General features: G+C 33.0%; 42 protein-coding genes and 1 pseudogene (1 of these 43 only partly in view). 11 read left to right on the top strand and 32 right to left on the bottom strand.

Annotated features, from left to right (window positions below):
* Positions 1-172 precede the first annotated feature (172 nt).
* A complete protein-coding gene (locus ACHRVZ_RS20455; RefSeq protein WP_395424854.1) occupies positions 173-556 on the top strand; it encodes a DUF1508 domain-containing protein in 384 nt (127 codons plus the stop codon).
* A gap of 119 nt (positions 557-675) precedes the next feature.
* Here the strand turns inward: ACHRVZ_RS20455 and ACHRVZ_RS20450 are convergent, their stop codons facing one another.
* A complete protein-coding gene (locus ACHRVZ_RS20450) occupies positions 676-888 on the bottom strand; it encodes a hypothetical protein (RefSeq protein WP_041517585.1) in 213 nt (70 codons plus the stop codon).
* Between the two features lie 348 nt (positions 889-1236).
* Positions 1237-2466, bottom strand: coding sequence for a 3-deoxy-D-manno-octulosonic acid transferase (locus ACHRVZ_RS20445; RefSeq protein WP_395424853.1), 1230 nt, complete (start codon positions 2464-2466; stop codon positions 1237-1239).
* Between the two features lie 135 nt (positions 2467-2601).
* Here ACHRVZ_RS20445 and ACHRVZ_RS20440 point away from each other — a divergent pair, with 135 nt between their 5' ends.
* From ACHRVZ_RS20440 to galE, 3 genes are read left to right on the top strand one after another with little or no spacing between them, the layout of a single operon-like run.
* Positions 2602-3735 (top strand): DegT/DnrJ/EryC1/StrS family aminotransferase, encoded by a 1134-nt coding sequence (locus ACHRVZ_RS20440; RefSeq protein WP_395424852.1) that lies wholly within the window; start codon positions 2602-2604, stop codon positions 3733-3735.
* A gap of 3 nt (positions 3736-3738) precedes the next feature.
* Positions 3739-4179, top strand: coding sequence for a nuclear transport factor 2 family protein (locus ACHRVZ_RS20435; RefSeq protein WP_395424851.1), 441 nt, complete (start codon positions 3739-3741; stop codon positions 4177-4179).
* Between the two features lie 11 nt (positions 4180-4190).
* Positions 4191-5204, top strand: a complete 1014-nt coding sequence (galE, locus tag ACHRVZ_RS20430; RefSeq protein ID WP_395424850.1) for a UDP-glucose 4-epimerase GalE — start codon at positions 4191-4193, stop codon at positions 5202-5204.
* A gap of 230 nt (positions 5205-5434) precedes the next feature.
* Here galE and fabD read toward each other — a convergent pair whose 3' ends face one another.
* Together fabD and ACHRVZ_RS20420 are read right to left on the bottom strand one after the other, a co-directional pair.
* On the bottom strand, positions 5435-6310 hold the full coding sequence (gene fabD, locus ACHRVZ_RS20425; RefSeq protein WP_395424849.1) for an ACP S-malonyltransferase: 876 nt from the start codon (positions 6308-6310) through the stop codon (positions 5435-5437).
* Positions 6311-6382: 72 nt separating this feature from the next.
* Positions 6383-6745, bottom strand: coding sequence for a DUF983 domain-containing protein (locus ACHRVZ_RS20420; protein WP_395424848.1), 363 nt, complete (start codon positions 6743-6745; stop codon positions 6383-6385).
* A gap of 184 nt (positions 6746-6929) precedes the next feature.
* Between ACHRVZ_RS20420 and ACHRVZ_RS20415 the strand changes: the two genes are divergently transcribed.
* A complete protein-coding gene (locus ACHRVZ_RS20415; RefSeq protein ID WP_395424847.1) occupies positions 6930-7790 on the top strand; it encodes a helix-turn-helix domain-containing protein in 861 nt (286 codons plus the stop codon).
* Positions 7791-7881: 91 nt separating this feature from the next.
* On the opposite strand, the gene ACHRVZ_RS20410 is transcribed toward ACHRVZ_RS20415, so the two are convergent.
* From ACHRVZ_RS20410 to ACHRVZ_RS20390, 5 genes are all read right to left on the bottom strand, one after another.
* Positions 7882-8415: a YceI family protein gene (locus tag ACHRVZ_RS20410; protein WP_395424846.1), complete on the bottom strand. Its 534-nt coding sequence runs from the start codon at positions 8413-8415 to the stop codon at positions 7882-7884.
* Positions 8416-8576: 161 nt separating this feature from the next.
* The gene (locus ACHRVZ_RS20405) at positions 8577-8813 is read right to left on the bottom strand and encodes a (4Fe-4S)-binding protein (protein WP_395424844.1); all 237 of its coding nucleotides are present in this window, start codon (positions 8811-8813) and stop codon (positions 8577-8579) included.
* A gap of 174 nt (positions 8814-8987) precedes the next feature.
* Complete coding sequence (locus ACHRVZ_RS20400) at positions 8988-9704, bottom strand: pirin family protein (protein WP_395424842.1); 717 nt, start codon at positions 9702-9704, stop codon at positions 8988-8990.
* Positions 9705-9974: 270 nt separating this feature from the next.
* Entirely contained in the window at positions 9975-10334 is a 360-nt protein-coding gene (locus ACHRVZ_RS20395; RefSeq protein WP_395424840.1) for a hypothetical protein, read from the bottom strand.
* Positions 10335-10340: 6 nt separating this feature from the next.
* On the bottom strand, positions 10341-11822 hold the full coding sequence (locus tag ACHRVZ_RS20390; RefSeq protein WP_395424838.1) for a helix-turn-helix domain-containing protein: 1482 nt from the start codon (positions 11820-11822) through the stop codon (positions 10341-10343).
* Positions 11823-12029: 207 nt separating this feature from the next.
* Here ACHRVZ_RS20390 and aceB point away from each other — a divergent pair, with 207 nt between their 5' ends.
* Entirely contained in the window at positions 12030-13631 is a 1602-nt protein-coding gene (gene aceB / locus ACHRVZ_RS20385; protein WP_395424836.1) for a malate synthase A, read from the top strand.
* Between the two features lie 264 nt (positions 13632-13895).
* On the top strand, positions 13896-15176 hold the full coding sequence (gene aceA / locus ACHRVZ_RS20380; RefSeq protein WP_395424834.1) for an isocitrate lyase: 1281 nt from the start codon (positions 13896-13898) through the stop codon (positions 15174-15176).
* Between the two features lie 223 nt (positions 15177-15399).
* Here the strand turns inward: aceA and ACHRVZ_RS20375 are convergent, their stop codons facing one another.
* From ACHRVZ_RS20375 to purT, 3 genes and pseudogenes are all read right to left on the bottom strand, one after another.
* Positions 15400-15975 carry a Crp/Fnr family transcriptional regulator gene (locus ACHRVZ_RS20375; protein ID WP_395424832.1) on the bottom strand — a complete coding sequence of 192 codons (576 nt, stop codon included), beginning with the start codon at positions 15973-15975 and terminating at the stop codon, positions 15400-15402.
* Positions 15975-16292, bottom strand: a complete 318-nt coding sequence (locus tag ACHRVZ_RS20370) for a DUF6370 family protein (RefSeq protein WP_395424830.1) — start codon at positions 16290-16292, stop codon at positions 15975-15977. Before ACHRVZ_RS20370 ends, ACHRVZ_RS20375 begins: the two co-directional genes overlap by 1 nt.
* A gap of 2 nt (positions 16293-16294) precedes the next feature.
* Positions 16295-17458: pseudogene (gene purT / locus ACHRVZ_RS20365) on the bottom strand (formate-dependent phosphoribosylglycinamide formyltransferase); the annotation flags it as partial.
* A gap of 594 nt (positions 17459-18052) precedes the next feature.
* On the opposite strand from purT, the gene ACHRVZ_RS20360 reads away from it, so the two are divergent.
* Positions 18053-18847, top strand: coding sequence for a hypothetical protein (locus ACHRVZ_RS20360; RefSeq protein ID WP_395424828.1), 795 nt, complete (start codon positions 18053-18055; stop codon positions 18845-18847).
* Positions 18848-18891: 44 nt separating this feature from the next.
* On the opposite strand, the gene ACHRVZ_RS20355 is transcribed toward ACHRVZ_RS20360, so the two are convergent.
* From ACHRVZ_RS20355 to ACHRVZ_RS20335, 5 genes are all read right to left on the bottom strand, one after another.
* Positions 18892-20763, bottom strand: coding sequence for a U32 family peptidase (locus ACHRVZ_RS20355; protein ID WP_395424826.1), 1872 nt, complete (start codon positions 20761-20763; stop codon positions 18892-18894).
* A gap of 295 nt (positions 20764-21058) precedes the next feature.
* Positions 21059-22096, bottom strand: coding sequence for an RHS repeat domain-containing protein (locus ACHRVZ_RS20350; protein WP_395424824.1), 1038 nt, complete (start codon positions 22094-22096; stop codon positions 21059-21061).
* 44 nt (positions 22097-22140) lie between these two features.
* Positions 22141-22719, bottom strand: a complete 579-nt coding sequence (locus tag ACHRVZ_RS20345) for a hypothetical protein (RefSeq protein WP_395424822.1) — start codon at positions 22717-22719, stop codon at positions 22141-22143.
* 322 nt (positions 22720-23041) lie between these two features.
* On the bottom strand, positions 23042-24232 hold the full coding sequence (locus tag ACHRVZ_RS20340) for a pyridoxal phosphate-dependent aminotransferase (protein ID WP_395424820.1): 1191 nt from the start codon (positions 24230-24232) through the stop codon (positions 23042-23044).
* Between the two features lie 67 nt (positions 24233-24299).
* Positions 24300-25394 (bottom strand): fatty acid desaturase family protein, encoded by a 1095-nt coding sequence (locus ACHRVZ_RS20335; protein WP_395424818.1) that lies wholly within the window; start codon positions 25392-25394, stop codon positions 24300-24302.
* Positions 25395-25501: 107 nt separating this feature from the next.
* Here ACHRVZ_RS20335 and rsmG point away from each other — a divergent pair, with 107 nt between their 5' ends.
* Positions 25502-26131 (top strand): 16S rRNA (guanine(527)-N(7))-methyltransferase RsmG, encoded by a 630-nt coding sequence (gene rsmG / locus ACHRVZ_RS20330; protein ID WP_395424816.1) that lies wholly within the window; start codon positions 25502-25504, stop codon positions 26129-26131.
* A 70-nt stretch (positions 26132-26201) separates the two neighbouring features.
* On the opposite strand, the gene ACHRVZ_RS20325 is transcribed toward rsmG, so the two are convergent.
* Complete coding sequence (locus ACHRVZ_RS20325; protein WP_395424814.1) at positions 26202-26921, bottom strand: LytR/AlgR family response regulator transcription factor; 720 nt, start codon at positions 26919-26921, stop codon at positions 26202-26204.
* Positions 26922-26948: 27 nt separating this feature from the next.
* Positions 26949-28001, bottom strand: coding sequence for a sensor histidine kinase (locus ACHRVZ_RS20320; protein ID WP_395424812.1), 1053 nt, complete (start codon positions 27999-28001; stop codon positions 26949-26951).
* Positions 28002-28295: 294 nt separating this feature from the next.
* Between ACHRVZ_RS20320 and ACHRVZ_RS20315 the strand changes: the two genes are divergently transcribed.
* Positions 28296-29474 carry a hypothetical protein gene (locus ACHRVZ_RS20315; RefSeq protein ID WP_395424810.1) on the top strand — a complete coding sequence of 393 codons (1179 nt, stop codon included), beginning with the start codon at positions 28296-28298 and terminating at the stop codon, positions 29472-29474.
* 64 nt (positions 29475-29538) lie between these two features.
* Here the strand turns inward: ACHRVZ_RS20315 and ACHRVZ_RS20310 are convergent, their stop codons facing one another.
* The 7 genes from ACHRVZ_RS20310 to map all read right to left on the bottom strand — a co-directional run bounded on the left by ACHRVZ_RS20310 (position 29539) and on the right by map (position 38898).
* Complete coding sequence (locus tag ACHRVZ_RS20310) at positions 29539-30270, bottom strand: hypothetical protein (protein WP_395424808.1); 732 nt, start codon at positions 30268-30270, stop codon at positions 29539-29541.
* Between the two features lie 391 nt (positions 30271-30661).
* Positions 30662-32287, bottom strand: coding sequence for an L-glutamate gamma-semialdehyde dehydrogenase (gene pruA / locus ACHRVZ_RS20305; protein ID WP_395424806.1), 1626 nt, complete (start codon positions 32285-32287; stop codon positions 30662-30664).
* Between the two features lie 154 nt (positions 32288-32441).
* A complete protein-coding gene (gene apaG, locus ACHRVZ_RS20300) occupies positions 32442-32828 on the bottom strand; it encodes a Co2+/Mg2+ efflux protein ApaG (RefSeq protein WP_041517556.1) in 387 nt (128 codons plus the stop codon).
* A 79-nt stretch (positions 32829-32907) separates the two neighbouring features.
* Complete coding sequence (locus tag ACHRVZ_RS20295; protein WP_395424805.1) at positions 32908-34170, bottom strand: DUF5103 domain-containing protein; 1263 nt, start codon at positions 34168-34170, stop codon at positions 32908-32910.
* An 81-nt stretch (positions 34171-34251) separates the two neighbouring features.
* Positions 34252-37155, bottom strand: a complete 2904-nt coding sequence (locus ACHRVZ_RS20290) for a DEAD/DEAH box helicase (protein WP_395424803.1) — start codon at positions 37153-37155, stop codon at positions 34252-34254.
* Between the two features lie 124 nt (positions 37156-37279).
* The gene (locus ACHRVZ_RS20285) at positions 37280-38053 is read right to left on the bottom strand and encodes a class I SAM-dependent methyltransferase (protein ID WP_065452128.1); all 774 of its coding nucleotides are present in this window, start codon (positions 38051-38053) and stop codon (positions 37280-37282) included.
* 26 nt (positions 38054-38079) lie between these two features.
* Positions 38080-38898, bottom strand: coding sequence for a type I methionyl aminopeptidase (gene map / locus ACHRVZ_RS20280; RefSeq protein ID WP_395424800.1), 819 nt, complete (start codon positions 38896-38898; stop codon positions 38080-38082).
* Positions 38899-39156: 258 nt separating this feature from the next.
* On the opposite strand from map, the gene ACHRVZ_RS20275 reads away from it, so the two are divergent.
* Positions 39157-40413 (top strand): DUF445 domain-containing protein, encoded by a 1257-nt coding sequence (locus tag ACHRVZ_RS20275; protein ID WP_395424799.1) that lies wholly within the window; start codon positions 39157-39159, stop codon positions 40411-40413.
* A 203-nt stretch (positions 40414-40616) separates the two neighbouring features.
* Here ACHRVZ_RS20275 and ACHRVZ_RS20270 read toward each other — a convergent pair whose 3' ends face one another.
* The 6 genes from ACHRVZ_RS20270 to ACHRVZ_RS20245 all read right to left on the bottom strand — a co-directional run.
* Positions 40617-42005: a TolC family protein gene (locus ACHRVZ_RS20270; protein ID WP_395424798.1), complete on the bottom strand. Its 1389-nt coding sequence runs from the start codon at positions 42003-42005 to the stop codon at positions 40617-40619.
* Entirely contained in the window at positions 42005-43351 is a 1347-nt protein-coding gene (locus tag ACHRVZ_RS20265) for an HlyD family secretion protein (protein WP_395424796.1), read from the bottom strand. The genes ACHRVZ_RS20270 and ACHRVZ_RS20265 overlap by 1 nt, the downstream gene beginning before the upstream one ends.
* Entirely contained in the window at positions 43345-45015 is a 1671-nt protein-coding gene (locus ACHRVZ_RS20260; protein ID WP_395424794.1) for a peptidase domain-containing ABC transporter, read from the bottom strand. Before ACHRVZ_RS20260 ends, ACHRVZ_RS20265 begins: the two co-directional genes overlap by 7 nt.
* Positions 45016-45029: 14 nt before the next feature.
* The gene (locus ACHRVZ_RS20255; protein WP_395424792.1) at positions 45030-45701 is read right to left on the bottom strand and encodes a TetR/AcrR family transcriptional regulator; all 672 of its coding nucleotides are present in this window, start codon (positions 45699-45701) and stop codon (positions 45030-45032) included.
* Positions 45702-45929: 228 nt separating this feature from the next.
* Positions 45930-47447 carry a 2,3-bisphosphoglycerate-independent phosphoglycerate mutase gene (gene gpmI / locus ACHRVZ_RS20250; protein WP_395424865.1) on the bottom strand — a complete coding sequence of 506 codons (1518 nt, stop codon included), beginning with the start codon at positions 47445-47447 and terminating at the stop codon, positions 45930-45932.
* A 139-nt stretch (positions 47448-47586) separates the two neighbouring features.
* Positions 47587-49300: the 3' portion of a DUF5916 domain-containing protein gene (locus ACHRVZ_RS20245; RefSeq protein ID WP_395424791.1), read on the bottom strand. Its footprint extends 716 nt past the window's final position; 1714 of the gene's 2430 nt are visible here — the last part of the coding sequence; the start codon falls outside the window, past its right edge — the gene reads right to left on this strand; its stop codon occupies positions 47587-47589.

Below are 49300 nucleotides of genomic sequence, written 5' to 3'. Positions count from 1 at the left end.
TAAGAATCTAAGAATCTAAGAATCTAAGAATCTAAGAATCTAAGAATCTAAGAATCTAAGAATCTAAGAATCTAAGAATCTAAGAATCTAAGAATCTAAGAATCTAAGAATCTAAGAATCTAAGAATCTAAGAATTCGGAAATCAACAATCTAAAATAATAAATAATAATAAATGGGTGCTTTTGTAATAAGTAAGCGATTTAATGATGAGTATAAGTTTGTGTTTACTTCCAGGAAAGGTAAAGTGATATTTACGAGTTTGAGTTACGAATTGAAGTTTGAAGGTGAGGAGGATATTGAGAGGTTTAAAGCAAATATTGATCAGGCTAGGTTTTTGAAGTTTAAAGGTTCTGGAGGGAAGTATTTTTTTAAATTGATGTTGGGTGAGGTTCATTTTGCAACTAGCCGTAAATACACTACGGAGTTGCTTTTGCAAAAGGGAATAAAGGAGATTGTGACATATGGTTCAAGGTCGGAGATTTTGGACTTCTCGTCGAGTGAGTCGATTTTTGAAGATGAGTTAGTCGAGGAAGAGGTTGGAGAAGAAATAGAGTAATAAAAAAAGCGATCACCGTGGTGATCGCTTTTTTTATGCGCATGATTAACCTCTAGAATTAATCACAAAAAAAAACCATCTCAAGGATGGTTTTAAAATTTTTAGAAACTAGGTTCTAATTATTTTTTTACTTCTTCTACTTTAGCAGCAGCAGAGTCAACTTTAGCAGCAGCAGAATCAACAGTTGCAGCAGCAGAATCAACTACAGCAGCAGCAGAATCAACAGCAACAGCAGTAGAATCTACAGCTTCAGTAGCTGCAGCGTCAGCTTTTTTACAAGATACAACAGTTAAAACAGCAACAACAGCTAAACTTAAAAATACTTTTTTCATCTTACTTTATTATAAAAGGTTAATTATTAATTCGTGGCAAAGATATAAATTTTTTAATATGTAAAATATTTTTTTATTTTTTTTTTAAAATATTTTCATTGCTCACGATTATCTTAATTATCAAAGAATATGCCAAAACGAAAAATATATGTGCTATTATCGTATTTTTTGAATAAATTATTTTTTATTGAATATTCAATAAGAGAATTGGCTGTTTCTATTCTCTTCATTGTGGTTTGTGTTGTTTTTAATTGATTATTTGGTAAAGTAAGAAAAGTAAAAAGAGCTCGTTTGAGCTCTTTTATGAATGATAATAGTAATGTATAAGTTGTTAATTGAATAAAATGCTTACGGAACAATGCTCATAATGCAGTTTGTTGCTCCTTTATTCTCTTGAATATACGATTTGCAGATGTTGCTTTTTTCTTCAAGAAAGCTTTTATCGGTAAGTAAGCGGTTTAAATTCTGTTTTAAATCACTGCTGTTCGAGATTACGATGCATCCGCCAAGCGATACCAATTGCACAGCTTCGGCAAAATTAGAGTAATTGGGGCCAATTAAAATCGGAATTCCGAATGTTGCAGGTTCTAGAATATTGTGAATTCCGGGGTTTCCAAAGCCGCCGCCTACGTAAGCAATTGTTCCGTAGCTATAGATTTTAGTTAATAATCCAACAGTATCTATAATGAAAACATTGTAATTTGATAAGTCAAGGTTGTCTTTTTCTGAGAATAACACTGTTGATTTTGTAATTTGCGATTTGAGACTCGCAATTTGATCTGCTTTGATATTGTGTGGCGCTATAATGAATTTTACATTTTCTGGTGCTTCGTTAATATACTCGGCTAATAAAGCTTCGTCTTTTGGCCATGAACTGCCTATAACTATAGTAGGGGAATCGTTTTTGAAATTTTCAATAAAATCAAGAGTATTGTCTCTCTCTAAAATTGCATTTACACGATCAAAGCGAGTGTCTCCGGAAACGATTACATTGTGAAATCCGATTGCTTCTATTTTTTCTTTAGAGCTTTCATTCTGGACAAAAAAGTAAGTGAAAGCCTTTAGCGCTTTTCTGTAAAAACCGCCATACCATTTAAAAAACATTTGACTGTCTCTGAAGATTCCTGAAATTAAATAAGTGGGTGTTTTACTCGTTTCGAGTTCTCTTAAATAATTCAGCCAAAATTCGTATTTGATGAAAAAAACCAATTCAGGATGTGTTAGTTTTAAAAACTTTTTGGCATTGCTTTTAGTGTCTAAAGGGAGATATATAGTTACATCAGCGACATTGTTGTTTTTGCGTACTTCATAACCGGAAGGAGAGAAGAAAGTAACGATGATTTTGTGTGAAGGATATCTTTCTTTGATTTTTTCAATTACCGGTAAGCCTTGCTCGTACTCGCCAAGTGAAGCAGAATGAAACCAAATAGTTTTATCAGTTGGCTTTATTTTTTCTTCTAAAATCGTAAAAACATTTTTTCGGCCTTCTGTAAAAAGCTTAATTTTCGGACTAAAAAGTGCTACAATTTTCAGAAAAAACCCTGCAATAGAAATAACTAAATTATATAGAAAAAGCATCTGTTTATTTTTGTGGCTAAATTACGTTTCTTTCGATTATTTTCATTGGTTTGAAGGTATTAATAACTATTTTTGTTCCTCCTTTTAGAGATTCTCGTTTCAAAACAGGTCTTTAATTTTAAAAATATATTGAAAATGAAAAAAATTCAAATGGTTGACTTAAAGAGTCAATATGAAAAAATAAAAACTACAGTTGATGCTTCAATTCAAGAGGTTTTAGATACAAATACTTATATAAATGGACCTTTAGTTCATCAATTTCAAAAAAAGCTTGAGGATTATTTGGGAGCAAAACATGTGATTCCTTGTGCAAACGGAACAGATGCTTTGCAGATTGCCATGATGGGACTGGATTTAAAGCCGGGTGATGAGGTAATTACTGCCGATTTTACTTTTGCAGCAACTGTTGAGGTTATTGCTTTATTGCAGTTGACACCGGTTTTGGTTGATGTTGATATGGTAAATATGAATATTGATATTGAGGCGATAAAAAAAGCAATTACACCAAAAACAAAAGCAATTGTTCCGGTACATTTATTTGGCCGTGCTGCTAATATGGATGCAATTATGGAAATTGCGGCTGAGCATAATTTGTATGTAATTGAAGATAATGCACAAGCAATTGGAGCTGATTATATTTCTAAATCAGGAACAAAAAGTAAAGTTGGAGTTATTGGTCACGTTGCGGCAACTTCATTTTTTCCGTCTAAAAATTTAGGATGTTATGGAGATGGAGGAGCAATTTTTACAAACGATGATAAATTAGCACATATTATTCGCGGAATCGTAAATCACGGAATGTATGAGCGTTATCATCATGATGTTGTTGGGGTTAATTCACGTTTAGATAGTATTCAGGCTGGGGTTTTAAATGCAAAATTACCACTTTTAGATGAATATAATGCAGCACGTCGTTTGGCAGCTACAAAATACAATGCAGCTTTTGCTGGAAATCCTCATATTGTTACTCCGGAATTTGATGCAAACGAAAATGATCACGTTTTTCATCAATATGTATTACGAATTATAGATGCCGACAGAGATGCTTTAATGCAGCATTTATTAGATAAAGCCATTCCATGTGCCATTTATTATCCAATTCCATTGCACTCACAAAAAGCATATGTTGATACTCGTTATAAAGAAGAGCAGTTTCCAGTTACAAATCAATTGGTAAAAGAAGTTATTGCTTTGCCAATGCATACTGAGCTTGACGATGAACAAATCAAATTTATTACCGATTCTGTTTTAGAATTTTTAAACAAATAAATGATGAAGAAGTTTTGTGTTTTAATTTTGTTGGTTCTGACTCAAATTTCGGTTTTTGCCCAAAAATCAAATTCTAAAGAAGAAACAGCTGTTGCCAACCGTATTGAAGTTTTGCGTAAAGCAATGATTGATGCTGATGGAGAAAAATTAAAAGCGCTAACATCTGCAAAATTGAACTATGTTCATTCAAATGGTAATTTTCAAAATCAAGCTGAATTTATTGACGGAATTGTTAGTGGAAAATCTGATTTTGTAACAATTGAGTTTCAAAATCAAAGCATAACGATTCAGGATAATGTGGCAATAGTTCGCCATGTTTTGTCGGCTCATACCAAAGATGACGGAATAGATCGAGATATTAAAATAGGAATCATGCTAGTTTGGCAAAAACAAAAGAATAACTGGATTCTGATTGCCAGACAAGCTTACAAATTAACTACATAAACAACCACAAAATGAAAGTATTAGTAACGGGAGGATTAGGATTTATTGGTTCTCACACCGTAGTCGAATTGCAAAATGAAGGCTACGAAGTTGTGATAATTGATAATCTTTCAAATTCTTCAGAAGATGTTTTAAACGGAATTACGGCAATTACAGGAAAAGCGCCTTTATTCGAAAAGTTAGATTTAAGAGAAAAAGCATTAGTTCAGGATTTCTTTAAAAAACACAACGATGTTACTGGGGTAATTCATTTTGCAGCTTCAAAAGCAGTTGGAGAAAGTGTTGAAAATCCATTATTGTACTACGAAAACAATATTAATACCTTAGTGTATCTTTTACAAGAGTTACAACAAAAACCGGAAGCGAGTTTTATTTTTAGTTCTTCTTGTACAGTTTACGGTCAAGCCGAAAAAATGCCAATTACTGAAGATGCTCCCGTTCAGCAGCCAATTTCGCCATACGGAAATACAAAGAAAATTGGAGAAGAAATTATTACTGATACAGCTAAAGTAACAAATATCAGTGCGATTTTGTTGCGTTATTTCAATCCCGTTGGAGCGCATCCTACGAATGAAATAGGCGAATTACCAATCGGAGTTCCGCAGAACTTAGTTCCTTTTATTACACAAACCGGAGTAGGGTTACGTAAAGAATTGTCAGTTTTTGGAGATGATTATCCAACTCCAGATGGTACAGCTGTTCGTGATTATATTCATGTTGTTGACTTAGCAAAAGCACACGTTATTGCATTGCAGCGTTTGTTTAACAAACAGAATTTAGCGAAAGTTGAAACCTTTAATTTAGGAACTGGAAAAGGAAGTTCAGTTCTTGAAGTGATTAATAGTTTCGAAAAAGTAAGTGATAAAAAATTACCATATGTAATTAAACCACGCCGCGAGGGTGATATCACAGAAGCTTATGCTAATACAGATAAAGCAAATAATGTTTTAGGCTGGAAAGCACAATTAAGCTTAGATGAAGCGATGGCAAGTGCCTGGAAATGGGAACAGAAGATTCGTTCTTAATAGTTTTTAGTCACAGTCGCTGTAGAGGCGCACAGCAGTGCGTCTTACGTCTTGTAAATCTATAATTATAAACGTTGTGTAGACGCACAGCAGTGCGTCTCTACGATATATATTATCTATAAAAAACACAACTACAAACAAAAAAATCCTCATAAACATTTCGTTATGAGGATTTTTTATAGTTATAGTTTTTTAAGCTGAAAACTGCGACCGAAACTGAATACTAAGAATTAAGCATTAGCAGTAACCGCTTCTTTGTCAATTTTATTAATTAAACCAGCTAATACTTTTCCTGGACCAACTTCAGTAAACAAAGTAGCGCCGTCGGCAATCATTTGTTGTACAGATTGTGTCCATTTTACTGGAGCAGTCAATTGAATGATTAAGTTCTTTTTGATTTCGTTTGCATCAGAAACAGCATTTGCTGTAACGTTTTGGTAAACTGGGCAAATCGGAGTAGCGAATGTAGTTGCTTCAATTGCAGCAGCCAATTCTTCTCTTGCCGGTTCCATCATTGGTGAGTGAAAAGCTCCTCCAACAGGTAAAATTAAAGCACGTTTTGCTCCTGCAGCTTTCATAGCTTCACAAGCTTTTTCAACAGCCGTAGTTTCTCCTGAAATTACTAATTGTCCAGGACAGTTGTAATTTGCAGCAACCACAATTCCGTCGATAGAAGCACAAACCTCTTCAACAATATTGTCTGCTAAACCTAAAACTGCAGCCATTGTTGATGGAGTAATTTCACAGGCTTTTTGCATGGCTAAAGCACGTTGAGAAACTAATTTAAGACCATCTTCAAAAGATAAAGTTCCGTTGGCAACCAATGCAGAGAATTCTCCTAAAGAATGTCCTGCAACCATTTCTGGTTTAAAATCTTCGCCTAAAGTTTTAGCTAAAATAACTGAGTGTAAAAATACAGCAGGTTGAGTAACTTTAGTCTCTTTTAGTTCTTCGGCAGTACCTTCAAACATAATATCTGTAATTCTAAAACCTAAAATTTCATTAGCTTTTTCGAATAATTCTTTGGCTAAAGCCGAGTTTTCATATAAGTCTTTGCCCATTCCTGTAAATTGTGCGCCTTGACCTGGAAATACGTATGCTTTCATTTGTCTAATTTAATTTTTATTTTTTTTGAAATTGAAAATTAGCTTCAATTGGAAAGCAAAAATAGCATTTTTTTATTTCGTATAATCCTTAAACATGTAAATCCATGCTAATCTTGAAAATCGAAGATTAAAAGAAGTGAGTAAAGTAATGACAACAGCAATAATTGGAATGATTCTTAAATCGAAGTTTTTCTCAAAGAAAAATTGTGCAATACAATAGGTTGCAATTCCCTGAGCAACTGTTAGTCCGTAATTTACGTACATGGCGCCAAAGAAATAACCGGGTTCTTTTTGAAATTTATAATTACAATGACTGCAATATTCATTCATTTTTGGAAAGCCGAAATTCAGGAAAATATTTTTGTCTTTAAAGACTTTTCCTTTATGACAAATAGGACATTCGTTTTTAAAAATATGAGTTAATGCATTTGACATGATCTTGTTGTTTTTTATTTATACAAAGGTAATTCAGAGCAGGATAAAAGTCTTTTTTATATCTTCGCTACTTATAGCACAATAAAGACATTTATTATGATATCGCCACCTTAAACGACTTTGTAGATAAAAAACGTGATAGGACGATCGCTTATATGACCAACAAAAAATAAATGCTACATATATGAAAAAGTATCCAGTTTATAGTGTTCAGAATTTTAGCTGTAATGATATTCACCGTGATTTTTATGTAAATACGTTCAAGGAGCATCTAAAAAGCCATAGTTTTGTTGAGGAACCACATCGTCATGATTCTTATTTAATGGTATTTTTCACGAAAGGTTCGGGGCAGCATGAGGTAGATTTTGATCAATTCGAAATAAAAAGAGGAAGTCTGTTTGTGTTGCAGCCCGGACAAATGCATCATTGGAGTTTATCTGAAAACATTGAAGGTTTTGTGATTATTTTTTCGCAGGAATTGTACAATCTGTATTTTGGGCAAAAAAAAATCAACGAGTATAATTTTTATCATTCCATTCATAATCGGCCGGAAATGGTTTTTGAAGAAAAGGAAATCCCGAAAATTCTACCCTATTTTGATTTACTGATTCAGGAAAACAGTGAAGGAAATAAATATCAGCTTGATAAAATGTTGAATTTGTTAGATTGTATTCATATTGAGATTGCACGTAAGTATAGTGAAACATATTCACATCAAACACATTCGTACAACATTAAAATAAATAAGTTTGAATCAATTTTAGAGGAATATTTTAGAACTGAAAAACTGCCTTCTTTCTATGCAGAAAAGCTAAATATAACGTTGAAACATTTAAATAGAATTTGCAACGAAATTCTACAAAAAACAGCTACAGAAGTGATTACAGACCGAGTAGTTTTAGAGATAAAAAGAATGCTGATCGATAAACAATTAGCTGTAAATGAAGTGGCATTTAAAGTGGGTTACGAGGATTATTCGTATTTCTCCAGATTCTTTAAAAAGCAAACCGGAATGTCGCCAACTGAATTTCGAAATATAAAATAAAGGGCTTCGACTCCGCTCCTAAAAGCAAAAATCCCGTACTTGAAAAGTACAGGATTTTATAACCAACCAAATTAAATCTATTCTTAATGAATTAAGCTTGTTTTGCAAATTGTAATTCGATGTTCAAACGAACTTCTTCGCCAACTAAAACACCACCAGTTTCAAGAGCAGAGTTCCAGTTTAAACCCCAGTCTTTACGATTAATTTTACCTTCAATACTTAAACCTACTTTTGTATTTCCCCAAGGGTCAGTCATGATTCCGCTAAATTCTACAGGAAATTTTACAGGTTTTGAAACGTCTTTTATTTTTAAATCTCCAGTTAATTCAAATTCTCCATCATTTACTTTTTTGAATGAAGAACCTTTAAAGATTAATTTTGGATGATTTTCAGCATCGAAGAAATCTCCACTTCTTAGGTGACCATCTCTGTCTGCATTTGCAGTGTCGATTGAAGCGATATCTCCGGAAAACTGAATATCTGCATTTTCGAAGTTGTCTCCGTCTGTAGTAATTGTTGCGTCGTAAGTTCCAAATTTACCTGAAACATTTGTAAACATCATGTGCTTAACTTTAAAACCAATTTCTGAATGTGTTGGGTCAATTGACCATTTTGTAGTTGCCATAGTTTTTATTTTTTAAATATTAATTTCATTTTGATAAGACAAAGTTACGTTGGTAGTGAGCTTAACGCACTTAACCTAGATTAAGAAATAAAAAAGACCTAAAAGTCCCGAAGCTTCGGGATAAAACTTTTTAGGTCTCTCTTGAGATTATAAAAATATATTTAGTCTTGATCTTTATTGTTTAAATAATAAGTCAAAGCTCCCGAAGGACATTTTTTTACGGTTTCAATAATTTTTTCAGAAGTCGAAGCTTCAGGTAAAATCCAGGGTTTTTCTTTTGGATGAAAGACATCGGGATTGTTTTTGACGCAATTTGTAGAATGAATGCATTTTCCGGATTGCCATACAATTGTAACTTTTCCGTTTGTATATTCTTTGCTTAGGTTGTTTGGATTCATGGTTGAAAAATTTTAAGTTTAGTTTTTGTTTGAAAGTCAGACCAATTTCCTTCTATAAAATTAATGTTTCTTTTTTTTATTTTTGGAAAATGTGGGCAAAAAATAAACGATAACAATCTGAAATTCAGATTCGTTATCGTTTATCGGAAAAAAATATTAGTTGTGTTTTATGAATTAATAGTTCATAGGAATATCCATTAAAAGAAATTCAGCATCTGTGTTTGCTTTTATGCTTAAAGTGTCAGTTCCTGAAATTCCAACAGCATCACGAGTATTTAGTTCCTGACCGTTGATAGTAACGTTTCCTTTTAAGATGAAAGCGTAAACGCCATTTCCTTCTTTTTTTATTTTATATTCTGTAGAAGTTCCGGCATCAAAATTACCCATATTGAACCAGGCATCTTGATGTATCCAAACCCCTTCATCATCAGCATTAGGCGATAAAATTTGTGCCAATTTATTGTGTCTGTCAGCAACGTTCAAAGTAATTTGTTGGTAACGTGGTTCAACGTTTCTTTTATTTGGAAACAACCAGATTTGCAATAATTTAGTTTGCTGATCTGCATTCGGGTTAAACTCACTATGCTGCACTCCAGTTCCGGCACTCATCACCTGAATATCTCCATTTTTGATAATCTCAGTATTTCCCATACTGTCTTTGTGAGCTAAATCACCTTCTAGTGGAATCGTAATGATTTCCATATTATCGTGCGGATGAGTGCCAAAACCCATTCCACCTGCAATCGTGTCGTCGTTCAATACTCTAAGTGCTCCAAACTGAATTCTTTCTGGGTTGTACCAGCTAGCAAAACTAAAACTATGATATGCGTTAAGCCATCCGTGATTTGCGTTTCCTCTTGTTTCTGCTTTGTGTAATACTATATTTTCCATGATCTATGTATTTTGTTATTTTTATAGTACAAAGATACCATCAAGGCCAATGAAACGCACTTAACCTAGATTAAGAAGTTCTTTTGAGGTACCAAGGTTTAGAGGTTTTTTTTGCTATTCAGTTTGTCATCTCGACGAAGGAGAGATCACACTAGAAGCTCGACAAAGATTGGCGATTATAATATCGGAATTTCTGGTGTGATCTCTCCTTCGTCGAGATGACAAGATTGTGATGAGTGGTTATGTTAAAAACTTGTATGAAAAACTAGATTACTTAATTTTAATCAATTTCCCTTTTCCTGATGAAATATCAAGATAATTCACAGAAGAACTTTTCTTATCATGCATGTAAAAATCAATAGTATCTTTTTTAATTTGATCTTTTGAAATACTTATAATTAAATCAGTATTTATGAAATTATCAAGTATTATTACATCGCCATAAGAAACTTTTCCTTTAGGCATATATTTGTTGTCAAAAGCAAAAATGCTATCGTTAAAAGTGATTTTATCTTTTAGAATATAGGTATTGTTATCTTCTATTAAATAATTGTAACGGCCAGTAATTTTGTCTGTTTTCGGGTTTAAGTTAATAAAAAGGAAAGTGATTATTAAGGCAAAATATTTCATAACGTTTTAACTATATTGATTTATAAACTGCTGTACAACCGCATCTGTATTCTCATGGCGTTTTTTCTTTTCTAACGCAATTGGCGGCGCAACTCTTTCGAGACAATCTTTTACATCGCAAGTTTCGCAGGTAACACCAACAATTCTTTTAACTAATGGTTTTCCTTCAATGAATTTAAATTTCTTTTTCATTGTTGGATTAATTAAAATTCCAACAGAAATACTGCGAATGTTATCTTTTACAAATGGATCTTTTGTGGCCGATGAAAAAACCAGATATTCATTTCCGCTATGAACATAACTTGAGATTTGGGCATCAAAAAAATGAGGTTTGTTTTGTTTGATTGCTTCGTCAATGGTTTTTACAGAAACCCATCTTCTGCAATAATGTTCGTTTGTTTCGTTCGCGTGCGGTTCTTGTTGATTTGTAATGTGTAATTCTTTTTTAATCTGATAAAAATCAGAACCGATTTTATGAGACATTCTTAAAAAGAATAAGTTTTTTAGATGAAAATCTTTCGGTAGTAAATTGGTTAATCTCTGGTAGAACGATTCCGGCGAAACCTCGAAACTTTCTATTAAAGCGACAAATTCTTCCGGATTTGGTTTTTCATTGTTCAGGAAGTTATTGATTTTGTCTACAATCAATTGTCTTGGCAGAAGTAGTGCTCCGGCAAAATAAGATGCATAGAAATTATGTAAAACCTGATCGAAGTTTTCAAATTTAATCCAACTAAACGTCAATAAACGGTCAGATAAATTCATGTAGTTGTAAGCAATTTCTTTTGCTAATATAAAGGCTCTTTGAGGATTGTCTATTTCTGTTGAAAGCAATAATGTTTTGCTTTTTGGAACATAAATAGAACGCAAATCTTCTAAAGCTTCCTGATCTGTAAAAGCAATTTCTTTTATAGTGTATTCGTATTCTTCTTTTAGAATAGCTTCCAGTTCTTCAATACTGATTTTAGAATCTAAGTTGATTTGGAAGGATTTTGAAAACGCAATTACTTTCTCTTCCAGATCTTCAAAATAATTACTGTGTGCTTCCTGATAGGAACGTAAAGCGGCTAAAAAGAAACTTTCTCTACTTAAATTATAATGTTGAGCAATTTCGATAATCGTACTAATAAATGCATTGACTTTGGCAGGAGCATTTGCAATAATATCGATTAAATCGGCCTCTTGAATGCCAAAAAGCTCCAGCGGAATTTCTTTTAAAATACCCGATTTTAGGATTTCGCCAATCGGAGCAAGGTTGTTATCGAGTTTTAATGATACCATTTGGTCGTAAGTAATGTCCAAATGTTCGCATAGAAGTAAAATTTTATCTGTTTTTGGATATTTTTTTCCCTTTTCAATCTCGTTTAAGTACGATTTTGAAAGATTTGTCAGTTTAGCTAAGCCAAAAAGTGAAAGATTTTTTTGGGTTCTAACTTGCTTCAATTTTAGCCCAAATATCAGCTTTATATAGTCTTTTTCGATATCCATATATCAAATATAGTGATTTGAAAAATAATCGCCAAAAAATAATTTTAAACATTTAGCGAACGTTCGCTTGTTTTGTGTAAAACTTTTTTCTAATATTGTGGTGTAGAAATTATTAGATGTGAAATTGTTATTAATAAAAAATATTAAAATGGATAATGTTTGATAATAGCAATAACATTATTACTAATGAAAATAAAATACGCAGCTATGAAAAACCAATTAGAAATTACCGAAACGGCAATGGAATTTTTAGCCGAAAAGAACCATTCTTATCCACAGATCTGGACTGAAGAAGCGATTGTTTTTATAATCGATTTGCATCGAAAATTCGATTCGCAACGAAAATTATTGTTACTGCAACGCGAGCAAAAACAAGTCACTTTTGATCAGGGAGTAATGCCCACTTTTCCAGCAGAAACTAAAACTGTCAGAGAAAGTAATTGGGTAGCTGGAGAAATCCCTAAAGATTTGTTAGATAGAAGAGTAGAAATTACCGGACCCGTTGATCGTAAAATGATTATCAATGCATTGAATTCTGGTGCCAAAACATTTATGGCTGATTTTGAAGACAGTACTTCTCCTACCTGGCAGAATTTAATGGATGGACAAGTGAATTTAATTGATGCTGTAAACCAAACGATATCTTTTACAGACTCAGCTAAAAACAAATCGTATCAATTAAATGAAAAAATCGCAACACTAATTGTGCGTCCACGTGGTTTGCATTTGCCTGAAAAGCATCTTTTAATTGAAGGGAAAGAAGTTTCAGGTTCGTTGGTAGATTTTGGATTGTATGTTTTTCATAATCACAAAAGGCTTTTAGAAAATAATTCCGGGCCATACTTCTACATTCCAAAGTTAGAGCATTATTTAGAAGCACGCTGGTGGAACAATGTAATTGATTTTACCGAAGATTATTTAAAATTAGAACGAGGAACCATAAAAGTGACGGTTTTAATTGAAACGATAACAGCGAGTTTTCAGTTAGATGAAATTATTTATGAATTGAAAGAACATATTGTAGGATTGAATTGCGGTCGTTGGGATTATATTTTCTCTTACATCAAAAAATTTCGCAAGAATCCAAAGTTTATTGTTCCCGACCGCGATCAGGTAAATATGACTTCACCTTTTATGAATGCTTATTCGAATTTAGTAATTCAAAGATGTCATAAAAGAGGAATTCATGCGATTGGCGGAATGGCAGCACAAATTCCGATTAAAAATAATGAAGAAGCCAATGCTGTCGCTTTTGCAAAAGTAAAAACAGATAAAGAACGTGAAGTTAGAAATGGTCATGACGGAACTTGGGTGGCGCATCCTGATTTGGTTGCAATAGCAAAAGAAATTTTTGATAAAGGAATGCCAACTCCTAATCAGATTCATATAAAAAGAGAACATCGAAAAATTACAGAAGCTGATTTGATTGAACCACCAATCGGAATCATAACGGAAAATGGCGTTCGTAAAAATATCAATGTTGGAGTTTTGTATTTGGCTTCATGGCTAAATGGACAAGGAGCGGCAGCGTTACACAATTTAATGGAAGATGCGGCAACGGCCGAAATTTCGAGATCGCAATTGTGGCAATGGCTTCAGAATAAAGTGACTTTAGATAATGGTAAAACATTGAATTTGGCTTACTATCATGAATTGGCTTTAGATGAATTTAAAAAAATCAAAGACGAATTAGGAGAAGAAATTTACGAAAAACGACAATTTCCTTTAGCCGAAAAAGTTTTAGACCGATTAGTAGTTAATGCTGATTTCGTTGATTTCCTGACCATTCCTTGCTACAAATATTTATAATAAAACGTTGATTTTTTTTTAAAAACACATAGAAACATAGGTTTTAATGTGATAAAAAAGAGTTTTAAAAAAAATCTAGATTTTCACACATAGCTATGTTTGTTTAAACAAATGAAATGCCTTTACCATAAAGAAAGGCTATGTTGCTATGTGTTTAAAAACTCAACATAACAATTAATATTCTTTTTTGAGACTAAGTAGAAACTGAAAACTTAAAACTGCGACTGAAAACTTTACTCACTAACCACTTTAACTATACTATTTATGAAAACAACAGAAGACAGAATTCAGGAATTGATTAACGATTGGATTACGAACCCAAGATGGAAAGGTGTTGAACGTCCTTACACAGCAACAGAAGTAGTTACGCTTCAAGGGTCGTATCAAATTGAGCACTCTATTGCCAAAATGGGAGCGCAAAAATTATGGAGAAAGTTAAAAAGTCAGGATTATGTTGCTGGGTTGGGCGCGTTAACTGGAAATCAGGCGATTCAGGAAGTCGACGCTGGTCTTGAAGCGATTTACTTAAGTGGCTGGCAAGTTGCTGCCGATGCAAATTTGGCTGGCGAAATGTACCCGGATCAATCGCTTTATCCGGTAAATAGTGTACCAATGGTGGTAAAAAAAATAAACAATGCTTTGTTGCGTGCTGATCAAATTCAGACCGTAAACAATGTTGAAGATAAAAAAGATTACTTAGTTCCGATTGTGGCTGATGCCGAAGCTGGTTTTGGCGGAAATCTAAATGCTTTTGAACTTATGAAATCAATGATTGAAGCGGGGGCTTCAGGAGTTCATTTTGAAGATCAATTGAGTTCTGCTAAAAAATGCGGACATTTGGGAGGGAAAGTTTTAGTGCCAACTCAGGAAGCGATTAATAAATTGATTGCAGCACGTTTGGCTTCAGATGTTATGGGAGTTTCGACTTTGATTGTTGCAAGAACAGATGCTGATGCAGCTAATTTATTAACAAGTGACGCTGACCCAAGAGATGCTAAATTTATTACAGGAGAAAAAACTAACGAAGGTTTCTTCTATGTAAATAGCGGAATCGATCAGGGAATTGCAAGAGGATTGAGTTATGCGCCGTATGCAGATTTGATTTGGATGGAAACCAGTAATCCGGATTTGATTTATGCTAAAAAGTTTGCGGATGCCATGAAAAAAGAATTTCCGGATAAAATGTTAGCATACAATTGCTCTCCATCTTTCAACTGGGCTGCAAAATTATCAGTGGCAGAAATGGAAACATTTAGAGAAGATTTGGCTGCAATGGGATATAAATTCCAGTTCATTACTTTGGCGGGATTCCATGCTTTAAATACAAGTATGTTCGAATTGTCTAAAGCATACAAAGAACGCGGAATGGCAGGATATTCTGAATTACAGGAACGCGAATTTGCTTTACAGAAAAGCGGATTCAGAGCTGTAAAACATCAGGCTTTTGTTGGGACTTCTTATTTTGATGCGGTGCAAAATACTGTAACAATAGGGAAATCAACAACAACAGCAATGAAACATTCTACTGAGGTTGAGCAATTTTAATTCAAAATAAAAACCAGTTCATTGAACTGGTTTTTTGTTTTTTATAGACACTCCCGATAGCTATCGAGATTCACAGATTAAAAGTTTTTTTTCGCCACGAATTTCACGAATTCAAACAAATTAAATTGATACAAAAATTGCATTAAAATTCGCGTGAATTCGAGAAATTCGTGGCAACATTTTTTTTTAATCATTTTAATCTGTGAAATCTGTGGCAATAAAATCACTTCTTCAAAAGTCGAGCTTTCATTTTACTGAAAAATTCTGGAGTAACGCCAATGAAAGAAGCGATTTGTTTTTGAGGAACTTTGTGAACTAATGTTCCGTATTTTTTACAGAATTTTTCAAAACGTTCTTCAGCAGGTAAACTCAAATTATCCATTAATCGCTGTTGATTCGCAACTAATGAGTTTTCGATTAAAATTCTAAAAAAACGCTCTAATTTTGGAATGTCAAGATACAATTGTTCCTGATTTTCTTTAGAAAGTGAAACTACTTCTGCATCTTCTAAAACTTCTATAAAAAGCTGCCCTGGTTTTTGCGAAAAAAAGCTGTACATATCACTCATCCACCAACCTGCGCAAGCAAATGATAAAACATGTTCGACGATATTGTCGTTAATGTTGAAACTTCTTAAAATTCCAGAGTTTACAAAATAAGAATGTTTGCATACTTCGCCGGCATTTAATAAAATAGTTTTGGCTTTGTACGTTTTGGTTTCTATTTTAGATAAAAAGTGAGCTTGTTCTTCAGGAGTTAACGAAACGTGTTTGGCAATATTTTCAAGAATTAACTCCATTATTTTTCTTTTAACAAAGTGAATGAAGTAGCTTTAAAACGACCATTCTCTACTTTTCCGGTAACAGATGCTTTTCTAATTTTATTGCAAAAACCATCTTCAGCATGTGCGTCGCCGTGTTCATCGATTGTTGTTCCGTCTACAAAATAAGGTTTACCGTCAATACGAACGGCTAAATCACAACTTTTGCCTTTCATACCAAATTGACATTCGCCGCAAGCTGTTTCTACAATTTGAGGTTTTTCGGTTGTTTTTTTGCTTTGAGCTTGTGTTGCGATTCCAACAAATAGGAATAATATAAGTAGTGCTTTTTTCATTTTTAAGAGTTTACAGTTATTAGTTTTGAAGTTGTTTTGGCGCGTTCTACAATTTCTTCGATTGGAGTTGCCAATGAATCGTAACTTAAAATAACGCCCATTCGGCGATAAGGTCTTGATGTTGGTTTTCCAAAGATACGGAAGTCGGTTTTAGGTAAAGCAGCTACTTTTTCGATTCCGGTAAAAGTTGGATTTGCAGAATCTTCAGAGGCCAGAATTACAGCACTTGCTCCAGCTTTTTCTAAAGTAATTTCGAAAATAGGAAGACTTAAAATGGCACGCAAATGCAATTCGAATTCATTAAAATTCTGTGTTCCTGCCAAAGTTACCATTCCGGTATCGTGCGGGCGAGGAGAAAGTTCAGAGAAATAAACGCCGTCATTGGTCAGGAAAAATTCAACGCCAAAAAGTCCTGCACCACCGAGTGCTTCCGTAATTTTTTCGGCCATATCTTGTGCTTCATATAGATCTTTTTCTGAAATTAAAGCAGGTTGCCAGCTTTCCTGATAATCGCCACGTTCTTGTCTGTGACCAATTGGAGCGCAAAATAGTGTTGGATTATTATTTTGCGTAATCGTTAAAAGTGTAATCTCCGAATTGAAATCAATAAAAGCTTCTACAATAACTTCGATAACATCGCCACGAGAACCCGCAACGGCATATTGCCATGCTTTTTCGATATCACTCTCGGCTTTTATAGTCGATTGTCCTTTCCCGGAAGAAGACATTAAAGGTTTTACTACGCACGGAATTCCAATTTCCTGAACGGCTTTTTGCAGTTCTTCGGCTGAGGTTGCGTATTGATATTCGGCTGTTTTTAAACCTAATTCTTTTGACGCTAAATCACGAATGGCTTTGCGATTCATGGTAAAGTTTGCCGCTTTCGCTGATGGAACAACGGTGATACCTTGTTTTTCGTAATCGTAAAAACGTTCGGTACGAATGGCTTCTATTTCAGGAACGATGAAATCTGGTTGGTGTTTGGCTACGATTCGGTCAAGAGCATTGCCATCGAGCATGTTGATTACTTCGAATCCGTGAGCTACTTGCATTGCCGGAGCATTTTCGTAACTATCAACAGCAATTATGGTTTGTCCGATTCGTTGTGCGGCGATGACAAATTCTTTGCCTAATTCGCCTGAACCGAGGAGTAGTATTTTCATTTTGGAGTGTTCTAAATAATGGAGTAGTAAAAGTAGCGAAAAATGTTTTTAACCGCAAAGTTCGTAAAGATTTACGCGAAGAACGCTAAGTTTTTGTTTTTAAGTTAAAAAATAGCTTGCAGGGAATTTCTCTTGCAGATTTTGCAGATCGAGCAGATTTAATTTAAGTGGGATTTAATTTTTAAATTAAATAACCAAAAAGTTTGTCATTTCGACCGAAGGGAGAAATCACACTAGAAACTCTGTTCTTAAAAGCGCCAATCTTTGTCGAATCCCGAGTTTGATTTGCTTCGCCTGTTCGCTATCGCTCGGGTCTCCTTCGGTTGAAATGACAAGATTATGAAAAATTATAAACGTAAAAGTTCTTGTTTTACGTTTTGCGTGAGGGATAGAAGTGGAAAGCCCACAGCCTGACGAAGGAAGTGCGAGGATTTGCAGCGGATAGCCCGACCCGGAGGGACACGCCCAAATTATTTTTAGGTATAATTTTTTGTTAATAATTATAAAATAACTTCGTGATTGACTGATGTGAAACTCTCTTTTAAGCGATTCTATATTTCTATATTTGCGGGCTTATAAATAAAACCCCAAAAAATCATGAGAGTAAATTTTTTTTTAATAATGAGTGTTTTATGTATTACCTCGTTGTCGCAAGCACAATCAGCAGGAATTACGTTTAAATTTGGAATGGGAGAACAAAAGGCTGATGCAATTGTTTTTAAAAAAGACAAACAAAAAATAAGTGGATTGGTTAAGTTTCCGGGTTCTGCTGATAAAAAAGTAAAAATTAAAGTTGGCGAGGAAAATGAAAAATATGCAAGTAAAGATTTAGATTCAATTCAGATTTTTGATGGTAATAAAAAACTGAGCTATACTTTTTTATGGACAAAAACAAAAGTGTATAAAAAGAAGGGTACGGAATTTAAAATTATTAACGAAAGCTGGATCTGTAAAACCATTGAGGGTAAAGCTTCTTTGTTTTTAGGTGGTGAGGAATATGGAATTAAGGAAGTTAAGGTGAAGGATGAGGGGACTAATGAAAAGATAAAGGAGCCTAAAATGGAAGTGGTTAGTAAGGATGTTAATCATTATTTGAAAAGAAGTAATGAGGATTATCCGGTTTTGGTTTCAGTAAGTTCAAATGGTTTTTCTGCCGGATTTAATGTTTTTTTTAAGGAGTATGGTGCTTATTATTTTAGTGACAATGCTGAAATTGCGAAAAAAATTCAGGATAAAGAATACAAATACGATGATATTGAAAAAGTTGTGAATTTGTATAATGTGAGACCGTTAAAAAAAGTGGTTCAAAAAGAAGAAGAGAAGGCTGCAAAAGTAAAAACGGCTACTAAGACGCCGATAAAGACTACAACAAAAACGGCAAAAAAGAAATAAATAAAAAAAAGCGATACCTTAAAAAAGTATCGCTTTTGCGTTTTTTAATGAAAATGATCTTCTTCGATTTCGAATTCGGCATCTTTTTCCCAAATTTCCATTTCGCAAGGTTTACAGTTGAATTTTAGTTTGTACTCTAATTCACCTTGTTTTAAAACCAACGGTTCTTTTACTTTAACACCCATTATGTCTTTTTGGTGTATTGGGCATTTTTTTAATTCGTATTTAATACAATATTTGGTTGTCATTACACGTGATTTTCCTGGATCCCATTGTAATTCGAATGCTTTTTCGATTTCGGTTACACCATGACGTTCGTAAAATTTACGAGCCGTTTTGTTTGAAACATTGTACATGAAATCAAGTTTGGTTTCAGGATACGGATGTGACGTTTTTACCAATTGATGTTCTTCGCGTTTGTAATTTTTCAAACGAATTTCGGTTAACTGATCGTAAACGGTTCTTCTCATTTCGTTGATTTTTGAAATAGGAAGGAACCAGTTTTGAGAAAACATTACATTAATTTCATCAGCATTGTAAGGTGTGAAACCTGTTTTTGCCAATTGTGTTTTGATGTTTTCTTCTATTGATTCACCAGTTTTAGTCTGTTCTTTTGAATGTTCTAATTTTGCGATACTTATATTTCCGTCTTCATCAGTTGCGATTAATTCAAAACCAGTTTCTGTTTCTGTAAGTAATAAAGTTGTACTTAGTTTACGAACGGCACTGTCTTCTCTCTCTACAATTTTGATAAAAGCGGCGTCGTTGTTACGGTAAATAAAAGTTCCTTCTTTTACTTCTTTTAAAACGTTCGGGTAAATTTTACCGTTTTCAGCTTTGTTTACGTAGATTCCGTCGGCTTCATTGTTTTCGTTGATGAAACAAAGTCCGTCGCCGTTGTTTAATAATTCGCCATTTTCGATTTCGTAAGCGTTTCCAACAGTTCTAATTAATTTTCCAATATATTGTCCTTTTGATTTTGGACTTTCCCAAGAACCAATGCTATTATGTCTGTCGTTTACAAAATAATCAGTATATCCACGGTTGAAAGTTCTGTTTAAAGAAGAATCAAAAGTATAAGTGCATGTTCCGGAAGAAGCTTTTGTATATCTACCGCTTCCTTCGCCTTCTAAGAAACTGTCTAATTTTTGACGTAAAAACGAAACATTGTTTTTTACGTATACAACATCTTTCAATCTTCCTTCGATTTTAAAAGAAACGATTCCAGCTTCAATCAAATTCGGAATTTGATCTGAAATATCTAAATCTTTAATAGAAAGTAAGTGACTGTTTTTGATTAAAGTCTCTCCGTTTCCGTCAATTAAGTTATAAGGTAAGCGACAGTTTTGCGCGCAAGAACCACGATTGGCACTGCGCTCTCCGTTTGCCACACTCATATAACAGTTTCCGCTGAAGGATACACATAATGCACCGGTTACGAAAAACTCTAATTCAACATCAGCTTCGTCGTAAATCGTTTTTATTTGATGTAAGTTCAATTCGCGGGCTAAAACCACACGTTTGATTCCGGCATCTTTAAGGAATTTAATTTTATCTGCATCACGATTATTGGCTTGTGTGCTGGCGTGAAGTACGATAGGAGGTAAGTCCATTTCCATAATTGCCATATCCTGAATAATCAGAGCATCGACACCAATATCATATAATTCCCAGATCATTGAACGGCAAGTTTCTAGTTCGTTGTCGTACAAAATGGTATTCATTACCACAAAAACCTGAGCATTAAATAAATGCGCATATTGTACCAATGCAGCAACATCTTCAATTGAATTGTTGGCATTTGAGCGTGCTCCAAATTGTGGTGCACCAATATAAACGGCATCGGCACCACTATTTATGGCTGCCATTCCTCCAATTAAATCTTTAGCCGGAGCTAATATTTCGATCTTCTTCATTTTTAAGACTTTAACCTTCTGTGGTATTCACGGAAAAAAGTTTGCAAAGTTCTTATAAATATTTCGAGTTTGCTAATGCTGAAGTGACTTTTTTTGAAATAGTTGGGTTATATGGAATGATGATGCTTAAAGCTGACTTTTGGTGTTTGTTTTAGGAAATCATTTTATAATTTCGATGATTAGTCTAATAAACAATCATTTTGCACTTACGAAGGAAATGATTGTCTATTAGTTCTTTTGTAAATTACTATAACTGCAAGATGAATAGAATCTTTTGTATTTCTAATTGTGGGGACTAATATTCAAATAAAGTTATAGATGACGCTATTCCATTTGTATAATTAGTTGTGGTAATTTTTTTAATGAGATAGCCTTCTTTATCATAAATGTAATATTCTGTTATTGGTCTACTAGCATACCAAAGCCAATCTGTAATATGAGTGGTGGGTGTGCAAGAATAGGTATTATAGTCGCCACCTTGAGTTTGCATATAATATAGAATTGGATAACTTGTTACTTTATACCAAGCTTCGTTTGCGTAGATTCCGGGTTTAGAAGTATCAATATTATAAACATCTTCGTTAAGGCTGTAATGTTCTTGACCGGGTACGATGTGACCGGTTTTATCATAAGTTTGCATCCAGTAGTAGGCAAGTACTTTTATTTTGTTATCACCCAGATCGACATATACAAAGTCAATTATATATCGATATCCGGAGATATTTGGGAAGTTAATATTATCGTATGATACATATCTTTTAGCCTGCGTGATTCTGTTTAAATCATCGTATGAATATTGAACAGTTACACCGCTATTGGTTTTTAATTCGCTAATATTACCTTTCGCATCATACAAGTATCTATTTTCTGTAGTAGTACTTACTGTCGCATTAGAATACGTAAAAGTATCCATGAAATCTATATTTGTACTAGCTTGATTACCATTGTAACCCGCGGCATATTTTTTTGTAGATTTTAATTGTTTTATTTCGTCATATTCATAATCGGTTCTGCTTCCCCACCAGCGTTTTATTGTATCTCTAAACGTATTAAGTGAATCTTTAATAGCTGCTTCCTGAGTAAAGTTCATTACATCTTTATAGTAATACACTTTCTTTACTAATTTTAATGAATTGTTTTCGAGTTTCTTTCCGGTTGCTAATTTAACAATGTTGTTAGTAATTGCTGGTTTAAGTACTAATTTAACAATAGGTGGTACTGTCGGTTTAATTGGTTCAGTTGGAATGTTGCTTTCAGGTATTGTTGTTGTGTTATCACTTGTACAGCTAAAAACACTAAATGTTATTAAAATTACGAATAGGATTTTTTTCATTCTTTTAAATTTGTTTTTGATTATGGGATTTTTAGGATGTTTTTTTAATCTATAGGAAAAGAATATCCTGCTGTAAAAGCTCCAAAAGATTGTTCACCGGATAGATTTCCGTAGAAAGTAACTCCAATTTCTATATTGTTTTTTCGGCCCAATGCAAGTCCTATACCGATTGGAATGTGTGCGGTTATTCCACTTTCTTTGACATTTAAATCTGGTATGTAGGTTCTAAAAGTACCTATTGAAGCACCAATTCCAGTTTCTATAAATGGAGCGACCCAAGGTATTGGAGCGCAAAGACGAACTTTTGTTCCTAGTATAAATGCATTTGTTTCGACTTTGTAACCTTGTGGATTTTTAACGAGATCTTCATTGGTTGAGGTGAAAATAAAGCCGGCATACGGTCTTACGCTAAACCATTTTTTTATACCTATTATATATTCTCCTTGCGCATAAAAACCGGAACCATCTATGATTTCGGGATTTTCTTCCTCATAATTTGAAGTGCTTGAACCAAGACCTATTGATACTTTGATGAAATTACCTTCTGTTTGTGCTTTTGTTTTGTTGGGAAATAGAATTATTAGAAGAGTACAAATAAAAATACTGCGTAGAGTTAATGTCATAAAGTTTATTTTTGGTTAAGGAATTGGTTATGACGAAAGTAAGATTTATTTTGAGTTTTGACAAAAAGAAAAACGGATCATTTTTTAATCAGGTAGTTTTTCTAAAATATTTTTTTGAGAAGTTTAATTCTTGTTTATTATTTTGCGTGAGAGATAGCATCAAAAAGCCCACAGCCTGACGAAGGAAGTGCGAGGACTTGAAGCTGATAGCCCGATTCGCCGCGGCGAACACGCCCAAAATAATGACATAAAAAAACAGCTTAAAGTATAAAGTGATGAAACTTTGAACCCTAAGCCGTTTTAGTAAAATGATTGATATTTGTTATGCAGTCAAAGCTTCTTTGATTCTGCGTAGTGCTTCTTTTAAGATATCATCGCTTGTTGCGTAAGAAAAACGAATACAATTTGGATTTCCAAAAGCGTCTCCTGTTACTGTTGCTACGTTTGCTTCGCCTAAAAGATACATTGAAAGATCGTTTGCATCTTTAATTTCTGTTCCTTTTAAAGTTTTTCCGAAGAAAGAAGAAACGTCTGGAAAAACATAAAAAGCTCCTTCTGGAACGTTGATTTTTACACCAGGAATTTCTTTTAATAATCCAACCACTAAATCTCTACGGCTATGGAAAGCCTGAACCATGTGGTTTAATACGCTTGGGTCAGCATCTACAGCAGTAATTGTAGCACGTTGTGCCACAGAATTTGCTCCTGAAGTTACTTGTCCTTGAATTTTTGTACATGCTTTTGCAATAAATTCCGGAGCTCCAATATAACCAATTCTGTATCCTGTCATTGCAAATGCTTTTGCAACTCCGTTTACAGTAATTGTTTTTTCTAACATTCCAGGGATTGATGCAATACTGCAAAAAGTTCCTGAGAAATTAATGTGCTCGTAAATTTCGTCAGCAACTACGTATATGTTTGGGTGTTTTTCTAAAACTTTTGCAAGAGCAGTCAATTCTTCTCTGCTGTAAACAGATCCAGATGGATTACAAGGAGAACTGAACCACATCATTTTTGTTTTTGGTGTAATTGCAGCTTCTAATTGTGCCGGTGTAATTTTAAAATCTGTATCTACAGATGTTGGAACTTCTACAGGAACTCCTCCAGAAAGTTTTACAATTTCGAAATATGAAACCCAGTAAGGTGCTGGTAAAATGACCTCGTCACCATCGTTTAACATTACTTGTGCAATGTTGTATAAAGATTGTTTTGCTCCTGTTGAAACGACAATTTGTGATGGTTTGTATTCTAGATTATTGTCTCTTTTGAATTTTCTGCAAATTGCTTCTCTCAATTCTAAATAACCCTCAACTGGAGAATAAGTGCTGTAATTTTCATCTACTGCTTTTTTAACAGCTTCTTTGATGAAGTCAGGAGTATTAAAATCTGGCTCGCCTAAACTTAAACTGATAATGTCTTTTCCTTGTGCTTTTAATTCGCGTGCTAAAGCAGCCATTGCTAAAGTTTGTGATGTCGCTAAATTGTTGATTCTGTCTGAAAGAATATGATTCATTATGAAATTTTTGAAGATCCTTAATTTCAACTTTAATTAAGGAAGGTTAATTATTAATAGATTCTTTTTATGCTAGTTCAGGTTTCATTCCAAGATCTTTTAGATGCTTGTAATGTGCAATAACAGCTCCTCTCATGGTTCTGAATTCATGATAAGGTAAGTTGCATTCTATTGCAGTTTGTTTTACAATTTCGGCAATTTTCCCGTAGTGAATATGACTGATATTTGGAAAAATATGGTGTTCAATCTGGTGATTTAATCCTCCGGTAAACCAGTTAATTATCTTGTTTTTTGGAGCAAAATTAGCCGTAGTGTACAATTGGTGGATTGCCCAGGTATTTTCGATTTCGCCATTTTCATTCGGAACAGGATTTGAAGTTTCTTCTACAACGTGTGCCAATTGAAAAACAATACTTAAAATTAATCCGGCAGTATAATGCATTACGAAAAATCCAATTACAACTTTCCACCATACAACGCCTAAAATCATTGGTAAAACCATCCAGATTAAAACGTAGATTATTTTGGTAATCACTAAAACAGTCCATAATTTGGTTGGACTTTGTGGTGCTCCGTAGGATAATTTTCTTTTTAAGTAATTTTTCATTTGCTTAAAATCGGTTGTTAAAGCCCAATTGAAAGTCAATAATCCGTAAAGGAAAAAAGAATAGTAATGTTGAAATTTATGAAAACGGTGCCATTCAGCATTTTGTGTAAAACGAATAATTCTTCCGGCATCAAGATCTTCATCATGACCGTGAATATTAGTATAGGTATGGTGAAGTACATTATGCTGTACTTGCCAGTTGTGTACATTTCCGGCCAAAACATAAATACTTCCTCCCATAATTTTGTTAATCCAGGATTTAGAAGAGTAAGATCCATGATTTCCGTCATGCATTACATTCATTCCAATTCCGGCCATTCCAACTCCCATAAGAATATTGAGTAACAATTGTGCCCAAAAAGGCATATTAAGAGTCAATATCAAAAAGTAAGGCGTTAGAAAAACAGCAAAAAGAATAACGGCTTTTAAGTGCAGCTTCCAGTTTCCTGTTTTCTGAATGTTATTCTCCTTAAAGTAATTGTTTACTCGAGAGTTAAGTGTTCTGAAGAACTTCAGATTGTCTTGCTTAGCAAATGTAGGCGCAGTGTTATTCATAATTAATTTAAATAGTTTTCAAAGGTAATTATTATAAATTTTCAATTTGCAAAATTGAGTTAAATATTTCGATCGTAAAGTAGTACTTTTGTTAAAAATTTAGAGCAATGGATGAGATATTGAAATATTTTCCTGATTTGACCGATCTTCAAATCGAACAATTTCAAAAATTAGACTTTTTATACCACGATTGGAATGAAAAAATCAATGTTATTTCAAGAAAAGATATTGATGCATTATATACAAAACACATTTTGCATTCACTTGGAATTGCAAAAATTATGAAATTTGAACCTGGAGCAACAGTTTTAGATGTTGGAACCGGTGGTGGATTTCCCGGAATTCCGCTAGCGATTCTTTTTCCTGAAACGCGTTTCTATTTGATTGATGTTATCGCAAAAAAAATAAAAGTGGTTCAAGGTGTTGTTGATGCATTAGAACTAAAAAATGTAAAAGCTGAACAAAAACGTGCTGAATTGGTTAAAGGTGATTTTGATTTTATTGTAAGTCGTGCCGTAACCAATATGCCGGATTTTGTTTCATGGATAAAAGACAAGATCAAAAAGCAACACAAACACACTTTAAAAAATGGAATTCTATATCTAAAAGGTGGCGATTTGACGGAAGAATTGAAAGATTTTCCAAAAGCGACTTTATTTGATTTAGCTGAGATTTTTGAAGATGAATTTTTTGAAACCAAAAAAGTAGTGCATTTACCTTTGAAATTTCAGGCTTAATTATAGTTTCAAGTTGAAACTTCTTTGATTAAAAAACAAAATCCGAATCTTATAACGATTCGGATTTTTTTTATTGTAGAATATTATTTTCTAAATGACGTAACCAGTTTTCTTTATAGCTATTTCCAATTGGAATTTCGGCAAAATTTATTTCAACTTCATTTTTAGAATAAGCAGTTAGTTTTTTGGTTTGAATGATGAAAGAACGATGAATTCGAACAAAATTAAAATCTAATAGTTTTTCAAAAACTGAAATATTTTGTTTGATATGATGTGATTTTCCGCTTTCGAGATGAATTGTGATGTAATCTTTAAGACTCTCAACATATAAAATTTCGTCAAATACAATTTTGATGTTTTTACTTCCGCTGGTTACAAAAATATGATTGTCATTAATTGGTTTTATTTCCTTTTGAGGAGTTTGTATTTGAGGAGTTCGTAATTGTTTGAATTTTTCTATCGAAACAAAAAACCGATCGAAAGTAATTGGTTTTAAAAGGTAATCAATAACGTTGAGTTCGTAACTTTCTATTGCATATTCTCTATAGGCAGTTGTAAAAATAACTTTAGGCGGATTTTTTAATTTCTTCAAAAAGTCGTTTCCTTTTAATAAGGGCATTTCAATATCTAAAAAAATCAAATCGACCGTATTTGTTTCCAAAAAAGTATATGCTTTTAGTGCGTTTTCGAAAGAATCGATTAACTCGAAATTTTCAAAATTTACTAAATGAGAAGCAATTAATTCTCTTGCCAAAGGTTCGTCGTCAACGATAATGCATTTGTATTTCATTCAGGAAAAGAATTTGTTTTTGAAAATCTAAAGATAAAGACAAAGTTTGACTTTGAAGTTTGTTTGTGTTTCTTCAATTTGTAATTGATGCTTTTTAGGATACAATAAATCCAATTGCTTTTGAACATTTTCTAAACCAATTTTGGATTTCTCTGAAATTCCGGCAAAATCATTTTGAGGTTTTGTATTCTCAATGCTAAAAATAATTTGCCCTTTTTTACTTTCTAAATTCAGTAGAATTGCTGCTTTTTCAGTTTCATTAATTACGCCATGCTTAAAGGCATTTTCTATAAAAGTCAATATAATCAAAGGCGAAATTTTGTTGCTTTCCTGAATGTTTTTGGTAAACAAAATATCTAATCTGTTTTCGTTGTAACGAAGTTTTTCTAAAGCAATATAATTCTCGATAAGTGTAATTTCTTTTTCAATAGAAACATAATCGTCATTGCAACGGTATAAAACGAAATCTAAAATTTCAGATAATTTAGCAATAACTTCAGGTGCTTTATCATCTTTTTTTAAAGTTAAAGTGTATAAATTATTTAAAGTATTAAAGAGAAAATGAGGATTCAGCTGATTTTTCAAAACCTTTAACTCCATAGATTTTTTTTCTTCTTCCAGTTTTAAAAGACGTTGTTGCTTACGATTAAAGCTTATAAAACCTAAAATAATAACCGGATAAGTAATAAAAGAAAACTCTCTTAAAATCAATTTAACAGAAGTTAGTCTTTCAGGCACGGTCATTTTATGTCCAAGCCAGTCAGCAAAGAAACTCGGGAATTTGGGTTCAAGGTAATAGTATTTTAAAATCATTAATAGGGCGAAAATAAAATAGAGCCAGCCAAAAGCAGAAATGATGAAAAGCAAATACCTTTTTTTGTTTAGTGTTTGAGGGATAATCCAATAAATCAGGCCATAACCAACAGATGCCTGAGCTAAAATTTTCCATGTGTAGATAAAAATAAAGTCATGATAATTTTCATTATCAGGTTTATTTGAAACATAAAAGAATAAAAAGAAAATCCAGTAGAGACAGTGAAGCGCCGTTCTTTTTAAATCAATTTTTTGGATGAAATTCATAAGTGTTTTAAATGTTTGCAAGGTAATAAAATATAGAAACGGGCTTAGTTTTTAGGATGAATAATAGCATTTAGCTCCTAAAAATTGCCTTTTAGCATACGAATGAAAAGCGAGGTTAATTGTATTATTTGAATGCTAAACCTGTGTTTTTATTTGCGCATAAAATATCAGAATTGTTCTGAGATTATATTCGCTAAAAAAAGCACAATGATAAAAGTTATTCTTCTAATAGTCTTGTTTCTGGAAAGGAACTTAAATAAAAATTGAATTTAAAAACCGAAAAACATTAAAGCAATGAAACAAATTATTAAAGCCACAGTTATTATTTTACTTATAATTAATACCGCAAAATTATTTGCACAGAAGGCTAAACAGGATATTGTTTACAGAGAAGATTCAAAATTTACAAATTCAATTTCATCTCAAAACGCAGTAAAAGTCGGTTTAACTGAAAAGAATAATGCGCAGGAAATCACGTATCTCGAAATTTCAAAACGAATAAAACCAACTTTGTTTGCAGATTTGGGAGAAACCTGTCAAACGCCAGACGGAATGGCTTTGGACAAGAAAGGAAATTTATACCTTTCGATTACAAATCCAATTTCATTTGAAAAACATGGAAGTAAAATCATCACTTTTGATAAAAATAATAAACCGATAACCTGGTTCGATCAATTGCCCTTACATCCCGTAACAAAAAGAGTGCATCCGATGGGAATGGAATTTGGACCTGACGGAAATTTGTACATAATGGATAATCAGTTTTTTGCGAGAAAAAAAGATTTCTCGAGATTAATTAGAATTATAGTAAAAAATGGGAAACCGTTAAAAGCTGAGGTTTTAGTTGAAGGTTTTAATTTTGGAGAAGCGGTAAGATGGTATAAAAACCGAGTTTACATCACAGACGCATTATTTGAAAATAGAAGAGAAAGCGGGATTTACAGTTTTTCGTTGGAGGAATTAAATAAGAAGAGTATAGTTTTGGATGTTTCAAACAAGAAAAATTATTTGATAAGCACTTTTACTCTGAAATCAGAAGTTGCAAATTCGATAGGAATAGATGGAATTGCATTTGATGCTAAAGGAAATTTATATGCAGGTAATTTTGGTGATGGTGTAATTTCTAAAATTGAATTTTTTAATGACGGAAAAGTTAAATCTGAAAAAGTTGTTTTTGATTCGGATAAACTAAAATGTTGTGATGGTTTTTTTTACGACAAAAAAAGAAACTCAATTTTTATAGCCAATTACAATAACAATAGTGTTCATCAATTGAATTTAAATACCAATACGCTTTCGTTAATTTGGGAAAACGGTGACGCAAACGGTTCTGACGGACAATTAGATAATCCCTGTGAAACCATTATTTATAAAGGAAAATTGTTAGTAGTGAATTATGATACTTTTGAGGGAGAAAAAAATAAAGAGATAGATGCTTTTCATACCATTTCCAGCTTTGATTTAGGAAATTGAAGAAGGTGCTTAAAATGAAAATAACCCTGTGAAATTTTATATTTCACAGGGTTATTTATTTAATTTAAGATGCCTTTCTGGAAAAGTTTAAAAAGGGATTTGCTTTAGAATCTAAATTTGCGATAAAATTGTTTATTGCATTTTTTGATGCTTCAGTTGTATATTGAAATTCAGGATCAAAGAAAAAGTCGCGACAAATTAAAGGTTCATTTGATGAATCAAAGATAGCTTCGTCGGTTTCGTCCAAATTGTTGTAATCGTATTGGCAAGGATAAAGACGATTTAATTCTGTTATGATAGTATTGAACCATTTGTCAAAGGATTTTCTTTTAGGTGTAACATGACGCGCTAATAAAACCAATCCAACAATTTCATTTTGTAAAAAATAGGAGCCTTTTCGATATCTTACATCAATCATTCTAACATTCATAAGCGCAACCCATAATGGTCCGTTTATATAACCTGAGGCAGGAAGATCAAAATTAATATCAAATACCAAAGGAATTGTATTTTCTGGATTTTCGATAGAACACCAAAGTGCTTCAATGCGTTTTTCTGTATCGTTAATACTTGTTGAATATCCTGTAAAACGCCAGTATATCCATTCTAATAAAGCCGCACTAAGTCCAACAGCCGCTTTATGGTTTATTTGCGCTAATACAGCTTCCAGATCTTCATTTCCTTCCAGAGGATCTAAGAATTGGTCCATTTTTCTTTTATTCCATTTAAAATTAATTGGATGTCCAATGTTTTTTGAATTTAAAATAATTTGCGGTACATTTTTTAAACTTTTCATAAGCACTTATTTTTTGCAGTTTTTCGTAAGGCAAATTTATACAGAGACTTATTGCTTTTGTGTCACAATAAGTTTTATAAATAATAGAATAAGTTTTTTTTTACACGTATAGTTCTGATAACCATTGAAATAAGAAAAGTACTACAAAGATAAAATAATGAAAAGCAGTGCTTTTTTTTTATTGTGTAATGTTTTGATTTTGAATGTGTTGATTATTTTTGATTACGTTGTGGAAAGCGAATTGGTAAAAATCATTTTGCTATTTACGACTGCAGGTTTACATACATAATTGATACAATTAATGCTTTTTAAATTATGAAAAGCAAAAAGCCGAATCTTATTAAGATTCGGCTTTTTTATATAGACACAGTTTCTAATTCGAAACAATAAATTATCCTAAGAATGGGTATCTGTAATCTTCTGGAGTTACAAAAGTTTCTTTGATAGTTCTTGGAGAAGCCCAACGCAATAAATTCAATGCTGAACCCGCTTTATCGTTAGTTCCTGAAGCTCTGGCTCCACCAAAAGGCTGCATTCCTACAACAGCTCCGGTTGGTTTGTCATTGATATAGAAGTTACCTGCAGCATTTTGCAATTTCGTAGTTGCTACTTCAATAGCATAACGATCCTGGCTAAATACAGCTCCGGTTAAAGCGTACTCAGAAGTAGTGTCTACTAATTCTAAAGTTTCTTCCCATTTTGCATCTTCGTATACATATATAGTAATTACTGGTCCGAATAATTCGGTTTCCATTGTAGTATATTTTGGGTTTGTAGTTACAATAACCGTTGGCTCAATAAAGTATCCAACTGATTTATCGTAATTTCCTCCAACGATGATTTCTGCGTCAGCATCTTTTTTAGCCTGGTCAATAAAACTAGCTAATTTGTCAAAAGAACCTTCGTGGATCACTGCTGTAATAAAGTTTCCAAAATCTTCTGGAGAACCCATTTTCATTGATTTTACATCAGCAATTAATTGTTCTTTTACAGCTGGCCATAAACTTTGAGGAATATAAGCTCTTGAAGCTGCAGAACATTTTTGTCCTTGAAATTCAAATGCACCACGAGTAATACCTGTAGTAACTTGTTTTACGTTTGCGCTTGGATGTGCAATGATAAAATCTTTACCACCAGTTTCACCAACGATTCTTGGGTAAGTTTTGTAATTGTGAATGTTAGCTCCAATTTTTGCCCAGATATCTTTAAATACGTGAGTTGATCCTGTAAAGTGAACTCCAGCAAAATCACGACTTGCCAATACAGTATCAGTAATCATTAATGCATCTCCAAAAACTACGTTGATAACGCCATCAGGAACTCCAGCTTCTTTAAAAACTTCAAGGATAATTTTAGTAGAGAATACTTGACTATCACTTGGTTTCCAAACAACAACATTACCCATCATTGCAGCACTTGCAGGAAGATTTGCAGCAATAGCAGTAAAGTTAAAAGGAGTAATTGCGTAAACAAAACCTTCAAGAGGTCTGTATTCTAAACGATTCCAAGTTGTAGAATCTGATTTTGGCTGATCTCCGTAAATTTGAGTCATGAATTCTACGTTGTAACGTAAAAAGTCGATCAATTCGCAAGAAGCATCAATTTCAGCCTGGTGAATATTTTTAGATTGTCCAATCATAGTTGCAGCGTTAATACGAGCTCTATATGGACCTGCAATAAGTTCAGCAGCTTTTAAGAAAATAGCAGCACGTTGTTCCCATGCCATATTTGCCCATGCTTTTCTTGATTCAAGAGCATTAGCAATTGCTTTTTCAATATGTTGTTTTTCAGCTAAATGATACTTTCCAACAACGTGTTTGTGATCATGTGGTGCTGTAATGTTTCTAGTGTTTCCAGTTTTGATTTCTTCACTTCCAATATATAAAGGAACATCAATTTGAGAGTTCCACATTGTAGTGTAAGCTGCTTGAACTGCTGCTTTTTCTGGTGAGTTAGGTGCGTAACCTTTTACTGGCTCGTTTACCGCTTTTGGTACATGAAAGAATCCTTTTAGCATGTTATTTAAATTAGATAATTAGACAATTTAAAGGTTAGATGATTTGATTTGTTACGAATAATCTAACGTTGCACAAAAGTACAAAGGATAAATTAATAATTTGACAATTTTATGATTTAGATAACGATAAAAAATGCAGTTTTTAAACTATGATTTAGTTTAAAGCAAATGGAGCACACATTCTAAAAGTTGGAACAATTACCTTGAATGTTTTTGTAGTAGTAAAATTGATCATATTAAAATGACCTTTCATCGCGCCATATGGCGATGATAGTAAACAGCCTGAGCTATAAGTGTGATTTTCACCAGGTTTTAAAACTGGTTTTTTCCCAATAACGCCTTCGCCATCAACAATTTCCAGATCATTTAAAGAATCAAATATTTCCCAGTGACGAGATGTTAACTGAACTGAATCTTTACTGTGATTTTCGATTGTAACTACATAACTAAAGGCAAAGTGAATCTTGTAGTTCTTGAAGTAAGTACCTTCAAAACTAGTCAAAACAGATATTTTTATGCCTCTTGTAATCTGAGAAACCATACTAAAGTAGTATATATGTGTGCGTTATATATGCAAATCTACAAAAAAAAATCTTTCGATTTAAAACCTTAACAATGTTTTAATTTATGATGTTTATTGAGTTTGCATTTCCTTTTCCGATAACTCTTTGATATCGATCTGTGCTTTCTTTGTAATAAACCAATATGGTGTATTCATTTTCAGTTTGATAGAAGTTTCCATCTATAGAATTTTCATAGTCAATAACTCCTTTTTTATCGGCAATTGTGTATTGAAAACTGGTAAAACCTTGCTTGAGCATTACTGCTTTTTCAAAAATACCTTTTTCGCTATTGTAATCCATTTTGTATTCTGGAGATAAACTGTAATTGTTGAACATTCCGGTAATATAAATGTCTTTCGTTGATGATCTGAAAGTAGGAGCTGACAGACTGAAATAAACCCAGGCATAATCAGCTTCGATTTCATTGTTTGACGCGTTTATATTTTTAACGACAAAGTATCCGTTTACATCCTGATTTGTAGTGTAAATTTGATTTGCTCTTGCTTGATTGGTGAATAAATACGAATTGTAAATGTCGTTGTTAGCACCAACTTTTGCTACATTGGTACTGGCAGCACGAATGTCTTTATTCTCAAAATATAAAAATTCATTTCCGCCCCAGAATTGAGTTTCTTTATCGTATTTATAAATCAACTGATTTCCGATTGTGTATTGAGGAGGGATGTTTTTAATCGCCGTATTAAAATTGCCATTTTGTAATAAAAGAACTTTTACATTTTGTAACGGAGTTTGAAAAACAATGTCGTTTGATAGAATGGCAAAATCTAAATTTTGCTTGTAATCAATATTCATTACGTTTCGACTTCGTTTTACCTGAGCTGTAACTGTAGAATGATTTTCATATAAAATGAATTTTCTGGAGAAAACAACCTCTCTTTCCTCATTCAGAATCTTTAGCATATAATTTCCTGAAATTCGCAATTGAGTTGTAAACTGATTTGGAAAAGCAAGTCTGTAATGAGAATAAATCTGAAGCGTATTGAATGAATTGGAATAATCTGTTATTCTCTGATTATCAAATCCGGATATATAATCTGTTTTAGGAATGTCAGTTGGTTTCCAATTATAGTCGCAGTGCGTAATTTCAAAATAATAATTCGCTTCATTACCGAATAAATCGTCAAATTGAAATGAAAAAGTATCACCTAACTCAAATATCGGAACTACGTTGCTGCCGTTTTGAACGAACGAAACTGTCTTAATATTGTATGGCGGATTTATTTCAGTTTGTACTTCCTGAGCTTTCGCCGAAGTGAAAATAAATAACAGAACTAAGCTTGTATATAAAAATTTTGGCATTGTATCACTTTGTAAGATTGTAAATATAACAATTTTTTACAACGAAAAATGAGCCGATTTATTGGTCCGGAAAACAATTTGTTACGAACCTAAAATGAATTCCAGATTGCCTTCGATTTCGTCATTGATATAACTTTCCTCTAAAAGTGAGTCCGACAATAGTTTTTTATTTTCCTGCAGTTTGATTATTTTCTCTTCTACAGTATTTTTAGAAATAAATCGGATAACATTTACTTTATTCAATTGTCCAATCCTGTGCGCTCTTCCAACACCTTGTTTTTCAGCAAAAGGATTCCACCACGGATCTAAAAATAAAACATAAGAAGCTTTTGTAATATTTAAACCAACGCCACCCGCTTTAAGCGAAATAAAAAATAACAATGGATTTTCTTTTTCCTGAAATTGCTTAACCTGATGCTCTCTTTTTGTGGCAGGAGTTTCGCCGGTAATCTCACAAAATTCTATTTTATTTTCTTTACACCAAGAAGTATAAAAACTCAAATTAGTAACAAACGAACTAAAAATGATCACTTTTTGTTTCGCTTTCACTAAGTTTTCCAGATAATGGGTAACAGCAATATATTTTCCGGAATCAATTTCTGATTCCTGATCGACCATTTTTGGATGATTGCTCAGTTGCCTCAACTTCATCAAAGTATTGATAATACTGATTTTATCAGGACTTGTTCCGTCTGTTTTTAGTAAAAAATTACGAGCTTTAGATTTTTCTTTCTCGTATAGTTTTTCCTGTTCAGGATCCATATCGCAATAGTAAATCTGCTCTGTTAATTCAGGTAAATCTTTTAAAACCTGTTCTTTGGTTCGTCTTAAAATATAAGGCTGAATAAGATTTTTTAGTTCAGATAAACTATTTTCGTCTTGTTTTTTCTCAATCGGAATTTTAAAATTTGCCGCAAAAAAATCGTAACTGCCCAAAATATCCGGATTTATAAATTGCATTTGTGACCATAAATCGTCTAACGAGTTTTCGATAGGAGTACCGCTAAGTGCAATTTTATGCGCCGTATTTATTTTATTAATGGCTTTGAAAATTTTAGAATTTTTATTTTTAATGTATTGACTTTCGTCTAAGATTAAATAGCGGAAATCATATTTTTCTAAAATTGAAATATCACGATGAATAATACTATAGCTGGTGAAAATCAAATCGGTCGATTTTAATCTGCTTGCTAACAATTTCCTGTCGTTGCCCACATATTGCATTTTAGAAAAGTGAGGCGTAAATTTTCCAGCTTCATTGTACCAGTTAAAAACCAATGATGAAGGTAGAACAATCAAAGCTTTTAATGGTTCTCGCTCAATAGTTGTTTCGTTTGCAAACAAATCAAAATTCGTAGTTTTAGTGGTAAATCCTAATTGTTCTTGTACGGCAACCAGAACAGCTAAGGTTTGTAATGTTTTACCAAGTCCCATATCATCGGCCAAACAAGCGCCTAAGTTCGAGTTAAAATGACCTAAAAGCCATTTTGCACCTTCAACTTGATAAGGTCTAAGAGTTGCTTTTAATAACTCGGAGGCTGTATATTCAGCTTTCTGAATGATATCGTTTTTAATTTCCGGAATAGCATCCAAAGCCGTAAAATTACTTTTGCGTAAAAGAAGATTTCCATCATCTGTTTTGGCTAATTTTGCCAACGAACCATATTTACTGAGCCATTCTAAAGGAATTAAAAAATAGTTTCCGTCAGGCAATAAAAAGAGTCTTTCTTTACTTTTTATATTCGGAATCATTTCACTGAAATTGATGTTGAAAACTCCAATCGAAATGATTATTCTAATGTCAAACCAATCTTCTTTTGTTTCATCTTTTGAAGCTGTGATAGTATGGTTTTCGGTAATGATTGCTTTGCTTTCCAGTTTTAAATTTTGGATCGCAAATCCTAAACTTTCGAGTTCTTCTTTATGATCAATAACAAATTGAATATTGACATATGGGTCATTGATTTCTGCGTCAGAATTACAGCTAAATAATTCGTTTTTGATTTTAGTAAAACCAAGTTCAAGTAACTTATTTGTATATAAAGTTTCATCTGAACTTCGTTTAAACTGAATTATTTTTGGTTCAGTTGGAATACTGAAATCAACAAACGAATGTGTTTTTTTAGTTTTACTGGCGTCAAATACATAGCCGTCATAATCAAAATAAAGATTGATATAGTAACAGTTTTTAAAGAAATCATATACAGGCTGAATTGTGCAAGAAATGATTTGATCGCGATGCTCAATTTCAAAACCGGTTGCACTAATATCAATTTTTTTGGCTATTTCAGGAATAAAACTCTTGAAAAAATTGTCAACTAATTTTGAAGGTATTTCGATTGTCTTTTTCGTTATAAAGGGCTGCAGCTTTTTAGAATTAAGATTTTTTAATTGTCCTAATTTTTTATCGGTAATTACCCAGCTTGGCTCATCTAGTAGAATTTCGATACCAACATTCATGGGAAAAAATGTAGTTTCGTTTTCTTTTAGAGATAGCGTATACGTAATTCCGTCGGCGTGTTTGTCAAATTGAATTTGAGGTTCTAAAAGTAATGGATTGGTACTTACTCTGGATCGGTAAAAATCTTTTTCAGATCCCATATTAAGTGATAACGGAAACTGCTCTCTTACAATTAGAGTATAAAAGATGTCCAGATTTAGTTGTAAATGCTGGCGAATTGCAAACTCAATTTTGGAATCTTTTTGCAAATCAGCGATTGTTTTGGCGGATTTAATTTTTGAACTAAACTTTTTGAAAATAAAGTCTGGCTTTAAAGATTCGCAAACCGTCAGTATTTTTTTGGTATTCGAATCTAAATTTTCAAAAATAATTCCAAAACTTTCGAGCACATCCGAAGTGGCTTTTTTATTCAAATATTTGATTTCATCGCTATTCTCAACGATATAAGAAGTTGGGATATAGGTTTTCAGATTTTTTTCAAAACTGATGTCAAAACAAAATTGGAATGATTTTGTAGTTTCCAAGGTTTAGAGATTTGGTTGGCTTATAATTGAGGAATTGGGCTAAAAGAAAAAAGAGTTTTCAAAATATTAATAATTTGAAAACTCTTTTTAAATGAACTTATATCACTTACACGGTGAAAAAAAATTAGTTTTCCGGCTTAAAGCAAAGCGGAATAATTTCTCCTTTTGCTAAACAATATTTTTCAACTAATTCTGGTGTAATTTTATTAGTGTAATCTTCTTCGATTACAATAAAACCGATGCTTCTTAATTTATCGAAGTAATCGCGTCCATAAATACGAACGTGATCGTATTGTCCGAAAATTTTAGCACGTTCTTTTTGATCTGTGATAGTATCATCAGCAAAAGTTACGGCTCTCGATAAATCTTGTGGAATTTGCAGAATCGCCATTCCTCCAGGTTTTAACACCCGAAACAATTCCTGCATCGCTTTTGTGTCATCCGGAATATGTTCTAAAACGTGATTACACAAAATCACATCGTATTCATTGTCTTTAAAAGGTAAATTACAAATGTCTGCTTTTACATCTGCCAGAGGCGAAAATAAATCAGTTGTAGTGTAATCCAGATTTTTTTGTTTGCGAAATCTTTTATAAAAAGCTTGTTCCGGAGCAAAATGAAGCACTTTTTTTGGTGCTGTAAAAAAATCAGTCTGATCGTTTAAATACAACCAAAGTAAACGGTGTCTTTCTAACGAAAGTGTACTTGGCGAAAGTACATTATTACGTTGTTTTCCATATCCATAAGGCAAAAACGATTTAAAACTTCTTCCATCAATCGGATCAGTATATTTGGTTCCTTTTAATGAAAATGCCAAAACCGGACGAGCCACATAGCTCAAACGAATTAATAATGGACGAGGAATTGTATTAAGGACTAATTTGAATAATTTTTTCACAGGGTTTTATTCGGGGTTGATTTTAATTATAGTACTAACGGCACTTTTCTGAATTCATCTTCTTCATTGCTTTCGATTCCCAGAGCTTTGTAGATGTATTGAAAAGTCGATAATAACTCTGGTTTTCCATCTATTAAAGCAACATCGTGTTCAAAATGCGCACTTGCTTTTCCGTCAGCCGTTGTAATAGTCCAGCCGTCTTTATGTTGTTTGATGTTTTTAGTTCCAAGATTAATCATTGGCTCAATTGCAACCACCATTCCTTCAATAAAAAGTTTACCGCGACCACGTTTTCCATAGTTTGGCATCTCTGGTTCTTCGTGCATTTTTTGCCCTAAACCGTGACCAACCAATTCACGAACAACGCCGTAACCGTGAGATTCTGTATATTTTTGAATTGCGTTTCCAACATCTTCAACGCGATTTCCAGCTCTAAATTCTCTGATTCCAACGTAAAGAGACTCTTTAGTTACTTGCAAAAGTTTCTTTACTTCTGGAGCAACTTCTCCAATTTCAAAACTATACGCATGATCACCATGATATCCGTTTTTAAAAGCGCCACAATCTACCGAAATAACATCACCACTTTCAAGAGGTTTATTATTTGGTATTCCGTGTACAACTTGTGAATTTGGACTCATGCAAAGTGAATTCGGGAAATCATACAATCCAAGAAAACTTGGAACTGCACCATGATCACGAATAAATTCCTCGGCTAATTTGTCAAGATATAATGTAGTAACTCCTTCTTTTATTTCAGAAGCAATCATTCCTAATGTTTTAGATACAATCAAAGCACTTTCGCGCATTAATTCAATTTCTTCTCTACTTTTTTGGATAATCATATTTTTCAGATTTTCAGTTCGCAAAAGTACAATTTTAATATTATTTTTTTATTGTTGAGAAGTTTTAAATTTTTTGCCGCGAATTTCACGAATTAACACGAATTAGGATTGATATAAAAATTGAATTTCAGGAATTTCATCGTTTCGAAATTTAGAAAAAAATAAATTCGTGTTAATTCGTGAAATTCGTGGCATACCTTTTTGCATACTATTTGACAGAAAAAATGTAAATTAGTAAGAATTAAAAGTAGTGGAATTATGGAAACGGCAATAGATCAAGAAAATATATTAAAAAAGAAAGCTTTAAATAAAATGAAAAGCAATGCTCTTGCGCTTTTAGGTTTTGCAGTATTGCTGTTTATAATTGCAATTTATTTTAAAATTCCAATGCTGCAGGCTTTTAGTGAAGCGGCAATGGTTGGAGGAATTGCCGACTGGTTTGCTGTTGTGGCTTTATTTCGTCATCCGCTGGGAATTCCAATTTGGCACACAGCAATTATTCCAACCAAAAAAAATGAAATCGGTGAAAATCTCGGGAATTTTGTTTCAGAAGAATTTCTGAATCGTGAAAAACTGGAAATTAAAATAGAAGAATTCAACTTTGCTACAAAAGCTGCTGAATGGCTCTCGCATGATGAAAATGCGAATAAAATTGCCAATTTGGTTGTAGTAAATATTATTCCCGGAGTTTTAAGAACAATAAAAGATGAGGATATAAAGCATTTTATTCAGGTTCAATTTGCAGCAAAATTGGAAGGAATCAATTTTGGAGAATGGGTTGCACTCGCTTTAGAACCTTTGCAAAAAGGTACTGTAAAAGACGAATTGCTGACTAACGTGCTAAATGTTATGAGTGCAGAATTGACTAATAATAAGGATTTGATTCGGAAAAAAGTAAAAGAATCTACACCGTTCTTGAGTTTTGGTTTGGCTGATAAAAGTATCTCAGAAGGTGTCTTTAATGGTTTAGCCGATTTTTTAAATGAAGCTAAAAATCCAGGAAGCGCCATTAGGGCTAAAATCGATGAATATGTCTATAATTTTCTGGATAAAGTAAAGAACTCAGAAGAAATGAGAGTCAAAATCAATAATATGATTCTGAGTTTTGCCGGAAAAAAAGAAGTTCAGGATTATATAAACGGAATTTGGGATGAAATTAAATTGTCGATTACCAATGATTTAGAAAAAGGTGAAGAGTCGTCGATTAAGAAAAATATTTCGGGTTTAATTCAGAGTTTTGGAAACGGAATCAAGGAAGATGCTGTTATGATTGATAAAATCAATAATTTCATCAAGAACGATTTACTTTCTATTCTGTTAAATAATAAAAAAGTAATTGGAGATTTAATTTCTTCAACTGTAAAAAGTTGGGATGGAAAAGAAGTTTCTGAAAAATTAGAATTAGAAATCGGTAAAGATCTGCAATATATTAGAATCAACGGAACTTTGGTAGGCGGACTCATCGGACTTATAATTTATGCCGTCGAATGGACGTATCATTATTTTATGATTTAAAAAGTTTCGTGTAATTCAGAAGAAAAATAAACACATAGAAACATAGATTTTTTGGTGAAAAAAGATAAAAAAAAAGAAATACATTTCTTTAACATAGAGCACTATGTGATTTTTAAAAAAGTGAAACGCCTACTTTTAAATTTGCAAAAACTATGTTTCTATGTGTTAAAAATAATTATATTCAATAATTTTGATTTGTTGAACTAATCAGGATTTGCCATGATTTTGAAAAGCTCTGAATTCGAAATGTAAAATCGGTTTTCGAGAGCGATAGAAGCCAATTTTGCACTTACTAAATTATTCTCACGCGTATTAATCAGGAACAATGAGCTTTCTCCAAACGAGAATAAACGTTCTTCAGAATTTAGCATTGTTAAATTGTTTTCTACTAAATCTTTAGCGAGTTTTTTTTGTTTTATAAGTGAATTGATTTCAATTTTTTGAGCGCTTATTTTATTGCTTAATTGTGTTTTTTCTAAAGCCAAAGTAAATTCGCTTTCCAGAAGCTTATATTTTGCTAATTTTAAACTACCACGTTCTTTGCGCAGAAACAACGGAAAGGCAAAATCTAACCCAATTTTGTAATCTTCAAAACGATAATTGTCAATATAACTAGGTTCCGACAAATAGGAGTAACCCACATTTATTTTCGGCAATAGCATATTTTGCTTCAGCTGTTTGTCTACAGTTAGCATGTCTATTTTATTTTGCAAAGCATTTATTTTTGGATGTGTCTCTAAACTAAAATCTTTTTGCAACAAATCGTTTGTTTTTAAAGTTTCCTGCAATGTTGATTCCAGCGCTGTTTCCGGAACAAGATCATCTGAAATTTCCAGCGGAATATTATTGTCAATCCACATGAAATTAGATAATTCAAGTTTTGCTTTCGCTAGTTTTAATTTAGAATCTTCGAGGCTTAAAGCTCTATTTTTTACAATAATTCCTGCTTCAATACTATCGATGGCTGGTTTATCGCCTTGAGTAATTAAAGATTTAATTCCTGTTAAACGTATTTCAGCATTGCTGTTGTAGGTTTCATAAAGCTTCATTTCTTCAAAGTTCTTTTTCCAGTTAAAATATGCCAAAGAAGCATCGTACAAAACGCTGACGGCCTGAAGTTTTCTTTCGGATTCGCTTAGTTTAATCTGGATTTTGGCTTTACGAACATCAGCCATTCTTTGATTGATGAATAAACCTTGCCCAAGCGGAACACTGATTCCAAACGAAGTCAAACCAGCATTTGGAGTTGTGTTTTCCGGATTAAGATAAACACCTTCATTATTATCAAATCCTGCTTTAAGCTCAATTCCGTACCAAGTCGGAATTTTAAAACTACTGTTTAAAATCGAGTAATATTCTTTGTTTTTGAATTGTTTTTTACTGAAATCGACTTCAATTTTTGGGTCAAAGCCACCTCGGGCCATCATCAAATTGGCTTGTGCTTCGCTTAATTCTAAGTTAGCACTTTTAACCAGAGGATGGTATTTTTTTACATATCCAAGAAACTCATTATAAGTAAGTTCTTTAGAAATTGTTTGTTGACCAAAAACGGTGCAACTCAAAAAAAGAAAAGCTATAAGTATCCGTTTCATTATTTTTTCTCTTTAGTTACTTTTTCGCCACTTTTGTAATAATTAGGAGGGAATCCGTTTAAGGTTCTCCAGATTTCAAACCAAATTGGCACGGTGTCTAATAAAGCAATTGTTTGCGCACCGGAACCAATGCTTAATTGTTTTGGCCAATGTGCTTCTTCCGGATCAGGAGCGATTAGAACTCTGTATTTTCCATTAGTACTTATAAAGTTTTCAATCGCAACCACTTTTCCGCCAAAAGTTCCGTACGACATATCCGGCCAGCCTGCAAATACGATTGTTGGCCAGCCATCAAACCAAACGCGTACTTTTTCTCCTTTTTTGATTAGAGGTAAATCAATTGGGTTTACATAAGTCTCTACAGCAATGTCATATTGCGCCGGCATAATAGTTACAATTGGTGTTCCTTCTTTTATAGTTTCGCCTAAACCGGCTTGTAAAGCTCTGTTGATATAACCGCTTTGAACCGCTTTAATATAGTACATGCCATTTCTTAAGCTGTAATTGGTGTATTGGTTTTCTAATTTACTTACTTGAGCTTCAGTGTCAAATTTATTGCTTAAGGTTGTAAATTGGTCACTTTTTGCTTTCGCTACTTTTTCAGCGTATTCTGCAGCAATTCGGTTAATCTCAACTTTAGCATTTATGTATTCATTTTTGCTTGTCAGATATTTGTTTTCCTGTGTTATAATTTTGGCATCAACATCTTGTAATTTCAGACGTTTTTCTTCGACATCTGTAAGGGGTTTTAATCCTTCTTTATTAAGTTGTACAGAACGATTGTATTGTGTATTTGCAATTCTTAATTGTGTTTTTGCAGCAACAAGATCAATACTGTCGCTTTTTATTTTTAAAAGGGATTGTCTGACTTTGTTTCTTGCTTGTTCTAGTTTTAGTTTTTTTTCATTTTCTATTGCCTGAATTTGAGTCGAAAGTGTTTGTACTTTTTCATCGTAAGATTCCAAAGAGTTTTTCTTTGCATCGACCTGATTTTTGGTATTTTGTACCAAATTAGGATCCATGTAATCTTCCTTTATTTCAGAAATAAACAAAATAGTATCGCCTTTTTTTACAAAATCACCTTCTTGTACGTACCATTTTTCAATTCGGCCAGAAATAACACTCTGGATCGATTGTGGTCTTTGGTTTGGCTTTAAAGTGGTAACAGCTCCTGATCCTGAAACATTTTGTGTCCATGGCAGAAAAAGAGCAATTATCCCTAAAATCGAAGTGCCTATTATAATTTTGTTTAAAATTTTATACTGAGCTCTGTTGTTTAAATTTTTTATAGTCTCATATCGATCAAGTGACTGTAATTTGGTTTTATTATCAGATATGTTTAACATGGCGTATCGTTTTTTTGATCAAGTAAAATAAGGCCGTTCTGCATGGTTATTTTTCGCGTAGATTTTATTTTCCAATGCGGATTTTTAGACGAAACAATAATGGTCCATTTGTTTTTATCAGAAGCAATAAAATCAATAATTTCATTGGCAACATTTTCGTCCATAGTGTCTGTTGGATCTTCGTAAAAAAGTATTTTTGGTTTGTGAATTATACTTCTTGCCAATAGAATTTTTTGCGCATTTGATGACGATAATTGTCTGCCTTCCGGGTATATATGTGTATCTAAGCCTTTTGGTAATTGCTTTATAAATGAGCTAAGCTGAACTCCGTCTAATGCCCATTTTAAATCTTCAGAACTTATATTTGGATCATTAAAAGTGATGTTTTCTAAAATTGTTCCTTCAAAAGGTGTTTCGTTATGAATGATATTGCCAATTTGAGAGCGATATTGTTTGATGTTTATTTTTCTAAAAGTATCATCGTTAATATAAAAAGCACCGGAACTTTGCTTTAGTAGACCAGATAACAAACGAATTAGAGTTGTTTTTCCGGATCCGTTTGTTCCTTCGACAACAATTTTTTCTCCTTGTTCAATTTTTAGGGTAATAGAATCGAGTGCATTAATTGGAGAATCTGGAAATTTGAATTTTAAATTCTCAGTTTCTAAAGTGATATTTGTGTAACAGTTATCGCTTTCAGGATCTGTGTTTTCTTCTAATTCTAAATCCGTTACTTGTCCTATTTTTTCGACAGCGGTTAATACGTCGTAGAAGCTTTCAAGGCCAAGAATAATCTTTTCGACAGAATTGATTACTAACAAAATGATGATTTCTGCAGCGACAAATTGCCCAATATTCATTTCTTGACTCAATACTAAATATCCTCCAATAGACAATAAACTTGCGGTAATAATAATTTTGAAAAAAATTAACTGCGTAAATTGTTTTTTGATTACGCTAAAGTGCTTCTCACGATAATTAATATAATTTGTTACAATTGAGTTGTTTTTTTGAAGGGCAAAATCGTAGTTTAATTCATTTTTGAAACTGAAGTTGTTACGAGCCATTTCTTGTAACCAGCCAGCAACTTTGTATTTGAATTTTGATTCTTTTAAACTGGTTTCTAAACCTGATGTATAAGAAAATTTAAAGATGAAGTAAAGCAGCATGAATAATAAAAGCCCAAATACAATAAAATACGGATGATATAAGGACAACAGTATAAGACCAAAAACGATTTGGAGTAAAGCGGCTGAGAAATCTGTTAATAATTTTGAAGTTCCTTTTTGGATGGTTAAAGTATCAAAAAAACGATTCGTTAATTCTGGCGGATAAGTTCCGTACAATTCTTCTGATTTTATTTTTGGTAGCCTAGCTGCAAATTCAAATGAAGCGCGAACAAATATTTTTTGTTGCAGGTTTTCCGTAATTCGTAATTGCATAAAGGCCAAAATTCCGACAAGTCCCACTCCGGCAACAACTAGAATAATAAGTACAATCCAAGATGCGCTTACTCTTCCAGATTGTATGAAGGCTATAATGGCCTGAATTCCTAATGGAAGTGATAAACTAATTAAACCGGCAAAAATAGCATAGAAAAAAAGTTGATAGATATCTTTTTTATCTAACTCAAGTAAATTGTAAAATCGTTTTAATGGTGTCATAATGGTTTTTGTAATTAGCGTAAAACGTTTTCTGCAAGATTGATGTAAAACTGAGTACTGGAAACAGTTTCGTTGCAATCTGTAATTGTTTTTAAATGATCTGTTAAAAAATGCTGATGCAAACTTCCTTCTACAATAGTTGAAACTAATGATTTTGCAAACGGATAATCTGGATTTACTTCGTTTACAATAGTAACAATTCTGTTAATGAGTCTTTTGTAGATTAAAAAAAAGCCTTCTTTATTTTCCTGATCTACTTCTTTAGTATGAAATGTTTTGGTGAACTCTGCAATTATAATCTTATTTAAAATGGCTTCGTTAATATGATCTGTAGAAAGATCATTTGTGACTTTTTCAGTAACGATTGTTATTGCCTTTTTTAATTTCTCTTTTTTATCAATGATGTTAGTGGTATTAAACACCAGTTTGTATTCAATCCAACTCCAATACCATGAAGATAAATATACTAATAATTTATGTTTATTTTCGAAATAACGGTAAATAGAACTTTCGTTTGATCCAATTTTTTCTCCTAGTTTTTTAAAGGTAAAGTTGTCAAAACCAATAGCGTCAATAAGAAGAATACTTTGTTCAATTATTTTTTTTCCCAAGGCAGATGTTTCGGGATCTTTTACGTAGATCTTTTCGTTTACTTGCATTTTTATATTTGATAGTATAATTTCCATAAAAATTATTTTAAACGCAAATATAATAGTATTACTATTAATAAAGAGTGTTTAACTTTTATTTATGCAAAAGAAAAAAGCTGCTTCTGTTTTTAGAATAGATTTTTTTAGTCTCAGTTTTCAGTTTTTTACTTGGGATTATAAAACAGTAAACCCGACAGGTTTTTGAAACCTGTCGGGTTTACTTTGTAGATTTCATTGTCTACTGAGACTGAAAACTGAAAACTTCTACAATAGCGAATGACAAGTCATTGCATTTGGCTGTGGTACTCCCATTAATTCTAAAATAGTAGGAGCAATATCTCCTAAAACACCATTTTGAATGTTTTTTAGTTCTTTATCTACTAAAATAATCGGCACTGGATTTGTTGTGTGCGCTGTATTTGGGCTTCCGTCAGGATTAATCATCGTTTCGCAATTTCCGTGATCGGCAATTACAATTGTAGTATAATCGTTTGCAAGAGCAGCTTCAATAACTTCTTTTACGCAAGCATCAACAGCCTCGCAAGCTTTAATTGCAGCACTCATGATTCCGGTATGTCCAACCATGTCTCCATTAGCAAAATTCAGACAAACAAAATCTACTTCACCTTTGTTTAATTCAGGAACCAAAGCATCTTTCAATTCAAAAGCGCTCATTTCTGGTTGTAAGTCGTAAGTTGCTACTTTTGGAGAGTTTCTTAAAATACGAGATTCACCTTCAAAAGGAGTTTCTCTACCGCCGGAAAAGAAAAACGTTACGTGAGGATACTTCTCAGTTTCAGCAATACGAATTTGTTTTTTACCCGCTTTTTCTAAAACCTCACCAAGAGTTTCAGTGATATTGTCTTTATTGTAAACTACTTTTACGTTTTTGTATGTTTCGTCGTAGTTGGTAAGCGTTACATAATACAAGTTTAACTTGTGCATGTTTTGCTCATGAAAGTCTTGTTGCGAAAGAGCTTCTGTAAGTTCACGACCTCTGTCAGTTCTAAAGTTAAAGAAGATTACAACATCATCTTCAGCAATTGTCGCTAGTGGTTTTTCTTGCTCATCAACCATTACAATTGGTGCAATAAACTCGTCAGTAACATCGTGTGCATAGCTGTCAAGAACACTTGCAACTGCATTTTTTGATGGAGTTCCGGCACCATTAACTACAAGATCGTAAGCTAATTTTACGCGTTCCCAACGTTTGTCACGATCCATTGCATAGTAACGACCAATGATTGAGGCAATTTTTACAGGAGTATTTTTAATATGCTCTTCTAAATCCTGAATGTATTTAGCTCCGGATTTTGGATCAACGTCACGACCATCTGTAAAAGCGTGAACGTAAACTTGGTCTAAACCATATTCTTGCGAAGCATCAATTAAACCGCGTAAGTGTGATGTATGAGAGTGAACACCTCCGTCTGAAACTAATCCTAAAAAGTGTACTTTTTTATTGTTTTCTTTAGCATAAGTAAAAGCATCAATAAGTACTTGTTCTTTCGCAAGTGTTTTGTGTGCTACTGCTAAGTTTATTTTGGCTAAATCTTGATATACAATTCTTCCAGCGCCAAGGTTCATGTGACCTACTTCACTGTTTCCCATTTGACCTTCAGGTAAACCAACATTTAATCCGTCAGTACGAAGTTGAGCGCTTGGGTAATTTTTGTAAAGGCTGTTTATAAAAGGAACATTTGCATTGTCTATTGCAGATACTTTAGGGTCAGGAGATTTTCCCCAACCGTCTAAAATCATAAGGATTACTTTCTTGTTCATCATTTTTAGTTTTGTACAAAGATAAGCCATTTCTAAAATCGACAAGAACGCATTGCTACAATTATGTTTAATAAAATGAAGCGTATTAAAAAATAATAATTTAGTCGAAGAACACTAAAAATTTTAAAATTAATTCACGCTAGACTCTATTTCTAACCTTATTTTTGACAGCATTGTAGTCAATAAAATATTTTACACTTATTGAAAAAATGTGTTTTAAGGCATCATTGTTCAGTAGTCCTGTTATATTGTTTTTGAAATCCTTGTCAATAACACGTTCAAAATTAGAGGCATTATTTCGATACAAAACAGAAAGCTGACTGCCGGGCGCAAACCACCAGGAATAAGACAAATCAGTATTCCAAGAATAAAAGCTCGAGTTTTTGTTTTTAGTATATAGGTCATATGGCGTTAGAGTACCATTTTGCTGTAATTCGAGCATTTGTTTATTTTCGGCGAAAGACCAATATTGTCGAACCGCCAAATTAATTGTCATGGTACTGTTTATAGCATATTTTCCGCCCAAAGTATTCGAGTAGGTAATAACATTTCTATTGGCAAACACAATAGTTTTAGGAGTATTAGCGTCATTATCATCGTCGAATTTATCAATGTATCCTTTGTTATTGTTCTTTCTGGAAAAACTAAAAGAATAATTCAATAAAAGTTTGTCGTTAAAACGGTATCTCGGGCCAATGTCAAAGGCATATGCCAGTCTTCCTTCTTCATCAGTAAAAGTTATAGACGGATTTAAATCTATTGCAAACTTTTTATTGTAATTGGTAGATAAACTTGCCCAAGATTCTAACTTTCGGGGTATATTAACATATCGATTTTCGGCTCTTGGTTCGTAATAATCATGAGTTATTGCAGGATGAAAAGTAAAACCCATTCCAAAATAATTGTTTTTTACAGTAGTCAGGTTTAGGTTTATATCTATATCTAATGCTTGCACTTTGCCAGATTCTTTGTTGAATTCTGCGTATGTCTCATAGTTGATTCTAAAACGGTTAAAAAGTTTTGTTGGGTTTAGAATTCTATAATTCGCATTACCATAAAAGTTGTAATAATTGGTAAAAAAGTTAATTCCCAAGTCGTTTGGGTCAAAATCTTTAGAAACAAAATCGGAGCCAACACTGTAGCGATAATTCCCACTAGTTTCGGCAAATCCTAGAGTTGCATAAACACCATTTTTATCTTCTTCGGTATTAATCATACTGTATTTTACATTCCCAGATAAGTTATAAGTATTTGCTTTTGTGTTTAAATCCCAGGCTAAACCCGTTACATTGGCATCTCTAAAATGACCATTTCGAATTACGTTGGTATTAATTAATGTTACCGAAGAGTTTTTTCTAAAACGTTGATCGAGAACCAACACGTTATAGTTTGTCAAAGGTTCGACAATTACACGTCTTGATTGATCGGAAATTGTGTCCTTAATAGTGGCATAAGTTTTTTCGGTAACAGCATTTAAAATTCCGATCCCTAATCCGTTTTTCGTTCTTCCTGAAACTTTTAAGGCATTGATAAGATTGACATTTTGAACTTCATCAATTATTTTTTCATTGTCATTAAGATCTGGTTCTATTGATGGTCTTCCTCCAATTCGTCTCGAATAAAACATATTACCTTTGTTAAATAAATCAGTTCCTTCGGTAAAAAAAGCTCTGTTTTCATTGAATTGTTGTTCAAACGGACCTAAATTCAGGATTTGATCGTCATATTTAGTTTGTCCAAAATCTGGTACTAAAATCGCATCGAGAGTAAAAGCATCATTGATGCCGTACTTAATATCCATTCCGCCTTTTAAAGTAGCAAAGGTTTTTTGGCCATCTCCGGCATTTAAATAA

Source organism: Flavobacterium sp. FlaQc-57, assembly GCF_044007395.1.
GTDB lineage: Bacteria > Bacteroidota > Bacteroidia > Flavobacteriales > Flavobacteriaceae > Flavobacterium.
Note: the sequence above shows the minus strand (reverse complement) of the source record. Positions and strands in the feature narration are given on the sequence as shown.

Coding starts and splice junctions, on each gene's coding strand:
- ACHRVZ_RS20455 (WP_395424854.1), top strand. CDS start 173: ATGGGTGCTTTTGTAATAAGTAAGCGATTTAATGATGAGTATAAGTTT.
- ACHRVZ_RS20450 (WP_041517585.1), bottom strand. CDS start 888: ATGAAAAAAGTATTTTTAAGTTTAGCTGTTGTTGCTGTTTTAACTGTT.
- ACHRVZ_RS20445 (WP_395424853.1), bottom strand. CDS start 2,466: ATGCTTTTTCTATATAATTTAGTTATTTCTATTGCAGGGTTTTTTCTG.
- ACHRVZ_RS20440 (WP_395424852.1), top strand. CDS start 2,602: ATGAAAAAAATTCAAATGGTTGACTTAAAGAGTCAATATGAAAAAATA.
- ACHRVZ_RS20435 (WP_395424851.1), top strand. CDS start 3,739: ATGAAGAAGTTTTGTGTTTTAATTTTGTTGGTTCTGACTCAAATTTCG.
- galE (WP_395424850.1), top strand. CDS start 4,191: ATGAAAGTATTAGTAACGGGAGGATTAGGATTTATTGGTTCTCACACC.
- fabD (WP_395424849.1), bottom strand. CDS start 6,310: ATGAAAGCATACGTATTTCCAGGTCAAGGCGCACAATTTACAGGAATG.
- ACHRVZ_RS20420 (WP_395424848.1), bottom strand. CDS start 6,745: ATGTCAAATGCATTAACTCATATTTTTAAAAACGAATGTCCTATTTGT.
- ACHRVZ_RS20415 (WP_395424847.1), top strand. CDS start 6,930: ATGAAAAAGTATCCAGTTTATAGTGTTCAGAATTTTAGCTGTAATGAT.
- ACHRVZ_RS20410 (WP_395424846.1), bottom strand. CDS start 8,415: ATGGCAACTACAAAATGGTCAATTGACCCAACACATTCAGAAATTGGT.
- ACHRVZ_RS20405 (WP_395424844.1), bottom strand. CDS start 8,813: ATGAATCCAAACAACCTAAGCAAAGAATATACAAACGGAAAAGTTACA.
- ACHRVZ_RS20400 (WP_395424842.1), bottom strand. CDS start 9,704: ATGGAAAATATAGTATTACACAAAGCAGAAACAAGAGGAAACGCAAAT.
- ACHRVZ_RS20395 (WP_395424840.1), bottom strand. CDS start 10,334: ATGAAATATTTTGCCTTAATAATCACTTTCCTTTTTATTAACTTAAAC.
- ACHRVZ_RS20390 (WP_395424838.1), bottom strand. CDS start 11,822: ATGGATATCGAAAAAGACTATATAAAGCTGATATTTGGGCTAAAATTG.
- aceB (WP_395424836.1), top strand. CDS start 12,030: ATGAAAAACCAATTAGAAATTACCGAAACGGCAATGGAATTTTTAGCC.
- aceA (WP_395424834.1), top strand. CDS start 13,896: ATGAAAACAACAGAAGACAGAATTCAGGAATTGATTAACGATTGGATT.
- ACHRVZ_RS20375 (WP_395424832.1), bottom strand. CDS start 15,975: ATGGAGTTAATTCTTGAAAATATTGCCAAACACGTTTCGTTAACTCCT.
- ACHRVZ_RS20370 (WP_395424830.1), bottom strand. CDS start 16,292: ATGAAAAAAGCACTACTTATATTATTCCTATTTGTTGGAATCGCAACA.
- ACHRVZ_RS20360 (WP_395424828.1), top strand. CDS start 18,053: ATGAGAGTAAATTTTTTTTTAATAATGAGTGTTTTATGTATTACCTCG.
- ACHRVZ_RS20355 (WP_395424826.1), bottom strand. CDS start 20,763: ATGAAGAAGATCGAAATATTAGCTCCGGCTAAAGATTTAATTGGAGGA.
- ACHRVZ_RS20350 (WP_395424824.1), bottom strand. CDS start 22,096: ATGAAAAAAATCCTATTCGTAATTTTAATAACATTTAGTGTTTTTAGC.
- ACHRVZ_RS20345 (WP_395424822.1), bottom strand. CDS start 22,719: ATGACATTAACTCTACGCAGTATTTTTATTTGTACTCTTCTAATAATT.
- ACHRVZ_RS20340 (WP_395424820.1), bottom strand. CDS start 24,232: ATGAATCATATTCTTTCAGACAGAATCAACAATTTAGCGACATCACAA.
- ACHRVZ_RS20335 (WP_395424818.1), bottom strand. CDS start 25,394: ATGAATAACACTGCGCCTACATTTGCTAAGCAAGACAATCTGAAGTTC.
- rsmG (WP_395424816.1), top strand. CDS start 25,502: ATGGATGAGATATTGAAATATTTTCCTGATTTGACCGATCTTCAAATC.
- ACHRVZ_RS20325 (WP_395424814.1), bottom strand. CDS start 26,921: ATGAAATACAAATGCATTATCGTTGACGACGAACCTTTGGCAAGAGAA.
- ACHRVZ_RS20320 (WP_395424812.1), bottom strand. CDS start 28,001: ATGAATTTCATCCAAAAAATTGATTTAAAAAGAACGGCGCTTCACTGT.
- ACHRVZ_RS20315 (WP_395424810.1), top strand. CDS start 28,296: ATGAAACAAATTATTAAAGCCACAGTTATTATTTTACTTATAATTAAT.
- ACHRVZ_RS20310 (WP_395424808.1), bottom strand. CDS start 30,270: ATGAAAAGTTTAAAAAATGTACCGCAAATTATTTTAAATTCAAAAAAC.
- pruA (WP_395424806.1), bottom strand. CDS start 32,287: ATGCTAAAAGGATTCTTTCATGTACCAAAAGCGGTAAACGAGCCAGTA.
- apaG (WP_041517556.1), bottom strand. CDS start 32,828: ATGGTTTCTCAGATTACAAGAGGCATAAAAATATCTGTTTTGACTAGT.
- ACHRVZ_RS20295 (WP_395424805.1), bottom strand. CDS start 34,170: ATGCCAAAATTTTTATATACAAGCTTAGTTCTGTTATTTATTTTCACT.
- map (WP_395424800.1), bottom strand. CDS start 38,898: ATGATTATCCAAAAAAGTAGAGAAGAAATTGAATTAATGCGCGAAAGT.
- ACHRVZ_RS20275 (WP_395424799.1), top strand. CDS start 39,157: ATGGAAACGGCAATAGATCAAGAAAATATATTAAAAAAGAAAGCTTTA.
- ACHRVZ_RS20270 (WP_395424798.1), bottom strand. CDS start 42,005: ATGAAACGGATACTTATAGCTTTTCTTTTTTTGAGTTGCACCGTTTTT.
- ACHRVZ_RS20265 (WP_395424796.1), bottom strand. CDS start 43,351: ATGTTAAACATATCTGATAATAAAACCAAATTACAGTCACTTGATCGA.
- ACHRVZ_RS20260 (WP_395424794.1), bottom strand. CDS start 45,015: ATGACACCATTAAAACGATTTTACAATTTACTTGAGTTAGATAAAAAA.
- ACHRVZ_RS20255 (WP_395424792.1), bottom strand. CDS start 45,701: ATGGAAATTATACTATCAAATATAAAAATGCAAGTAAACGAAAAGATC.
- gpmI (WP_395424865.1), bottom strand. CDS start 47,447: ATGAACAAGAAAGTAATCCTTATGATTTTAGACGGTTGGGGAAAATCT.